Genomic DNA, 57,671 nt, shown 5'->3' on the forward strand with positions numbered 1-57,671 from the left:
TGCCCGCGTGCAGGCCTTGGCGGGAGAACAGTCTGGAGATATTCGCCGCTCCATGATTAATCATGGGGTGCGAGTGCTCGACGGGCGGGGATCTTTCGACGATTACAACCCAAAGCAGACTCTCCATTACATAAAGGCCGAACTAAACGACGGCACTGTAGAGACCATTGAGTGCGATCTGGTCCTCGTAGCCACAGGTGCCACCCCGCGGATCCTTCCCGGTGCACAACCGGACGGGGAGCGCATCCTCACCTGGCGACAGGTCTATGATCTTAAGGATCTGCCCGAGCACCTTATCGTGGTCGGCTCAGGTGTGACGGGCGCAGAATTTGTGTCAGCGTTTGCAGAACTAGGCGTCAAGGTGACGATGGTGGCCTCCCGCGACCGTATTTTGCCTCACGACGATGCCGACGCAGCCGATACGCTTGAGGCTGTACTTGCTGAGCGGGGCGTCTCCCTGGAGAAGCACGCCCGCGTGGATTCTGTCTCCCGCACTGAAGACGGCGGCGTGTGCGTGCGCACTGCCGACGGTCGTGAAATCTTTGGCTCGCATGCATTGATGACTGTGGGTTCGATCCCCAACACCAAGGATCTGGGGTTGGAGAAAATCGGCGTAGAGATGACCAGGTCGGGCCATATCCACGTGGATCGTGTCTCCCGCACCAACGTTCCCGGTGTCTACGCCGGCGGCGACTGCACTGACCTTTTCCCGTTGGCTTCTGTTGCCGCCATGCAGGGGCGCATCGCCATGTACCATGCGCTGGGCGAGGGCGTGAAGCCGCTTCGCTTAAAAACTGTTTCCACGGCAGTGTTTACCCGCCCTGAAATCGCGGCGGTTGGTGTGACTCAGCATCAGATTGAGTCTGGCGACGTTAACGCCCGTACGGTGATTCTTCCTCTCGAAACTAACCCGCGGGCGAAGATGCGTTCCTTGCGCCATGGTTTTGTCAAGATGTTCTGCCGTGGGCACTCGGGCATTATTATCGGCGGCGTTGTTGTAGCGCCTACTGCGTCTGAATTGATTCTTCCGATCGCAGTGGCTGTAACCAACCAGCTCACGGTGTCTGACCTTGCAGAAAGCTTTGCTGTGTATCCTTCGTTGTCCGGCTCCATCACAGAGGCTGCGAGGCAGCTTGTGAGCCACGACGACTTGGAGTAAAACTTTTGGTTGAAGGCCTTTCCACCGCCCTTTCTGCCTTCTCGACCCTGCATAGGTCGAAAGTGCAGGTTGGGCGGCGCGAATGAGCGTGGCTCGTGTGGGGACCTCTTGAGGTGTGCATGAGCCACAGTGGCTGGAAGGGGGCGTCGCGACTCTCCCCGTTGTAGGGGCATCCTCGACGAATCGAACAAAATAGGGGTGGGGGAGAGACGTTTTTATGGGGAAAGCTCTTGTATGGTCGCAAGAAAACTCCATTTAAGCGCTTACATGTGCTGTTTATCTCAGGTGGAAAAATCTCGGCAAATTTTGCATAACAGGTGTAGTAAAAGCGTGAAATATACCGCTAACCGGAAACCTATGCTGATTCTTTTGTTGCGGGTGAGTAGACTCAACAACTGTCGTTGTAACTCTGCTCACAAGCCGGGGTTTTTGCCTGAGGAAACACCATTATGGGGTCGTTCTTGAGGATAAAACTAGGTCTTGCGGGCACGGGTTACGTGTCTCGTTAAAACACAAGGACTCTTTAGCCGTGCATCACTCCACGCAGAAAACCGCGACGCACCACCCGACGTCGTTTTCCAAGATTTTGGTCGCTAATCGCGGCGAGATTGCAGTTCGTGCTTTCCGTGCTGCATTTGAGACTGGGGCTTCAACGGTAGCTGTCTACCCCATGGAAGACCGGAACTCTTTCCACCGGTCATTTGCCTCTGAGGCTGTTCTCATCGGTGAGGGCGGGTCGGCAGTTAAGGCGTATCTCGACATCGATGAGGTCATTCGCGCAGCCAAACAAACGGGTGCCGACGCCGTCTACCCAGGCTATGGATTCCTTTCAGAAAACGCCCAATTGGCCAGGGAATGCGCAGAAAACGGGCTCACGTTCATTGGGCCGCCCCCCTCGGTGCTCGACCTGACAGGCGATAAGTCCGCGGCCGTAGCCGCAGCTCGTGAGGCGGGTCTTCCTACTCTTACTGAGACCGAGCCCACAGATGATCCGAAAGAATTGGCGATTCTTTCCAAAGACCAGGTCTATCCGCTCTTTGTTAAAGCCGTCGCAGGCGGCGGCGGCCGAGGGATGCGTTTCGTTGAGAAGCCGGAGGATCTGGAAAAACTTGCGGCGGAGGCTTCTCGCGAGGCTGCGGCTGCATTCGGCGATGGCCGCGTCTACGCTGAACGCGCTGTGATTAACCCACAGCACATCGAGGTTCAGATTCTGGGCGACGCCGAGGGTAATATCGTTCACCTCTATGAGCGCGATTGCTCGTTGCAACGCCGGCATCAGAAGGTCGTGGAGATCGCGCCGGCACAGCACCTCGATCCTGACTTGCGCGACAAGATCTGTGCGGACGCCGTGGCTTTTGCCCGCCACATCGGCTACATGGGCGCAGGAACCGTGGAATTTTTGGTTGATGAGGACGGAAACCACGTCTTCATCGAGATGAACCCCCGCATCCAGGTGGAGCACACGGTGACTGAAGAAGTCACCCAGGTGGACTTGGTTAAGTCGCAGATCATGATTGCTGCTGGCGCGACGCTAGAGCAATTGGGGCTGCGCCAGGAGGACATCCACACTGAAGGCGCTGCTCTGCAGTGCCGTATCACCACGGAAGACCCCAATAACGGTTTCCGCCCAGACACCGGAACTATCACGGTGTATCGCTCACCAGGGGGCGCCGGTGTGCGTCTCGACGGCGCCGCCATGCTCGGCGGAGAGATCAGCCCGAACTTTGACTCCATGCTGGTAAAGATGACCTGCCGTGGCGCGGATTTTGAAACGGCAGTTGCCCGTGCGCAGCGTGCGTTGGCGGAATTCGTGGTTTCTGGTGTGGCTACCAACATTGGTTTTTTGCGTGCGTTGCTGCGCGAAGAAGATTTCCAGTCCAAGCGCATAGCCACCGGCTTCATCGCTGATCACCCGTGGCTGCTCCAGGCACCTCCCGCAGATGACGAGCAGGGCAGAATCCTGGATTACCTTGCAGATGTGACCGTGAATAAACCACACGGTGTTCGCCCCGCTGTGGTCAATCCGGTGGAGAAGCTGCCTGCGGAATCCAAAGAGGAACTTCCTAGGGGCTCCCGCGATCGACTTCTCCAGTTAGGGCCGGTGGAATTCGCGCGTGCCCTGCGCAAGCAAGACGCACTCGCAGTCACCGACACCACGTTCCGCGACGCTCATCAGTCGCTGCTGGCTACACGCGTCCGCTCTAACACGCTTATCGACGCCGCCCGCCACGTCGCACGCCTCACCCCCGAGCTCCTCTCCATTGAAGCGTGGGGCGGCGCAACCTACGACGTTGCCATGCGATTCCTCCACGAGGACCCATGGGAGCGCCTAGACCACCTGCGCGAGGCCATGCCCAACATCAACATCCAGATGCTGCTGTGGACGCAATACCGTGGGTTACACCCCCTACCCAGATTCCGTGTGTGCCGCTTTTGTCAACGAGGCAGCACGCTCAGGCGTAGACATCTTCCGTATCTTTGACGCACTCAACGACGTCTCCCAGATGCGCCCAGCTATCGACGCAGTCCTCAACACCGGCACAACCATCGCCGAAGTCGCAATGGCCTACTCTGGTGATCTCACTGACCCGAACGAGAAGCTCTACACGCTGGACTACTACCTCAAGCTTGCAGAACAAATCGTTGACTCGGGCGCTCACATCCTGGCGGTCAAAGACATGGCTGGACTGATGAAGCCCGCCGCTGCCACCAAGCTGGTTTCTGAGCTGCGCAAGAACTTTGATCTGCCAGTGCACGTCCACACTCACGACACAGCAGGCGGCCAGCTGGCCACGTACTGGGCTGCAGCAGCTGCCGGCGCAGACGCTGTGGATGGCGCTTCCGCACCGCTGTCGGGTACCACGTCGCAGCCGTCGCTCTCCGCTATCGTGGCGGCCTTTGATAACACCTACCGCTCGACGGGGCTTTCCCTTGACGCCGTCGGATCCCTGGAGCCGTACTGGGAGGCTGTTCGCAAGCTGTATGCGCCGTTTGAATCCGGAACTCCCGGGCCAACCGGACGCGTCTACCTCCACGAAATCCCTGGTGGTCAGCTTTCCAACCTACGGGCACAAGCCATAGCGCTGGGCTTGGCTGATCGCTTTGAGATCATCGAAGACACCTATGCTGCTGTTAACGAGATGCTCGGCCGCCCCACTAAAGTCACCCCGTCATCCAAGGTCGTTGGCGACTTAGCCCTTTACCTCGTGGGCGCGGGAGTCGACCCCAAGGACTTTGCGGCCGACCCACAAAAGTACGACATCCCTGACTCCGTGATCGCTTTCCTCCGGGGAGAATTGGGAACTCCTCCCGGTGGCTGGCCAGAAGAGCTGCGCAACAAGGCCCTCGCCGGACGCAAAGAGTCAAAGGACACCCTCGCTGAGCTTCCTGCTGAGGACGCTGCGGCGCTGGCCGACCAGGCTACCGTTCGCGGGACTTTGGACCGCTTGCTGTTCCCCAAGCCGGCACAGGAGTTTTCGGAGCACCGTCGTCAGTTCGGTGACACCACAAAGCTGGGCGACGCAGAATTCCTGTATGGACTGGTGGAGGGCAAAGAAACCGTCATCCATACCGCGGGCAGCAACGTTCCTATGATCGTAAGGCTCGACGCGGTGGGCGAACCCGACGAGAAGGGCATGCGGAATGTCGTATGCAACGTCAACGGGCAAATTCGTCCGATCCTTGTCCGGGATCGAAACGTCGAATCCATCACGGCATCCGCTGAAAAGGCGGACGCGTCCAACGTTGGACACGTTGCAGCACCGTTCTCTGGTGTGGTTACCGTGACCGTGGAGCCAGGCGCGAAGGTTACAGCAGGCGATCCCGTCGCAGTGATTGAAGCCATGAAGATGGAAGCCACCATCTCGGCCACCACAGACGGAACCGTCGAGCGCATCGTAATGACGCAACCCACCAAGGTCGAAGGCGGAGACCTGCTACTGGTTATTGCCTAAAGCATACGCAAGGTAAAAGGGCGACCACTCGTATTCTGAGTGCTCGCCCTTAGGCGTCGATACGCACAATTATCACTCAGGCTTAGCGGAACGGACCTTGACTGCGGCAACGGGCGTGATAAACAGTGAAGCCACTAAAATCAGCCCAGCGAAAACGGTGCCCGCCACGAATGCGGAGGTCGTGCCCTGCGCCTGCGCTACCGCAGGGGCTGCTGTAGAACGCGTTGCGACGATAGTCATAATCCCGATCATCACCGCCGTGCCCATAGCGCCACCTAGCTGCTGAAGCGTGTTCACAATCGCCGACCCATGCCCATAGAGACGAGTGGGGAGAGAAGACAAAGAGACCGTCATCAAAGGGGTCATCACCAAAGCAAGCCCCACACAGAAAAGGCAATGAACAGCGACCACGATCAGCACCGAAGCCTCAGCAGTGAACATGAGAGCCGCCGTCAGCATTGACCCGAACATCAAGATCGCGCCGGGAATCACCAAGGGGCGGGGGCCTGCGCGATCATAGAAGCGGCCAATAAACGGCGAAACCAGGCCTTGGAATAATCCGCCGGGCAATAGCACTAGGCCGGTGGTGAGGGCAGAAACGCCGATTCCTTCCTGCAAATAAATCGGAATCACGTTCACCATGCCCAAGAGTGCGGTGAGACCCAGCATGAGGACTATCGCTGACAAGACGAAGTTTCTGATAGCAAAGGGGGACATCTCCAAAAGCGCGCGGCCTGATTGTGCCAACCGTAGCTGTCGGCGCACGAAGATCGCTAAAGCCCCTAGACCCGCGAAGAAGACTGCGGCGGGCAGCCAGTGGCCGTCGACAAGCTCGCGCATGGTGGAAAGGCCATAGATGAGACCTCCGAAGGCTAGGGCTGAGAGAAGTAGTGAGATTATGTCGAAAGGCACGCGAGAGACTTCTTGGACATTGGTTACTACGACAAACCCCAGAACGAAGACGGCCACGGCAATCGGGATCACCGCCCAGAACAGCCAGTGCCACGACAAAGAATTCAAAATGAATCCCGAGAGGGTGGGGCCAAAGGCCGGAGCCACCGATATCACGACTGAGTTGATACCCATCATCGTACCGCGCTTGGCTGGTTCCACCAGCGTGATCGTCATGGTCATCAGCAGCGGCAGCACTATGGCAGTACCCATTGCCTGGACAATTCGCCCTGCGACCAGCACCCAGAAGGCGGGCGCTATGGCGCACATCAGCGTCCCTAGGATGTAGACCCACAGCGGCTAAAAAGTTCATTCAGGTAGTAAACCGTTGCAGCAGGAAGCCGGTTGCCGGAATGACGATGGACATGGTGAGCAGAAACCCAGTGGCTAACCACTGAACGACGTCGGCGGTAACTCCAAAATCGGCCATGATTGACGGAAGCTCCACCGACAGAACTGTTTCATTCAGAATCATGATCATCGCCGCGACAACGACAACGCCAAGGATTAATCCCACCCGTGGTTCCGAAGATGCTGCGGTTCCCTGAGCAGGCTCGGGGATACGTTGCGGTGAAGTCGCCACGGGGAGGTCCTATCTTTGTTTGATTACTCTTCTGCGGCACGAGGGGGAAAAGTATAAGCCGCCACAAAGCATGACAGCTTACGCGGCGGCGGGGAGTTTGGGAAAGAAACGTCGATTCTTTCCCACAAACATCACCTAGTCAGGGTGATCCCGTGCGCAGCGCACCACCGCTCAATGGGCCCCCGGATCTCATGAACCCCGTCGCCGACCGTTTTTTGATCGAGGATGGGATCGTTGGGCAGTTCCCGTGCGGGGTCTCCCGCGGGCGCGATATCAAGTATCCCGCTCAGGCCGTGTTCTGTGCTGGTCAGATGGAGAACCGCGAGAGCAATCATATCGATGTTTGTCTGTTCGCATACTGCCCAGGAATACATGGAATTGTCGTGCCAACGGTGGTGGGCTTCCTCGACATCAAAGTGGGCGTCGATCAGCTGGATGACGGGGGTGTCGTCGATTCGGTCGTCGTTATGCAGGGGGCGTGCATAGAAGCGTCCGCCGTTGATATCGGTTGGTTCCATAGCAAACATTCTAGAACGTTGTTCAATGATCGCGCAGGTGCACAAAGGCCGCATGCTTTTCGACGAAACATCGATGAGCATGCGGCCTTCAAGCTGATAGAGCTCGTGTGGCTTGCTACTTAATTTCGAGCAGAACCTGTCCCTTGGTCACGCCTTCGCCTGCTGCGGCGACAAGGCCGGTGACGGTGCCAGACTTGTGAGCCTTGACGGGGTTTTCCATCTTCATAGCTTCGAGCACCACAACGGTGTCGCCTTCGGCAACTTCAGCGCCTTCTTCTACGTTGACCTTGATAACGGTGCCCTGCATCGGTGCTGCCACTGCGTCACCGGAAACGGCTGCTTTGGATCCTCCGGCACGGCGCTTCTTGGCTTTCTTCTTGACGGCGCCGGAGCCTCCAAGTGCGAGGTCGCCAGGTAGTGCGATCTCCACGCGGCGGCCGTCGATTTCCACGACGACCTTTTGGCTTGGGGTTGCTTCCTCGTCTTCGGCGATGTCCGCGGGATCGACGTAAGCAGGGATCGGGTTATCCCATTCTTCCTCGATCCACTTGGTGTACACGTCAAAGCCGGTGCCGTTGCCAACAAAAGCAGGGTTTTCAACGATGTGGCGGTGGAAGGGGAGGACAGTTGGCATGCCCTCTACGACGTACTCGCCGAGGGAACGACGCGCGCGCTGGAGGGCTTCATCGCGGGTCTCTCCGTAGACGATGAGCTTTGCCAGCATAGAGTCAAATTGTCCGCCAATGACAGATCCCTCAACGATGCCGGAGTCCATGCGCACGCCGGGGCCGGAAGGCTCAACGTACTTAGTGACCTTGCCTGGGGCTGGCATGAAGTTGGAGCCTGCGTCCTCGCCATTGATACGGAACTCAAAGGCGTGGCCGCGTGGTGTGGGGTCTTCTTTGATGTGGAGTTCTTGTCCCTCAGCGATGCGGAATTGTTCGCGGACAAGATCGAGTCCGGTGGTTACCTCTGTGACTGGGTGTTCCACCTGGAGTCGGGTGTTGACCTCAAGGAAAGAGATGAGGCCATCGGCGCCCACGAGGTATTCCACGGTGCCAGCGCCATAGTATCCAGCTTCACGACAAATCCGCTTTGCAGACTCGTGAAGGGACGTGCGCTGTTGGTCGGTGAGGAACGGTGCCGGGGCTTCTTCGACAAGCTTCTGGAATCGACGCTGCAAGGAGCAATCGCGGGTGCCGGCAACGACGACGTTTCCATGCTGGTCTGCAATTACCTGGCACTCAACGTGGCGGGCTTTGTCCAGATAACGCTCCACAAAGCACTCACCGCGGCCGAATGCGGAAACGGCTTCACGGGTAGCGGACTCGTAGAGGTCTGCGACCTCGTCCATGGTGTACGCGACCTTCATGCCGCGTCCGCCGCCGCCAAAGGCTGCCTTAATAGCGATGGGGAGACCGTGCTCTTCCGCGAAAGCCACAACCTCAGCTGCATCCTTGACCGGTTCTTTGGTGCCGGGGGCCATTGGCGCATCAGCCTTAAGAGCGATATGGCGAGCCGTAACTTTGTCTCCCAGGTCGCGGATGGATTGCGGGGATGGGCCGATCCAGATCAGTCCTGCGTCGATGACTGCTTCGGCAAAGTCACCGTTTTCGGAGAGGAAGCCGTATCCGGGGTGAATAGCGTTGGCGCCGGATTTGCGGGCTGCGTCGAGAATTTTTTCTACAACGAGGTAGGACTCAGCGGAAGTCTGTCCGCCGAGCGCAAATGCCTCGTCTGCCAGGGACACGAAAGGGGCCTCGGCGTCTGGCTCTGCGTATACAGCAACGCTTGGGATGCCGGCGTCGCGCGCGGCGCGAATGACTCGAATGGCAATCTCGCCGCGGTTAGCAACGAGAACCTTCGTGATCTTCTTCTGTTCCACAGACACTGAAGCTCTCCTAGTTCTTGTGAAAGTATGGTGACCAATGTGACGATGGCCTTCGTAGCCACGTTAATCGCATAAGTCTGAACGGGTATCGATTATGCAGAGTGGCCTACCGAATTTTTCAGCAGGCCGTTGAATATCGATGCGTTGTGCATCACATATTGTTGCACATTCGGCACTTTTTCAAAGCAAAAACTCCTAGAGATTTAGCTGCATGAGCTTTTGCTGCCGAAAGTAATTATAGACTCCTAAGCCTGGCCCGGCTCATCTCCGGTGGCGATAGGCATCTTGACCATGTTGCCCCACTCTGCCCAGGAGCCGTCATAATTCCGAACAAAATCGTATCCAAGCAGGTGCTTTAGTACGAACCATGTATGGGCAGCGCGGTCTCCCACTTGGCAGTAAACGATCGTTTCGGAGTCTTTGGGAACCTCTGAGTAGAGGGCGGCGAGCTCTTCGGCGGAACGGAAACGGCTATTGGGGTGTACAGATTTTTCCCAAGGAATATTCACCGCGGTGGGTATATGCCCCCGCCTTAGAACCCCAGAAGAGGGGGAGCCGGCGTCGACGGTGCCGTTGTATTCTGCGGCGCTGCGGACGTCGATAAGCTTTGGCGCGCCGAGTTTTTCTAGGAGTTCCTGAACGTAAATGCGGTCTGGATGATCGGCGCGCTTGACCACCGGGTAATCGGTGGCGGGGTATTCCGGTACGGCGTAGGAGGTGTCGCGCTCTTCTGCCATCCAGGCGTCGCGGCCGCCGTTGAGGATGCGTACGTCCTCGTGGCCAAAGAGTTCGAAAATCCACAGGGTAAAGGCTGCCCACCAGTTGGACTTATCCCCGTAGATAACCACCGTGTCATCCCGTGCGATGCCCTTAGCGCTCATGAGCGCAGCAAAGTCTTCGCCGGTGATGTAGTCGCGAATTGTCTTATTGTTCAGGTCTTTTGCCCAGTCGATGCGTACGGCGCCGGGGATATGTCCGATGTCGTAGAGCAGGGAGTCCTCATCAGACTCCACTACTCGGAGTCCCTTCGTGCCCAATCGAGCACTGAGCCACGAGGCGGAGACGAGTTTCTCGGGATGTGCGTAGTCCTGAAACAGGGGATGGGGATCGTAGGGTGCGGGCATTGGACGACCTTTGCGCTTACATGAAATACGGATGATTAATGAAACGTGGAGGCATTTCTTGATAGATATCAAAAATCTTAAACCACTCGGTGGAGAGAGGTCAGTGCCTTAATCGCCACGATGCGACCACTGTAACCATTTTTGATCATGTTGTAGTGGTAGGGAACGGACATTGAGGAGCCTTCGACGCTGTCGTCTGGTGCATCCCTTTTTATGTAATTTCCCACCTCCTGCACTGTGACGCCAGGGCCTGAACTTTTACAACCGAGACACTTCTAGCTTATGCAATTTAAGGGTTCTACGTCACCAGAAATAGTAGATGTGTTTTTCATTACTGCGGTCTTTGTTGTGATCCCCCAGGGCTGGAGATCTAATACGATGAAAGTGAGGTGTGTGACACGAGACTACGAATCCGCGCGTCACGCCAGCAATAACATGGCTAGTCCTGTGCAACTGAAGTCTCAGAAATTTTAGTTTGTGGGCTGGTTGCCGTTGGCCTCGTAAAGCTTGCAACGGCAACAGCAGTTAACGGTGGTGTGTCGTGGGGGTGGATTTGAAAAAGTAGTGCCACGTTATGTGCATTGTTGTGTCCTGTTGATCGCTGATCCTCTCTAGGCGACTGGGTAGCAGTTGTCTCGTTCAATAGTTCGAGGTGCTTTTGTCAGGCATCGCGAGCATGCGTAGGTCCGGAAGACCTCCGCAGATCCCCGAAAGGTTATATACATGCACAAGAGCATCGTTGTATTCGAAGTAGAAGGCGGAAGTGACAAGCAGTTCAACGGTCACCGCAAAGATACGCTGCCCATCGTTGACGCGATCAAAGAAAAAGGGTGGCATTCCGAGGTGGTTTTCTACCGCCCCGAGTGGTCTGAACAGCTGTTTGACTACGTATCGCAGAACTTTGACGGCTACATTTCCCGCGTTAACCCAGGCAACATTCCGGGCGGTGAAAAAGGCTACTTTGAGCTGCTTACTAAGCTTTCCGACGCCGGCCTCGTGGGCATGTCCACCCCGCGGAGATGATGGCCTACGGCGCAAAGGACGCCCTGGTTAAGCTCAACGACACAGATCTAGTTCCCTCGGATACCGCCGCGTATTACGACGTTGAGTCCTTCCACAGCACTTTCCCCACGTCTCTGTCTTATGGGGAGCGTGTACTCAAACAAAACCGCGGCTCCACCGGCTCCGGCATTTGGCGCGTGCAGCTGGAAGATAAAGAGCTTGCAGCTTCTGTCGCTCCAGGAACCGCACTGCCACTCGATACCAAGCTGCGCTGCACCGAGGCCGTGGATAACCACACGGAGATTCGCGAGCTCGGTGAGTTCATGGACTTCTGTGACCAATACATCATTGGCGGCAACGGCATGCTGGTAGACATGCGCTTTATGCCACGCATCGTGGAAGGCGAGATCCGCATTCTTCTCGTCGGCCCACATCCAGTCTTTGTTGTTCACAAGAAACCGGCTGCAGGCGGAGACAACTTCTCCGCGACCCTCTTCTCCGGCGCAAAGTACACCTATGACAAACCAGAGGCATGGCAGTCGCTCGTGGATATGTTTGCCGATGCTCGTCCCGTGATCGCGGAGAAGCTCGGCGGAGATAACATCCCGCTGATCTGGACTGCCGATTTCATGCTTGCCGACGGCACCGACGGCGAAGACACCTACGTTCTGGGGGAAATCAACTGCTCCTGCGTTGGTTTTACTTCCGAATTGGACATGGGAATCCAGGAACTCGTGGCCCAAGAAGCAATCCAACGCGTGGAAAAGAAAGCAGAACAAGACAACGGCCTAGCGGTCTCTTTTTCGACGTAAAGGGCGTATTTTAACGCGTGTTCTGGTGCGCTTTTTCGCGCCCGCTCACGGGTTTATATCCACAACTCCCACCTTACCCCCAACCAGGGGAGGGGTGGGAGTTGCTCGTGACAATGGTGTTTAGCGGGTATTTAGCGCAAAGTAGCAAGAAGTTCCTGCGCGTGGGCCATGCAACCGTATGCGGAATAGGTAAAGCGGTGCCGATTTGGTAAGAAATATAAGGACTTTTAGGCACCACAATCGGGATAATTTAAAGCTCAGGTATCAATGGCCGCTGGGACAACTCAACAATCGCAAGCGAAAGCTACCAAATACAGGTTTGATCTTGACGGCCTGCGGGGTATCGCCATCGCTTTTGTCGTCGTATTCCACGTTTTTGTCGGCCGTGTTTCCGGCGGCGTTGACGTCTTCCTTTTATTGTCCGGCTACTTTTTTCTCGGCTCGCAGCTGCGGTATGCAACCAAACCAAACGCAAGCCTGAACCCCTGGTGGCCGATCTGGCGGACGATTCGTCGACTCTTCCCAGCACTACTGGTCACGCTGATGTCCACGATCTTGACCGTGCACCTGTGGATACCAGAGCTACGAACCACCAACCTATCGGACCAGCTACTGGCATGTATTAGCTATGTCCAAAACTGGGAGCTTGCCACCCAGGGCGCTGCCTATGGCGCGGCGTCAAGCACGACTAGCCCGCTACAGCATCTATGGTCGATGGCAGTTCAGGGGCAGTTTTACCTCATGGCCATTGCCTTTGCTTGGTTGCTGGCTATTGGTGCGAAGCTGATGCGTCGTCGCCGGAAGATCGTTACCACGCTGCGCATATCGGCAGGCATCCCGCTGATACTGATAACCATAGGCTCATTCGGTTATGCGGTGTACCTGCATTCGGCAGACCAATCACTCAACTATTACTCCACATGGTCACGCTTGTGGGAGCTCACCCTCGGCGCTGTTCTCGTTTTATATGCGGAGAAACTAAGGGTATCGCAGCGACTGAGCGTTGTCTTTACCTATCTGGGTTTGTTGATGGTGGTCTCTACCGGGCTGCTTTTCGACGGCGCAGCGCTCTTCCCCGGCCCCGCCGCACTCTTCCCACTCGGTGGTGCTGCCCTGGTGATCCTCGGCGGTGGACAAGGTGCATCCTGGCTCAGTAGCTGCTTTATGCTGTGGCTGGGGAAGATCGCTTACCCGCTGTACCTCTGGCACTGGCCCATCCTGATTGTCTCCACCGCCTACCTTGGGGAGAAACGCCCCAGCGTGGCATTGGGACTTGGCGTGGTTGTGGTCTCAATCCTTTTGGCACAACTCACGCACGTAGTAATCGAGGAACCTTTCAGACAACACGCAAAGCGTCCGGTTTCTTTGGAAGGCCGGAGCCGGGCGGCAGTGGCTTCTCTTTCCACTCCCACCGGCGGCATGCGCGCCGTCGCAGCGTTGTGCGTGGCGTTGCTGTGCTGGACAGCAGTGTGGATTCCTTCCGTGTGGCAAGAGGAAGTCGACCGCGTGAGTGGAACGCAGCTCAACCCGATGCTGTACCCGGGGGCCGCTGCACTCAAGGGCGTTCGAGTCCCCAATGTTCCTTTTGAACCGGATCCGTTTGTCCTTGCGAATACCCTTTCACCGGCGTGGACTGACGGCTGCATCTCTTTGCTTGGCGACGATCCCGAGGTCATTGCCAACGATAACCTTGGACCCGATCACTGCCTATACGGTGACACCCAAGCTAAGAAAGTGGCGTACCTGGTAGGCGGCTCCCATGCAGAGCAATGGATGGCCGCATGGGATGAGATTGGCAAGCAACATGGGATAAAAATTGTCCCCTTCGTGCGCCAGGGATGCCCTATGTATAAGGAAGAGAAGGACGACGTCTTCTCGCAGGAGTGCACCACTTTTAACCAAAAAGTTATTGAGCGGATTAAAGAGGACCGTCCTGATTTTGTGATCAGTAATTCCACCCGACCACTTCTAGAAAAAGGCCATAGCCGCGATGAAGTCCCCCAGAGTTATCCCACGTTCTGGGACTTTCTGAAGAAGGAAAAGATTCCGTTTATCGCGCTAAGGGATAATCCGTGGTTCGTCCTAGCCGAGGGCGAAGGCTGGATGGTCTCCCAATGCGTGGAAACTGGCGGAAGCATTGAAGACTGCGGGTTGCCGCGTTCGCACGTGTACGCGGATACCGATCCTTCGCAGAAGTTTTTCACTGCAGATTCGATGCTGTCCGTGGATACCGCAGACTGGTTCTGTCCCGACGATTTCTGTCCAGCAGTCATAGGAAACATTTACGTCTATCGCGACGGAAACCACATTTCCGACGCCTACGCGTTGTCCTTAGTGCCGCTTCTCTGGGCGCAAATCGGCACGTTTGTGAGCAAGATTTAGGAAAGAATCGTCGATTCTTTCCTAAAAAACAGCAGTTTTTACAGCAGCGTGGCCACTGACTCGGGGTCGGCGTCGGAAAGCATTTGCCGGCAGCGGTCGTATTCGGCTTGATCGCCAATGAGTTGGGAAGCTCGTGCCAGAGCGGCGATGGCGCGCAGGACACCTCGGTTAGGTTCGTGAGAATAGGGCACAGGACCCCAGCCCTTCCAACCGTGCGCGCGCAGCCGGTCAAGGCTGCGGTGGTATCCGGTCCGCGCATAGGCATAAGCGGCCGCGAGAGCGTCTGCGTCAGTTGTTGCGACGGCGTCGAGTTGAGCTTCCGCTAGGAGCGCCCATGCTAGGGGACTCGCGGGGTGTCGGAGAGCAACTGCTGCGGTGATTTCTGGCTCCGCGGCAGCCTCGTCTGCGGGGAGCATGACGGGCGGGGGAGCGAGCATGTCGTTGAATTGGGTCATGCCGTTATTCTTCCAGAATCTGCATATTCCAGAAATCCGAAACGTTAAGTCCAAAGGAATAGAGGGCTCGGCGGACCACAGGCAGAGACAAGCCAATGACGCTGGAAGGGTCTCCGTCGATGGCGTCGATAAACCAGCCGCCAAGCGCTTCGAGGGTAAACGCCCCGGCGCAGTGCAATGGCTCACCGGTCCGGGCGTAGGCTTCGATGTCGCGGTCGGTTGCCTGTGCAAAGCGAATCTTGGTAACGGACGTCTCCACATGCTGATAGCTTGTCGACGTTCCGGCGGCACCGTGCACAATGCAGTGCCCGGTAATGAGGTGGGCGGTGCGGCCGCGCTGTTCTCTCCATCGTTGAATCGTGCGCTCGATGGTGTGTGGTTTTCCTTGTAGTTTTCCGTCGAGGAGCAGCATGGAATCCCCGCCGATCACAACGTGGTCGGGATGCTTGCCAGCCACGGCATGTGCCTTTGCCGTGGCGAGCTGTGCGACGATCTCCTCTGGTTGCTGTCCCTTGTACTGCTCGATGAGGCTGTCCTCGTCAATATCAGCGGGGTCGATGATGGGATCCACGCCGGCAGAACGGAGGATTGCGCGTCGGGAGGGCGAAGCAGATGCAAGGACGATTCTCATTCCTTACATCTTATTCGGGCTAGCGGGGGAGTTCAGCGTCTGCGTGTGGGTAGGAGGCTTGGGCGCCTCGGTATTGTACGGCGTAGGCGCCGACACGGACGGCGTGTTGTGCGGCCTCTACAGGTGACGCCCCACTGAGCAGTTGTGCGACAAAGTCACCGGCAAAGGCATCGCCTGCCCCAGTCGTATCCACTGCCGTTACCTTTGGTGACGGCACCATGACGCTGGACGCAGGGTCTGCCACAAGTGCACCCTTGCTTCCTAGCGTGAGGACAACCGAGGCGAAACCCTGGGCCAATAATTCTTGAGCGAGCTCGTGCGGATCGTCGCTGTTGATGCCGCTGCCGAGCTGCTCCAGGATGAGGTTGGCCTCGTGCTCGTTAGCCATGATGGGGTCTGCCTTGAGCAATGCTTCGCGGTCCACAGGGATAACGGGGGCAAGATTGACCACAACGCGACCCGTTGCTGCATTGATGGCTTCGCGGAATCCATCGGCGGGGATCTCTCCCTGAAGCAGCACGATGTCTGCGTGTGCAATAGCCTCTGCATGCGTGGCGACGTAGGCGGCGTCGACAGTAGCATTCGCGCCAGGGATCACGATGATGGAGTTTTCCCCATCTTCAGAAACCGTGATCACTGCGGTGCCCGTGGGGCCTTCGACCTCCGAGATGTGGTCTAGACATACGTTGGAAGTACGCAGCAACTCCAGAGCTGGTTCGGCGTAGGCATCTTTGCCCACAGCACCGACAAAGATCACCTTTGCCCCTTGGAGCGCTGCTGCTACTGCTTGGTTAGCACCCTTGCCACCGGGAGAAACAGAGCTATCCATGCCGAGGACGGTCTCTCCCGGGGTGGGATGCCGCTGGACACGCACGCTCAAATCTGCGTTGATGGAGCCTACGACGGCAACAGTCTGTGGCATGGTGGTTACTCCTAACTGGTGGGCGGACACCGCATCTTTATTTATCACGACTGGCACAAACCAGGTCACATGTAGTTCAGTGATTAACACACCGTCCTGCGGATGTTCCGAGCAATCAAAAATCCGAGAACTTTATGTTTCCCGTGAAAAATGTAAATAAAAACATAGGGATACAGTGTAAAAATGCTCGTTATGTAATTCTATTGTAGGAATGCTTTTTTAGGTTAGCGTGTGGGAATCTCTGACTTTGAGCACCGTGGGGATGACAACAGATTCAGGCGTTGCGTCGGTTTTCATGATGGAGTACAACAGCTCAAAGGCTTTCTGGCCGATGGCTTCCACTTGCTGGTCAATGACGGTAAGTGGTGATTCTTGAAGCGTGAACACGGCGGCGTTATCAAAGCCAATGAGTGCTACATCTTTACCAATTTTCAGCTTGCGGGAATAGATAGCACTGAGGGCACCAACTGCCATCATCATGTCACCTGTGAGGATGCTGTTGACTCCTCGATCTAAGAGCTCAAGAGTTCCTGCGCGTCCGGCATCATAGTGGTATCCACCGAAATAGACATCGGGGGAGGGGATACGTAGGTCTTCCTTGATGGACGTAATCGCCTCAAGCCTTACCCTGCCGGTGGAAGTGTCCTGGGGGCCTGCGAGGTAACCGATCTTTGCTTGGCTGTTCAGACTGAGAAGCCGGATAGCTTCTTTCATGGCCGGAAGCGGATCCGAGGTTACTGAGGGGACGGAACCCCCAAGAACGCTTCGGTCTGCTGCGACGATGGGGACTCCGGCGTCGGCAAGCTCTGTGATTTTCTCTGCGGATTGAATGTGAGGGACAACGATGATGCCGTCGACTTGCTGGCTGTTCATCGTTTCGAGTGCGCTATTGAGGACGATCGGGGATTCATCTGTGTTGGAGAGAATCGTGCTGTAGCCCTTGGCGCGCGCGGCCTGTTGGATCTCAAAGGCAAGAGTATTGAAATATGGGTTGCAGATGTTGGGCAGTAGAACGCCGATGAGGTTTGTTTTTTGGTTACGGAGTGCTTTCGCTTGGGCGTTGGGACGGTAATTGAGCCGCTTGGCGGTTTCCGCAACGATGGTACGTGTGGACTCTGGGATTACCGGGTTATGCGCGAGGGCGCGGGACACTGTGCTGATAGAAAAGCCTGTCTCAGCGGCAATGTCTTTGAGTGTTGTCGATTGGCGGCGACGGCGCGGATAAGACGTGACGGGAGTACGAGGAGCTTCCATAAAACCTGCTTTGGTGCAAACGTTTGCAATCTGAACTTAACTAAAATTAACTTACACCAGCGTAATGGTCAAATGGGGAAATGGAAGAAAATAGCTGTTATTCACACGTAAACCCCCTTCTCTTTCGGTGTGGAATAGCACACAAAGAAGGGGGTTTAACTACTGAGATTTTCTAAGTTTTCTTAATAGAAACTTACATTCCTAAAGGCTGTGGGATTGTACGTAGTGGGGCGTTGTAGCCGCTCTTCAACGCTGCCCCAGAGGTTACGATCACGGTCTTTAGCGGCGGCTTTCTCTGCGTCTTGAGCAAGGGACGCAATCACGGTGGTGATTGCAGCCACTTGGACATTGTCCGGATTGCCTTTTACCACGGTAAGAAAAGGCTTCTTGGCCGAGGTGGCTTCTTCGGTCGTGGTGGACGTGTCAGACATAGAAAATACCTTCTTGTCATTGGATGAACAGGATAAGAACGTGGTGCACTGAGACAGCGGCTAGTAGCACCAAGCCCCTAAATGACATATTCGAATATTACAGCGGGATGTTACCGTGCTTCTTAGCCGGCATATTAACGACCTTGCGATCAAGCAAGCGCAAACCTTCGATGATCTGGCCGCGGGTCTCGCTCGGAGGGATGACGGCATCTACGTAGCCGCGCTCTGCTGCCATATAAGGGTTAACGAGAGTTTCCTCGTATTCCTTTTCATATTCCTTGGCCAGTGCAACAACATCTTGGCCATTGGCTGCGGCGTTCTTCAGCTCCTTGCGGTAGATGAATCCCACTGCGCCCGAGGCGCCCATGACAGCGATCTGTGCAGTAGGCCATGCGAGTACGATGTCCGCGCCCATGTCCTTTGAACCCATCACGCAGTAGGCCCCGCCATAGGACTTACGGGTGATCACAGTGATCTTGCCAACGCTCGCCTCGGAATATGCGTACAGCAGCTTAGCGCCACGACGGATAATGCCATCGTATTCTTGGTTGGTTCCGGGCAGGAAGCCTGGAACATCCACGAACTCGATGATCGGAACGTTAAAGGCATCGCAGGTGCGAATAAAACGAGCTGCCTTCTCTGATGCCTTGATATCCAAACAGCCGGCGAACTCGGTGGGCTGGTTGGCAACGATTCCTACGCTTCTGCCCTCTACCCGGCCAAAACCGATAATGATATTGCCGGCGTAGTGTTCCTGAACCTCAAAGAAGTCTCCGTCATCAACGATGCGGGAGATGACGTCCTTCATGTCATATGGCTGGTTCGGGGAATCGGGGATCAGCGTGTCTAGTTCAAGGTCAGACTCGGTGATGTTCTCCTGAATCGATCCGACCATAAGCTCGGTAGCTTCCCGAGGAGCTTCTGCGCGGTTGTTGGACGGTAGGAATCCCACGAGATCGCGAACCCAATCCAATGCATCTGCATCATCAGACGCGGTGTAGTGGGAGGTACCGGAGGTGGACATGTGGGTGTGTGCGCCACCCAATTCCTCTTGGGTGACTTCCTCGCCAGTGACGGTCTTGATTACGTCAGGGCCGGTGATGAACATCTTGGAGGTCTTATCCACCATGATGATGAAGTCGGTGAGCGCAGGGGAGTAAACGTGACCGCCGGCGCAAGCACCCATGATGAGGGAGATCTGCGGGATAACGCCAGACGCCAAGGTGTTGCGGTAGAAAATCTTGGAATAAAGACCAAGGGAGACAACGCCCTCTTGGATACGAGCGCCAGCGCCTTCATTAATGCCGATGAGTGGGACGCCGGTCTTAATGGCCAGATCCATGATCTTGACGATCTTCTCGCCATAGACCTCACCCAAAGCGCCGCCAAAGACCGCACCGTCTTGGGAGAAGACACAGACCTTGCGTCCCTCAATGGTGCCGTAGCCGGTAACCACGCCGTCGGTGACGGGGCGCTTGGCGTCAAGTCCAAAATTCTTGGAACGATGGCGCGCTAGTGCGTCGACCTCGACAAAGGAATTGTCGTCGAGGAGATATTCAATACGCTCGCGAGCGGTCTTTTTCCCCGCTGCATGTACCTTTTCAATCGAGGCCGGGCCCATGGGGGCCACGGTCTCAGCGAGGCGGGCGCGAAGATCCGCGAGCTTTCCGGCAGTGGTGGTGAGATCGGGAGCTGGAGTTCCCTGATCGTTGATCGTTGCGGCAGTCATGACTCAATAGTGTAAAGGTAGTACCCAAAAATTGTGAGACGTTTCAAAAAAACTTCGGTATGTTCCTGAAGGATTTTTCTGCTATATGGAGTCACAATGGAAATTAAGACTCTTGACCTGCAAAAATTTCCCTCTTTGGGGGTGTGTGCTTTGAAGTTTTCTACAGATATATGGGGGTAGTAGGGGAAAGTGCTGCTGCGAAAAACTCTTCGGAAGCGAGGTTGATGCCGCCTATAGCGGGATGTTTCCGTGCTTGCGTGCCGGGCGCTGAACATGCTTGTTCTTGAGGAGCCGGAGGTTGCGCGAAATGTGTCCGCGGGTCTCGCTGGGCAAAATGACTGCGTCGATAAGCCCACGCTCGGCAGCTAGATAGGGGTTGAGCATGTGATCCTCATACTCCCGCTCTAGGGCTTCGCTGAGAGCTACAACGTCGTCGCCATTCTCGGCCGCTGCGATGAGTTCGCGTCGGTGCAAGAATCCGACGGCCCCTGCCGCGCCCATCACGGCGATTTGAGCGGTTGGCCAGGCGAGGTTGACGTCAGCTCCTAGTCCCTTAGATCCCATGACGCAATACGCTCCGCCATAGGCTTTCCGCATGATGACGGTGATCTTTGGAACCGTGGCCTCGCCGTAGGCATACAGTAATTTAGCGCCACGGCGCAGGATGCCGTTATGTTCTTGCCCTGCGCCGGGTAGAAAGCCGGGGACGTCGACAAGCATCACGATAGGAATATTGAATGCGTCGCATGTGCGGATAAATCGTGCTGCCTTCTCCGAAGCGTCAATGTCGAGGCAGCCGGCAAGCTGGGTGGGCTGATTGGCAACAAAACCTACCGATTCGCCTTCGATGCGGCCGAACGCTATGACAACATTTTCTGCGCGATCTGCCTGGATCTCCAGGTAGCCGCCGTCGTCGGTGATTGATTCGATGACGCTGCGGACATCATAAGGAATTGACGGAGAATCTGGGATGATGTGGTCCAGTCGCAGGTCATCTGGGGTGAGGTTGTCCTCTATGCTTCCCTCTTCTTGGTCGTAGTCCTCGCGCGGGGCGACGCTGCGATTGTTCGAGGGGAGGAACCTGACAAGGTCTTGGACAAAATCGAGGGCTTCCTCATCGTCTGCTGCGGTGAAGTGGCTGTTGCCAGCTGCAGTCATATGAGCATTGGCCCCGCCGAGTTCCTCTTGGGAGATGATTTCTCCGGTTACTGTTTTAATAACATCCGGTCCGGTGACAAACATCTTGGAGGTTCGGTCCACCATCACCACGAAATCGGTGAGGGCGGGGGAGTAGGCGTTTCCGCCCGCGCAACTTCCCATGATGACGGAGATCTGGGGAACTACTCCGGAAGAATTGATGTTGTGATAAAAAGTCTGCGCGATGAGATCTAGGGAGACCGCGCCGTCTTGAATGCGGGCGCCTGCGCCCTCGTAGAGGCCGATGAGAGGGCGTCCGGTGGCAACGGCAAGTTCCATAATCTTGATCATTTTTTCGCCGTATACCTCGCCGAGCGCGCCGCCGAAAACGGTTCCGTCTTGGGAGAAGATGCATACTTCGCGGCCGTCGATAGTGCCCCAGCCGGTTACGATTCCGTCGGTGACGGGGCGTTTTTTGTGCATGCCAAAGTCAAAGGTGCGGTGGCGCGCGAGCTGATCGGTTTCAATGAAAGAACCCTCGTCTAGAAGGTAGTCGAGTCGTTCGCGAGCCGTGAGCCTGCCGGCTTGTTTAACTTTATCCAGAGCTTTTGCGCCCATAGGCTGACCTGCTTCAGCGCGTCGCGCTTTGAAGTCCGCGATCTTGCCAGCTGTGGTGGTCATGTCTTTGAGCGCGGCAACATCAACAAAAGGTGAGGAAAGTGTCATGTTTGGCAGCATAGACTGGTATCGCGACAGTTTCCAGGGCAAAACGTTAAATTTTTTCCCGGAAAAGTGCGTTTTCCCACCGCACGCTGGTTATTTTGCGCACAAAAAAATTTTTTCCGCATGTCTCCTAGTGGGCCCTATAAGGGCTCATCCCTCCCACATTCCGGCATCCATTCCGGCATTCAAGCCCAAGATTGCACCAGTAATGAGGACTCAACGAGTTGGGAGGCAAACGGCTAAAATGATGCGAATGAGCATAGGGTCAGGAGAAACGGTGGATAAGGACGCAACACAAAGCGCTCGCGTAGAAGGTGACGGCGGTAGCCGTGACTCGCGGACCCCTCTCAACGTCGGGTGGTTGCGCGAGCAGTTAATAGATGACGGCCCTTTCGCGCGCATTCTGCATTCATCAACGACGGGATCCACTAACACGGATCTGGTCGCCGCCGCGCATGAGGGAGCACCTGCGTGGACTGTCATTCTCACAGAACATCAAAGCCTGGGTCGCGGGCGCATGGGGAGGCGCTATGAGGCGCCAGCGGGTGCGCAGCTCACCCTTTCCGTACTTATCCGGCCGCCGCGGGAATCGGTTTTCCGGCTCGGCACGATGCCATTAGCTACTGGATTAGCGCTTATCGACGCCCTCAAAGGTGCAGAAGGAGTCGGCCTCAAGTGGCCCAATGACCTGCTCTGCGAGGGGCGTAAGTTGTGCGGCATCCTTGCTGAGGCCGTGAGCCTAGGAGAAGAACCCGCTGTGGTTATAGGCCTTGGGCTTAACACCTCGCTCACGCGTGAGGAACTTCCGGTGCCGCATGCCACAAGCCTGGAATTAGAAGTAATACCTTACGAGCGCAACGAACTAGCAGTTCGAGTACTGACAGCGCTGCATCGACGACTGCGCCAATGGGAGGACAACGACCCCGCCCTGATGGCAGAATACCGCCAGGTGTGCACCTCTATAGGCGCTGACGTTCGAGTAGTCCTATCGGAAAACGAGGAACTCCTCGGCGTAGCGGAATCGGTCTCCGACGCCGGGCTTATCTGCGTTCGCGACTCACAAGGGGAGCTCCACGAGCTCATGGCCGGAGACGTGACCCATTTGCGACTCCAGGATAAATAAGTGGCACGAGTCCGAGTTCTACCCGACGAAATTGTGCGTGTCGACGTCACCCGCTCACTTGTCTCCCTAATCTATCCCGTCTGCGAGCTCCTACTCATCACAGGCGTGTGCTGGATGCTCATCGGATACCTGGATCGTGACCCCCAGGACTCCATCCAACTACGCAACGCCGTGGTAGGGCTATGGGCAGCGCTGGCACTCTGGCGATTTGCCCTGCCCGTGCTGCGTGCCCGCAAAGAACGTGTGATTGTTACCGATCAACGAGTGATTCTGCGTGCTCAAGGCATCATGGGGGCTAGTGAATCAATCCCGCTGCGTGCGGTGCGCCATGTGGGACGTAAGCGCAAGAATATTTCTTTGGCCGTCTCTGGGTACCAACGTCCCATCATGCTGGCTAACGTAGCAAAAGCCAAGCACGTGGTTGCGTCCATTGAGGAAGGCATGAATCAAGGGCGCGGGCATTGGGGATAGAGTTCTAGAAGGAGACGCATATTAGATAATGTCTCTTCTTTTTTGCCCGCTAACGGGGAGAGGGCACTGAAGCGGACAGGCGGTGTTTTCTTGCAACCAATGCAGAACACCCTTTCTCTTCTGCTCACAAGCTATAGTTGTTACCCGTGACTCACAGCAGCGGTAATCCAGCAGCACACGCACCAGACATGCCAATTCTGTGTGTGATTGGCGACGGACAAATGGCACGAATGATGCACACAGAGGCCATTGAACTGGGGCAATCAATTCGGGTTCTGGCAAGCTCTCATGATTCTTCCGCCGCTCAAGTAGCCGCTGACGTGATCATCGGCGATTACGCAAACCTCGACGATCTGCGTCGCGTTGTGGCCGGGTCGAATGCCGTGACTTTTGATCATGAGCATGTGCCATCTGAACACCTGCGCACACTTATCGCTGAGGGCTACAACGTGCAGCCCCAGCCCGATGCTTTGCTCAACGCCCAAGACAAACTCGTAATGCGTACGCGCCTTAAAGAAATGGGCGCGCCAGTCCCGCCATTTGCCCCGATCAGCAGTGTGGAAGACGCGCGCGCTTTCTGGGAATCGGTGGATGGTCAGGTGTGCGTGAAGGCGTGCCGGGGTGGCTATGACGGGCATGGGGTGTGGTTCCCGGATTCGGTGACGGAGTTAGAAGAGCTCGTCGACAAGCTTCTTAGCAACGGAACTTCGCTGATGGGCGAGAAAAAAGTCCAGCTTGTTCGCGAACTCTCCGCCATGGTAGCGCGTATCCCCAGCGGTGAGGCGCAAAGCTGGCCCGTGGTGGAATCGGTACAAACTGACGGGATTTGTACGGAAGCGCTTGCACCCGCGCCGGGTTTGGGCGAGGCATTAGAAAACCAGTGCCGCGAGCTTTCCATCCGCATTGCCACTGAGCTCGGCGTCACGGGAGCGCTTGCCGTGGAGCTCTTTGAGACTCGCGGTGAGGACGGACAGCCAGAGATTTTTGTCAACGAGCTAGCCATGCGTCCGCACAACACTGGGCACTGGACACAAGACGGATGCGTGACCAGCCAATTTGAGCAGCACATTCGTGCAGTATTGGATTATCCGCTCGGCGCTACCGATCTCACCGCGCCGGTTACTGTGATGGCGAATATTCTTGGGGCGGCAACCGATCCTGCTCAGCCGATGGGGGAGCGCGTTGCAGAAGTTATGCGTCGTTTTCCTAACGCAAAGGTTCACCTGTACGGGAAAGCCTATCGAGCTGGCCGTAAGATAGGACACGTCAATCTCACTGGTACTGACGTTGAGACAACGCGTGCCGACGCCCGCCTCGCCGCACAGTATCTAGTCCACGCAACGTGGGACTAATCTCGGTTCTTTGCCGGCTTTTTACCAAAACTAGGAGAAAACATGTCCCCTCTCGTCGGCCTTATTATGGGCTCCGATTCCGACTGGCCCACAGTGCAACCAGCAGCAGAAACTCTGGCTGAGTTTGGCATCCCCTTTGAAGTCGGTGTGGTTTCCGCACACCGCACTCCCGAAAAGATGCTGGCCTATGCCAAGTCGGCTCACACGAGAGGGCTGAAAGCGATTATCGCTTGTGCCGGGGGCGCAGCTCATCTGCCAGGTATGGTTGCCGCGGCTACGCCACTGCCCGTGATCGGTATTCCGCGTGCGCTCAAAGACCTCGATGGTATGGACTCTTTGCTTTCTATCGTGCAGATGCCGGGAGGCGTTCCCGTTGCCACGGTTTCCATCGGCGGGGCAAAGAATGCGGGACTCCTTGCTGTACGCATCCTTTCTGCGGGTGACCCGGCCCTGACAGAAAAAATGGTTGCGTATCAAGACACAATGCGTAAGGAAGTCGAGCAGAAAGACGCTAACCTCAAGCGCACATTGATGGGCGAGTAAGACTTTTGTCGGCTGATTTCTGGAAAGAATCGACGATTCTTACCCTCGGCTCTAAAGTTCGCGGTGCCGAACCCGGACATGTGTTGTTGTGGCGTCTCCAGCATGCCTTGGAGTTGTCGCAACAAACGTCAGGCCCTGTTGTAGTCTCTGGAAAAGGCGAAGCTGCTGTGATGGGGGACTGGTTGGTGCGCCACGGATTGGATTCACAACGCTTGATAATTGAACCCGAAGCGACCAGCACCAACGAGAACTTGGAAAATGCGCACGCCCTCCTACCCGAAACCCGCACATGGATCGTGGTAACGAGCGATTTTCATAAACTTCGCACCCTCGCGTGGGCGCGGCACCTAGGAATCCCCATAACGGTAAGTTCCGCAGTGACCAAGCCGCCCTTTAGAGTGCGGAATTTTGTTCGCGAGATCTTTGCGTTGCCGCATTCGCTGCTGCGGATAGCGTGGCGTCGAGTAGCTTAGCTTTGCGACACCACGACAAACCCGCGAAGTGTGTTGGCCGGAGCATGTCAGGCCCCTTTACTGCCACCCCTTGATTTAGCCCCACCGATTTAGTTCATAGCGCGGATGTATCGCTGTAATTAACTTTTGTTGATTATTTTGATTGCAGATGCGTCTAGAAGCCTTCCAGCAGCAAACCTGCTGATAGTGGCCACTTTGATGTAGCGATGATGCTATAAAGAATGCTCTTTGAGATGGGCCGGGGAGTGGGGAGCAGGTTTCTTGAGCGGAGCATCTCAGCAGGTAGTAAGCGTTGTTCGGTCTTTGTGTTTATCGCAACAAAAATAGGGCCCTCAACATTCCATTGTTACGTTGAATGTGAGATTTTGGAATCGAGAGGGACTATGAAGAAAATATTTGCGCTCTGGACCGCGATGTTCGCGGTAGTGGCGTTGGCTTTATCGGGATGCAGCACAGCTCCAGAAAAGCTTCACAAGAAAAAACCCAAGCGGCTGGTATCACTGTGACTGACTTTCATGGCCGTCAGGTAAAACTTCCCAAGGCCTCTGAGCGCTCTGTGTTCCTAGTAGAAAACGCGATGAACACCATGATGGCTGTGGGTGGTAGCAAGAAGATCGTGGGAACGGGCGAAGTCTGGGAGCCTACGTTTAAGAAGGACTTCCTTGAGGCAGTTCACCCGGGCTTTTCCAAGTTGCCGGTTATCGCTTCTCAAGACGGTAGCTATGACTTGGAGGCGCTTGCCGCTTTGAAACCCGATTTTGTGGTTCTGTGGGCAGAGTCTGCCGATGATAAAGCGATTGCTGCCATCGAGGAGACCTTGAAGGTGCCGGTGTATGCGGTATTCCTGACTTCCTTTGCAGACCTGGACAAGTTGGCCGTCGATATGGCTAATGTCAATGGAACCCCTGAGCGTGGTGCTACAGTCAACGCACTTTTGAAGAAACAGATGGACAAGATCGCTGAGAAGACGAGCACGATCGAAAAGAAACCCTCTGTGTTCTGGATGTGGGGCGACGCTTACGGTACCGCTGGCACAAAGTCCAGTGCTAATGACCTGATTGAGGCTGCCGGTGGAACCAACGTGATTGCCAAGTGGGATAACTCTGCCAAGGCTTCCGAGCATCCGGTTGTTTCCCTGGAAACCCTGGCCAAGCTCAATCCTGATGCGATCTACATGTGGTACAACTCGGAGATCGACCCTTCAGATGTTATTGAGGGCAAGAACGTAGGCGGAGTTGATTTCTCTGCGTGGAAGAACCTCGATGCAGTGAAGAACAAGCAGGTCTTTGAGCTTGATGATCCGTTCCTTTATGACATGATGACTGGGCGTCTAGCAATGGCAACTGCCAAGGTCGCGCAAGACATCAACCCTGAGGCATTCAAGGGCTGGGATAATTCTGCAGAAACTGATCAGTATTTTGTAGATATGTACGGCGTGCATTACCCAGGATTCAAGCCAGCTCAGTGAATTCACAACGCTTAATGAGAAGCCGCAAACTCCTTATTGTCGGGCTGCTTCTTTCTCCACTCGTGGCATTCTTTGTGTCTATGATGCTCGGTAGTTATGGAGCCAACCCAAGTGAGGCGCTTGCGGCTCTCGTCGCGCGGTTATGCGGTAGCCAAGAAACTGTCTCCGTTGTGATAGCCGATATTCGACTCCCCCGGGTAGTGACCTCTTTACTGGTAGGCATGGCTCTAGCCATGTCCGGAGCGACGCTGCAGGGAGTGCTGCGTAACCCGCTGGTGGATCCGTATATTTTGGGCTTGTCTTCGGGGGCAGCTTTTGGTGCGGCTTTAGCTATCGCAGTATGGCGCTGGATACCCGTTCCCATCAGTGCTTTTGTGTTTGCGCTTGTGGCTTTAGCCATGACCTATTTCATGGCGCGAACAAAGAACTCGGTTCCAATAGTGAACTTGGTTCTGTCGGGTGTCATCACCTCAGCGGTATTTACTGCTTTGCTCTCGATCGTTCAAATAACATCGCATGAGAAGTCGTTGCAAGCCATCGTGTTATGGACCATGGGAAGCTTCAACGGGGTGACGTGGTCAACTCTTAAGCCCACATGGTTACTGATTCTTCTTGGTTGCTTTTTCATGATTGGTTTGCGCTGGCGGCTCAATGTTTTAACCATGGGAGAGACCGAAGCAAAAGTGTCGGGGATGCACGTGGAGAGATACCGTGTTCTCTTTATCGTCTTATCCGCGTTGGTGTCAGCTTTGTCTGTTTCTATGGTGGGAGTGGTGGCGCTTTTGGGGCTTATTGTCCCGCATATCGTGAGGATGCTTCTAGGACCTGACCACCGAGTACTTATCCCGGTTTCTGCTGCGTTGGGGGCGGCGCTGATGGAGGTCATCGATACTGTAGCTCGGACAGCTACGGGTTTTGAGATCCCCGTCAGTATCATTACCACGCTCGTAGGTGCACCGGTTTTTTTGGTTGTTGCTGCGCTCAACAAAGGCAGGTCAATGGCAGTAGGAATGAGTATGGAATCAGTGAGTATCGGCTATGGCCAACGCTTAGTGATTCGTGATGTGACGGATACCTTCCCTGCCGGGAAAATTACAGCGCTTTTAGGTGCTAATGGTTGCGGCAAATCGACGTTACTCTCGGCGATCGCTGGCCTTACTCCGGTGCACAGCGGCGCTATTACCGTTGATACCCCAAACGCAGTCTTGGGATTTGTGACCCAAGCACACGCAATGTCTTTTCCTTTTGACGTAGTAGATGTTGTTTTGACAGGGCGCGTGCGGTTTATCAGGGCGTTTTCTTCCCCAGCTCCCAAGGACGTCGATGCCGCGCACAGTGCCTTGGACATGTTGGGCGTGGGGCATCTGGCGCGTCGGCAATACACAACGTTAAGCGGCGGCGAACGCCAGATGGTGATGATCGCACGAGCGTTGGCACAAGAACCAGATATTTTATTGCTGGATGAGCCGACGACCTATTTGGATCTTTATAATCAGCAACGCGTGTTGGAGGTCATGGACATGCTGCGCGGACAAGGCATCACTTTGCTAGCGACACTGCATGACCCGAATCATGCTCTAGCACTTGCGGATCATGCTGTGACGCTACGGCGTCTGAGTGAGGATGATTCGCGTACGAGTCTGATCAGTTCGGGAGCGCCCTCGGACATTGTTCACGCAGAGACGATTCGTGCCATGTATTCATTGCAAGCGGAGTTCATTACTACCCAGCGTGGGCCAGCCATGTTGCCGTGGATGAACACTGTAGATAGTTAGATTTTTCGATGCAGGGGAGTGTTCTTCCAGATAAGACGGATCGTTACACGTCTGCCAGATTGCTAGCTGCTTTACGGTTGAGTCGACCGAAATTATAGTAAGCGGCACAGGCCCCCTCAGGCGATACCATGCATGTTCCTATGGGGGTTTGTGGTGTGCACGCAGTGCCGAAGACACGGCATTGCCAAGGTTTTATTTTTCCTGTGAGCATGGAACCACATTCGCATGTGACAGGGTCGGGGATGCGTTTACCTGGGATAGAGAAAATTTTCTCGGCGTCCCAGGCCGAGAACTCTGCGGAAATACCAAGACAAGATTGTGGAATCCAGCCGAGACCGCGCCATTCAAAGGCGAAGGTGTGCGTGTTCTGTCTTTCTAAATCAACACCGCTTTGCCCATTGACTTGTAGCGGGATAAGAGATACAAGAGGATGAACAATCCAATTATTATCCAGGCTGTCACAGGAATCGGAATCCCGTAAAACTGATAGTGTGAGGCGGTTGAAGCGGTGATTGCTAAGCCTCCTAGGCTATTGGCGATTTGGATTGATGATGATGAAAGTATGTCGGTAAGCGTATAAAACGCTAGACGATGCTCTTTACGCATGATGTCTACAGTGATATGCGAGACCATAACCGAATAAATTGCCTTGGCCCCAAACATGAGCGGCACTAATAAGATGGGAACAGTATTTCTAACCGCTTGGTTAAGATTGCCGGAAGTGCATAATGTTAGAAGCAGCCACCCAACTAATGTGACAGCGACAACAGAACCGGAAATGAGAATCGACCTTATCGGTTCTATTCGATCTCCTCGCCGCGCAATGAAAAACATAACAAATATGGATGTGACTGGCTTTAAAAGTAAAGCTAGAGCAACAAATTTAGGGTCAGTTCCGATGAGCTGAGAGATGAACACCGCAATCAGGGGAACGCCAACAAAAAGCTGTAGAGATGCATCCAGAGTTAACGTGCGGTACTGAGGATGTGCATACAGTATTTTTGTATCTCGAAATATGCTGGAAAAGATGGACGATAAGCTGATGGACTCCTTACGCATCTCTTCTACCGTTGGCAGTCCCCTGATCGCGATGAGTGCACTTATTGTGTATGCGATAGTGGCTATGGCTAATGCAGAGTAAAAAGTTTTCGATACCTGCCCGTGAAAAATAACTGTCTGTATGGCAAATGCGGTGATCGATCATTGAGCACTGAGAGATGATGCTGGTTATTGCCATAACTCCCGGGCGTTTTTCACGAGAAACAATCTCACTTATCCAGGCGCTCCATACTGTGCCGAACGACAGGGAATAGGCTATTTCCACGACAACTGCACACATTCCAAGTAGGAACAATTGGTGGAACTTTGAGGCGGGATACCAAACGGCAAAGAGCATTATCACAAGGCAAATGAGCATAACTGTCACGCCGGTGCTCATCATTTTTCTGTATCCAGCCTGGCGAGCGAGACTTGGACCAAGCATTTGGATGGGAACGCTAAGCAGCATTAAGAAATAGATTATCGAGAGTTTGCTGCTTTCCCATCCGAGCTCTCTTGTTATCAGGAGATTAAATAAATCACCTGATAGTCCGCCAGTAAGGCTTGCCAGAAGCAAGGAGCCGCTAGCGGGTAGTACGACACGCCAGTATCGAGAGAAGATTTCAAACATCTCAGTTACCCGCTGCTTTCCTATAGATCCTTCCCAAATGTTTTGTATATCGTGACAACATCTTTTCAAATGCGACGTTGAGGCGTGCATGTTTTCGGAAAAATTTCCGCCAAAGTGAGGATTATGATGTAAGTAGTAATCGAAGATGTGGTCGTATGCTTCATGATATGTATGTGTATCCAGCACATGTGCATGCCACACTATGCAAATAGCAAGGGGGGGGGGAAGCGTCCTTTATATTTGTGCCTTAGCTACAACCACCGTGTGTAATGGAATTTGCATAGTTTTGTGTGCGCAGAATCCGTAGGGGGAGTGCCGGTTGTGACCTGCTCGGCGTCGTTTCTTTTTACACGGCAAATGAAGGAACGTTTATTGCAGCCGTATACCCGAGCTTCTCGACGAACCCTCTGCGTTAGAAGCGCTCGCTACTATTCAGGAATACGACCTGATTACTCAGGTGGCGTTAACGCCACGCTCGCCACAGGGCGATAGTCGCGATGACCAAAATGAGAGCAAGGAACGCCGGCCAGAGTGAGGGCTGTGGCTGAAACAGATTCACTACGGCCTGAACCAGGGCAAGAAACGCGAAAAACCCCACAAAGCCTAGGATGGAGTCGCGTACGAGTTTCTTCCTAGTCTCTTGGGGCTGAGGATCGCGCGGTTTCATGCGGATGATTGTACTGCGCCTAGTACCCGAAAGCGGTAATTATGCTTTCACTCCACCTGCAGTTAGGCCGGAGACGATACGGCGTTGGAAAGCAAGCACCATGATAATAAGGGGGATGGTCACCAGGGATCCCGCCGCCATAATGGCTGCGTAGGGGAACTCAAAGGCGCTTGGCCCAGAGAAACGGGCGATGGCTACGGTGACAGGTTCGGTTGCTGTTGTGGAGAGCTGACGCGCAAGCATGAACTCGTTCCACGTAGCAATAAAAGCCAAGATGGCGGTGGTAAACAACGCAGGTGCCGCAAGGGGCAGCAGTACGTGGCGGAAGGCCTGGCTGCGGGTGGCGCCGTCGACAAGCGCTGCCTCCTCTAATTCCCACGGAAGCTGCCGGAAGAAGGACACGAGCGTGTAAATAGTCAGCGGCAACGCAAAGGAAATGTTGGGGATGATGAGTGCGCGGTAGGTGCCTATCCAGCCGAGGTCGCCAAAGAGCTGGAAAAGTGGGGTCACAAGGGCGATGCCGGGGAACATCGAGGCGGCAAGCACAACGCCCGTGACTATTCCTTTCCCTCGAAACTCGATGCGAGCCAGCGCATATGCGGTGAAGACTCCGACGAGGACTGCGAGGAGGGTGGTGGCAAGGCCTACCAGCAAAGAGTTGACGATTGCGCCGAGGAAATCGTTTCCTTTGTCGGTGGACAACGCGTCGCGGAAATTCTCTAGGGTTACATGCGTTGGCCACGGCGTGGTTTCAAAGGTGTAATCCTTGTTTCGCAGTGCGGTGATCAGCATCCAATAGAACGGCGCCAGACCCCAGATCAGGATAAAGACCACACCGATATAGTTGGCTAGTGCTGCACGAATTTTGTGATTCATGGTGCGGTAGCTGTCCTTTCTTTGGAAGTCGTGGAGTTATCTAGCTTCTGATGCTTTCCACGACGCTGACGACGCTGCCGGTGCGGCTTGGGGGCGTCACCACGGCCCGTGATGTCTGCGCCAAGGACACGGATCATCAGGAAAGCGACGGCGAAAATAAGGAGGAAAATCAGCGTGGAGAGCGCAGAAGCCGAGTTGAAGTGATTCTGACGTACGTCTTCGACCACGAGCTGGGAGATCGTAGCCGTGGGGGAGTTTGACGACGATGAGATCAAGATGACCGGAAGGTCGTACATACGCAGGGCATCGAGCGTTCTGAAAAGAACAGCGACCATGAGAGCGGGTTTGACTAGTGGGAGCGTGATCTGTGTGAATTGCTGCCAGGTGCTGGCGCCGTCGACACGAGCTGCCTCGTATACGTCTTTGGGGATCATCTGTAAGCCCGCGAGAATCAGAAGAGCCATAAAGGGAGTGGTCTTCCATACGTCGGCAATGATGACGGCAAAGCGTGCAGCCCATGGGTCGGTAGTCCATTGGATTGGGGTATGCAGGAGCGAGTTGACGATGCCCTTATCCGCAAAGATAAACTGCCACAATTTTGCAGTCACTGCCGTAGGGATTGCCCACGGAATGAGCACTGCGGCTCGAACTAGCGCCCTACCGCGAAACTCCCTGTTCATGACCAGCGCCATGCCAACACCTAGAACGATTTCTAGGGCTACCGTGACCACGGTGAAAAAGAGCGTATTTCCTACCGCTGGCCAAAAATCAGTGGATATGACTCCGGGTGGGCACGCGATGGCACTTCCGGACGAAGTCCCGCAGCGCTGCGTTAGCCAGTAGGCATAATGCTCTAACCCAGCGAAACCACCTTGGGTGAAAAGCCCAGTGACTGGGTCAAGGCCTTTGTCTTCCTGAAAAGAGAGATAGATGGCCCTGACGATGGGATAGCCAATAACGATCGCTAGGACGATGAGCGTGGGGGCGATCAACAACGCAGCGTTGCGGTGTTGTTTCCGGCGCGCTTCGACGATTCCTTCCCGAGAAGGAACTTTTCGCGCTGGGCGCGTTGTGTCCACGGTACCTCCTTTGTCTGATGCTGGTCCGCTTCAACCTTAAAGCACTAAAGGAAGCCCGCGGTAAGAACATGTTCGTGGAGCATGAGCTTACCGGTGCAGGCTTCCTTGATAAAGATATTGGAGCTTAGTGCGAACCGTATATGCGGTTATGAGCGTATGAACTCAGTGGAGCTGAGACTACTTCTTGGATGCGTTCTGGATTGCAGCACGCATGTCCTTGGTAGCGTCTTCTACGCTCTTGTCTCCCTTGAGAGCAGCGTAGGCGTTGTCTTGAATAGCCTTGGAGATAGCTGGGTAGAAGGGGCTGACTGGGCGAGGTGCCGCATTTTCCAGGGACTTCTTCAGCGCCGGGAGATAGGGGTACTTGGCCACGAGGGACTCATCGTCGTAGATGGATGCGAGTACTGGTGGGAAAGAGTTATCGGCAAAGGACTTTTGGTTGTCCTCGTTCACGATGAACTTCATAAAGTCCAGAGCCGTAGCTTTGTTCTTGGAGTTCACGTTGATGCCATTGTTGTAGCCACCCAGGGTGGAGACGCCCACGCCGTCTTTGCCAACGAGTGGGGAGACCTCAAACTTGCCCTTGACCGCAGAGGTGCTCTCGGCGGCATTGGTGTACATGTACGGCCAGTTGATGGCGTAAGCGGTTTCTCCTGCTACAAAGGATAGGTTGGTTTCTTCTTCTGTAGCGGAGATGGAGTTCTTGGAGATGGACCCGTCCTTGTAACCGTCCACGAGCGCCTGAACGCCGGCCTTGGAGTCTTCGGAATCTACGGCGGGTGCGCCGGAGTCATCTAGGATGTGTCCGCCCCAGCCTTCGATGAAGCCTGCGGTGTTGACCGTGAGGCCCTCGTACTGCTTGAGCTGAGTGGTGAGGCAATCCACGTGCTTGGCTTTTGCGGCTTCACAGCTAGCGGTGAGATCTTTCCACGTGGCTGGTGCTTCTGGCACGATTTCGGTGTTGCGGAACAGCAGCTGACCGTTGGTGTTTTGCGGCAGAGCGTAGAGAGTTCCGTTATAGGTAGCAGACTCAACAGTTGCTTTGAGCAGCCCGGAGGTGTCTACCTTGAGATCGTCTTTGAGGGGGGCCAGCCACTGGTTAGCAGCAAAGTCGGCGGTCCAGACCACATCGAGTGCCATCACGTCATAGTCAGAGTTGCCAGCCTGAAGCGACTGCACCAGGGTCTCACGTTGATCGTCGGCCTCGCCGGCGAGTTCTTTGAGCGTGACCTTTTCATCGGGGTGCGCGCTATTCCATTTTTCAATAATTGGAATAACTTTATCCGTGTCGTTTTTGCCCATGGCAAAGGTGATGGGGCCGCGACCGTCAGTGTTCTGCGGTGCTGGCGCTGAGGAATCGGAGGAGCAGCCTGCGAGGGCTACCGAAGCAAAAAGCGCTGTGGCTGCAAGCGACGCGCCGGTCTTTGAGACGTTCATCGAGGGATCACCTTTCCGTTGAGTTCCCTCACTAAGGTAGTGATCCTCCGACGGAAGTAAAGGACTTATGGCCCTTATCACCCCGTAAAGAGGGTACTAAATATGAATGAACATCGTTGTCGATCTCTGACTATTGACCCCATATGCGCGAGAGGGGGTCAGGACAATCGAACCGTGATCTTTTCTGCACGTCCGATGGCATCAAGTCGCTGATCACTGGCCACTCCCGTAACAACGACAGCCGATCCGCCTGCCGCAAGCGGCGCTAGTACGGTGCGTTCCATTTCTGTCAACGTGGTCCAATCGGTGCTCAGGGCGCGCGCACCAGGGTCGACCTCGGCAAGGGCTTGCGTATCGACGCTCTCCTCAATCTTCGTACCTGGCTCAAAGAACTGGTCACCGTAGAAGCGCACCGTCGGGCCAAAATCGATCATTCCATCGGGAACTGTGCCCCCGCATTCCACAACGCCGCGTCCAAAAGGATCTTGTGTGACAAGTACAACGTCTCCGGTGAAGGCCGGGGAAGCGTCGATACGCTCGGAATCCATAAAAGCCACTGCCCCATGAGCGTGCTCGATGGGGCAGAACTCAACGTCGATTCCTGCTGCCATTGCGCCTAAAACTATGGCTACGCATTGCCAGCTTGCTGGAAGATCCAGACTGATGAGTGAGTCTTGCTCAAGATCTAGTTCCTCGCGCAGCATGTTTGCCACCTTCGCTGCCCAGTTATCCAGCGTTTGGGCCGAGAAATCGAGCCGGGCCCCAGTCGACTCGTTGTATACCGTCAACCGTGGGGTAGCAGAATCTGAGGAGAGTATGGTGCGCAGAAGTTCCATGAGAATCTATCGTAGGGGAAATAAGAATCTACTGTGTACAGCAATGGCTGAGGGGCATCGACAGATAGAGAAAGTCGATGCCCCAGTCAATAGAAACTACAGAGTGAGTACTAGTTGACGCACCGTGGCCCGTTTCCACCGGCATCAATTTCTGGGGAGACGATTGCTTGTCCTTCGTCTGCTCCAGGCTGACCCACCACAGACGTTGCGCTTGACGTGCTCGTCGTCGACTCGGCGCTCTTCGGTCCTGAGTAATCGCCGGCGGCAACTACTACATAGGAATGTGGATCGAGACCGCTATGCTGCACGACTGGGATGCCACCGAGCTCCTGGGAAAGGTGCTTGGCATCATCGGTTTCAGGGTCTGCAGCCAAGATCTGGCTATGAGAGTACAATCCCTCGGGAGCATTGCCGGTTTCTGCGATGGTATACCCCTTGGTCTTCAGATGCCCGGCGACCTCGGCGGCGAGCCCCGACGTGGTGGTGGCATTAAGAACATCCACAGTAGTGTTGGGATGCGCGGTGTGATCGGCGGGTTCAGGAGACGTCTGGCTTGAAGGTCCTTCCTTTGGCCCGCCATTAAGCAGCTGGTCAAAGAACTTATGCACCTGCTGCACATCCACGGTAACAACGGATTCGCCGTAATCTCCGGTGCCGTCGATCGAAGTAACCGGGATGGTATTGAATCGAACATTGCCGCCAGCAAGATTCTGCAGCTGGTTGGCAAAGCTCATCACATCCCAGTTCTGGTCGATAACAACGGAACGCTCCACGGCCTTACCCATGTCTGATAGCTTCTGCGGATTAGTTAGGGTTCCAGAGGACAGCACCTTATTGACCAGTGAGGCCATAAACGCTTGCTGACGAACAATACGATCCAGGTCGCCACGGGGAAGTCCATGCCGCTGGCGGACAAAGGCAAGCGCCTGCCCACCCTTAAGCGTTTGACGTCCGGCTCCGAAATCAGCGCCGGAGTACTCGTCTTTGACGCTGTTGTTCAAACAGACTTCGACGCCGCCCACGGCTTCTGTCAAAAGAACAAAGCCGAGGAGGCCAACCTCTGCGTAGTGATCGACAGTAATTCCGGTGAGATCGGACACCGCACCGATGAGAGCCTGGCGTCCGGCTTGCTTGGAACGCTCGTCGAGAGTCTTCTGATCGCTGATTCCCTCCGATAGGAGTTTGGTGGCTTCCTTATCTTTATAGTTTTTGTACACGCCGTTGATTTTGAGATTCCCCAAGTTGTTGTCGTGCACATACGTATCGCGAGGAATAGAGATAGCGGTTGCCGAGGAACCGTCGTTGGGGATACGAATCACCATGATGGTGTCAGTATTATCGTTTTCCTCATCGCCGGCGTGCAGCAGTTCGATCTCCTGCGGGCTAAGTGGATTGCCCTGGGCGTCGGTACGCGAATCGGAGCCGACGAGCAGGACGTCAGTTGCGCCGTCGGCAGCTTCCTTCATCCCTTTGTCGCCGCCTAGGGAAAGGTTGCCGGCAGAAGCAACTGTGCTACCTAATTTTCCAATGGTGAAGTAACCGGCGCCAGATATGACCAGCACTATCGACGAGATCAACGCGAGGAAGATCTTAACGGGTCGAGGACCCATTTGTTTGGTATCGGGCATCGCTGAAGGCGGCGCCTGAATGTCGCGGTTACGACGGTATTTGTCGGTCATATGTGTTGGATCTCCATGAAGAAAGGAGTAGAAACAGGTAAAAGTCTAGGTGAAGTAGGGCTAAAAGCCGTAGTTTTTCTGCGAAATTGTTTTTATTGTGTGTTCGGATTCCCAACGATGAATAAAAGCGTGGCAGATCTCGATTCCCAGATACGCCCGACTAAGCTCAAGCGGGTGACTACAACAGATGCCAAGCCGATAGCCGTGATTACGGTTACTTTCTCTCCCGGTGATCACCTTGCAGCATTCCTGGATTCTGTACGCGAAGCGACCGTGCGGGGTGCGTATACCGTCCTCGCAGACAACGGATCCACAGATGGAACTCCTCAGGCTGCCGCGAAAGAACGGGACGGCGTGGAGTTTTTTGCTACCGGCGGCAACATTGGCTACGGCTCTGCAATTAATGCAGCGGCTCGCCACCTCAAGGACAAACGGGCAAATGGTGGCATAGAACCGGAGTTCTTCGTCTTAGCCAATCCCGATGTGGTCTTTGATAAAGGCTCGATCGACGTCATGCTCGAATGCGCGCAACGTTGGCCGCATGCTGGCGCAATCGGTCCCTATATTCGGCAAAGCGATGGGTCTGCGTATCCGTCGGCGCGTGCTATTCCTACGCTAAGCAACGGCATCGGACACGCGTTATTTGGTGCGATATGGCCGCATAATCCATGGACAAAGGCGTATAAGGACGATGCTGACATGGGTACTGAGCGCACCGCCGGGTGGGTATCTGGCTCGTGCTTGTTGGTTCGATGGGATGCGTTTGATGCCATAGGTGGTTTTGACGAGCGGTACTTTATGTATATGGAAGACATGGATCTGGGCGACCGGTTTGGCCGCGCAGGCTTTGATAACGTCTTTTGTCCTTCCTCTTTTATTACTCATGCTGTGGGACACGCGGCAGGAAAGCATCCGGAAAAGATGCTGCCCGCGCATCACGAGTCGGCGTATCGCTTCCAGGCGGATCGTCATCCCCATGCGTGGCAGCTGCCCATCCGTATTGTTTTAAAACTGGGACTCCAAGCTCGCGCTTTTGTGGCGGTAGCGTCGGCGAAACTGAAAAAATAACCTCTGGGTCGGGAGGCATGGGCCGAGTTCCTGTGCTTGGAATAGCGGTCCGTGTCGCTGGGTATTCTGCGTGGAAGCATAAACTTCGGGTTCTGTCAGGGTAGTCTGATTGAGTCAATCCGGAGGTGCACGTCTAGGCGTGCGTGACAAGCAAGAAAAGTAAGGACATCAAAAATGACCACAACGACGCTGCGCGGTAACACAGATGCCGTGATCCTGGTTGGTGGCAAAGGCACGCGCCTTCGTCCGCTGACGGTGTCGACTCCGAAGCCGATGCTGCCGACTGCGGGTGTGCCGTTCTTATCGCATCTCCTTGCACGAATCAAAGCTGCCGGTATTAAGCACGTTGTGCTAGGTACATCTTTCAAGGCAGAGGTCTTTGAAGAGTACTTTGGCAATGGTGAAGACCTTGGCTTGGAGATCGAATACGTTGTTGAGGATAAGCCGCTAGGCACTGGCGGCGGTATCCGGAACGTTTATGAGAAACTTCGCGCAGATACCGTCATGGTTTTCAACGGAGACGTGCTTGGTGGTACGGATCTGGGTGGAATTCTTGATGCGCATCACGAGAAGCAGGCCGATTTGACCATGCACCTCGTTCGAGTCCCCGAGCCACGGGCTTTTGGATGCGTTCCTACTGACGCTGATGGGCGCGTTTCGGCGTTCCTGGAGAAGACGGAGGATCCTCCTACCGACCAAATCAACGCTGGCTGTTATGTTTTCCGCCGCGAACTGATTGAGTCGATTCCCGCTGACCGTGTGGTGTCCGTTGAGCGCGAGACTTTCCCCAAGTTGCTGGAAGAGGGGCGTCGTGTCTTCGGATATGTGGATAATGCATACTGGCGCGATATGGGGACACCGGCGGACTTTGTTCGCGGTTCTTCCGATTTGGTTCGTGGCATTGCGCCGTCGCCGCTGCTTGAGGGGCGCACAGGCGAATCGCTTATCGACGAGTCCGCCGGCGTGAAAGATGGCGCGCTCTTACTGGGCGGCACCGTTATCGGCCGGGGTACGGAAGTCGGCGCGGGTTGCCGTCTCGACGACACCGTGGTCTTTGATGGCGTGACCATCGAACCGGGCGCAGTCATCGAAGATTCCATCATTGCTCATGGTGTTCGTATCGGCGCGAATGCTCGAATCAAGGGCTGCGTTATTGGCGAGGGTGCACAGATTGGTGCACGCTGTGAGCTTTTAAACGGGCTACGGGTATGGCCAGGGGTTGAGATCCCCACTGCTGGAATCCGGTTCAGTTCTGACGCCTAAATAAACTGTGTCGACCATCTCAATTTTAGTGGCGTGTGTGTGCGTTCTGGAAGGCATTTTGCTGCTAAAAAATAGAGTGGTTGAATAAAAGTCGGAGGGCTCTCGGGGTATACGTAAAACTTCTTTTGTGTGCGATAGCACGAGGGAATGTGATGGCTGCAGTGACACGCTGGCCATCGAGGCCCCAGTGGCGGCGCTAGATTGGAACTACTAGATGTAGTACCCCTGGCGTCTGCCCCCGTGGCATACGTTGTGTTAAAGATGTGACTCGTGAAGTTTGCGAGCTGGGGAAATTCATTTTTTTCAAGGGGAAATACACTCTCAGGTTGACGGCATCTTGTGTTGGAGTGTTGAATTTCAAGTATGTAATTCGCTGCATAGTCTTCTTATATGGCTTTACATATCCCGCTAATTCTGCGTGAGTGTGCTGTGTATCTATGTGGTGTGTTGTGAGTTGGCGCGGGTTTTCCTCGCGTAAGAACTCGCATATGTGAACATCAACGAGGAGAGGAGAGTGGCGTGGAAGATATGGCCAGTAACGCCGCGCCTCGGACTCGCACGCCCCTAGAGCTGACGCTAGATGACCTGTTTGGTGCAGTTGAGCAGGAGTGGCAAGAGCAGGCCCTATGTGCCCAGACAGATCCAGAAGCCTTCTTCCCGGAGAAGGGCGGATCTACCCGTGAAGCAAAGCGCATCTGTCAGGCGTGTGCTGTGCGCGATGAGTGTCTGGAATACGCGCTAGAACACGATGAACGCTTTGGTATCTGGGGCGGTCTTTCTGAACGTGAGCGCCGGAGACTCAAACGGGATATCGGTTAAGGCTTTGTAGTACGAGGGACCTGCTAGGCGTGACACCTGGGAGGTCCTTTATCTGTGCACACCTGTGTGTTCCTAGCCATGGAATCATGGGCTGGGACTCTAGTGCGAGCTCTGTTCCGTCGCTAGTGATGCCTTATGCCGGTTTTACCACTGAAAATCTGGGTCAATATCCGTGGGGGACACGTTGAGATAATTGGCCACAAGAGAAGTAAGAACCATGGTGAGCAACTCTTGGCGCTCTTGCGCTGAGTTGGTCCGTTGCTCAATCGGCATGCGGAAAAGGACGATTCTGGCGCGGGTGGGATGTCCTAGATGATCTATTCCTGCGGGGATCACACGGCCTAATGGGACGGGCCCATCGGCAGCAACTTCGTCCGGCAACAACGCGGCATTGACGTTGAGTCGCATACGCGGAACCGTATCTACCGCAATGTCTAGATGTGCAAGCTGCTGGGCAAAACTTTGTTGGATGGGCGCATATGCCTCAAGCACTGCGGCGTCGAAAAGCGAACGCCGTGAACGGTAGCGCGGAACGGCGGTGGGGAACGCGGGGCCTCGTAGCCCTCTGCCGTGGCGGTCTCGATTCAGGCGGTAATCCATGCTGATAACACTAAAACTAAGAGCGCTCTAGGTCGGTAGAACGCGCCGAAGTCCCCCTGGGCTACCTAAACCTCAACTAGGAGTCTAGACTTTATGGACGTGAATCAGTTTCGTCGTTGTTCTCGCCCCGGTTGCGGTAAGCCTGCCGTAGCTACGTTGACTTACGCGTACGCACATTCAACCGCTGTGGTTGGCCCTTTGGCACCTAACAGTGATCCGCATAGCTGGGATCTGTGTGAATTCCACGCGTCCAAAATTACAGCTCCGCTGGGATGGGAGTTGCTGCGCGTCGATGCAGTTGACGACGACGACGAGGACCTCACAGCTCTTGCAGAGGCAGTGCGGGAAGCCGGCAGAACCACAAGCGGGTTGATCGATTCCAATCAAGATTTTGGAGTTAATCACCCAGTTCACCGCGCGCAACGTAAACAGGTGTCAAAGAACACTAAACGCGGCCACCTCTCGGTTGTTCCTGACCCGGAGGACGACTACTAAACCGACTCATTGCGGCTCCGCGGCGGCTTACATAACGCATTATCCAACGCCCACACTGCTGGGGATGGGACGAATCAGAGTACAATCTCTTCGGAGTACTTTTGTTCATCCCTGAAAGGTGGGATTTGGTAGATGCGTACCCGTGAATCGGTGACCAAGGTCATCAAGGCTTATGACGTGCGAGGTGTAGTCGGCGTTGACATCGATGCTGACTTCATCCGCGAGGTAGGCTCGGCTTTTGGCCATCTGATGCGTAACGAGGGCGCTACTAAAGTCGCCGTAGGCCACGACATGCGGCCATCGTCACCCGAACTCACTCAAGCTTTCGCAGACGGGGTTACTGCGCAAGGCGTTGACGTGATTGCGTTGGGACTCACCTCAACGGACCAGCTGTACTACGCTTCTGGCGTTATGGACTGCCCTGGTGCGATGTTCACCGCGTCCCACAACCCGGCCGAATATAACGGCATCAAGATGTGCCGCTCTGGTGCGCGTCCCGTGGGGCAAGAAACAGGCTTGGGCACGATCATTGACATGCTGGTGGAAGGCGTTCCTGCTTATGACGGCGAACCCGGCACCATCACGCAGAAAGATACCCTCGCGGATTACGGTTCCTTCCTTCGTGACCTTGTAGACCTCTCCGGCATTCGACCGCTCGTTGTTGCTGTGGACGCGGCAAACGGAATGGGTGGACACACGGTTCCTGAAGTTTTTGCAGGACTCCCACTCGACGTGAAGCCTCTTTACTTTGAACTAGACGGAACGTTCCCTAACCATGAGGCCAACCCGCTCGATCCCAAGAACCTTGTAGATCTGCAAAAGTTCACCCCAGAGGTAAAAGCAGACATCGGTCTAGCCTTTGACGGCGACGCAGACCGCTGTTTTGTGGTTGATGAAAACGGTGATCCTGTGAGCTCCTCTGCTATTTGCGCTATTGTCGCGGAACGATACCTCGCGCAGCGCCCAGGAAGCACGATTATTCATAACCTGATCACCTCCAAGACCGTGCCTGAGGTCATCGCAGAAAATGGCGGTGTCGCAGTGCGTACGCGGGTGGGACACTCCTTTATCAAAGCGCAGATGGCGGAGCACGGTGCGGCATTCGGCGGCGAACACTCCGCTCACTACTATTTCTCTGAATTCTTCAACGCCGATTCTGGCATCCTTGCGGCAATGCACGTGCTGGCGGCGCTGGGTGGACAAGACAAACCGCTGTCAGAGCTGATGGCAGAATATTCGCGATATGAGGCATCAGGCGAGATTAACTCGCGTTTGGCTAGTGCTGAAGCACAGGCCGAGCGCACACAAGCAGTGCTTGATGCTTTTGCGGATCGCACCGAGAGCGTTGATCGTCTCGACGGCGTCACCGTGGAGCTCAAAGACACCAAGGCCTGGTTTAACGTTCGTGCTTCCAACACGGAACCGCTTCTGCGCCTAAACGTTGAAGCTCCTACCTCAGAAGAAGTAGATGCCCTAGTTACAGAAATCCTTGGGGTTATTCGCGCACAATAGAACGCGCAATAGGCTCCAACAAGAGGATTCTAAGCAGCAACGTTTACGTTAGTTTTGTACTGTGAGTGTCTGGCTCCCAGGGAACATGTAGCCATGTATGGCGGTGTCCCTGGGAGCCTTTGCATATTGTGCTAAAGACTAAGCAGAATGGGCCTTCCGGTTTGCGCCTACAATTGGAAGGAAATGAATACACAGGAGATTTTCCGCGAGAGCGGTGCTGCCGCTATGCCTAGTCATTCCTATGCCCCAGAAGTCGTGGCTTTTTACGATATAGCGCATGAAGGCGCGCAGCTACGAGTGGTTGCGGAGTTTGTTCGCTCCGGCGGGCTTGATGTTGTGCAAGGAACACAACCGCGAAGCCTCGTTGTAGTCACCACAGAGGCAATTGCCACGCACTCGGCGCAGGCGGCTATAGCGTTGCATGCTCCGTTGAAGGTTCCCGTTATCGTTACCGCAGAATTGCCGCGCTACGTGGGGCCCTTGGATATCGTGATCATTGCTACTGAGCGTTCTTCCTCGGAACACTTATCTCAAGCTCTCACTACTGCGATACGTCGAGGCTGCACAGTAATCCTTGCTAGTGCTGCAGAGGGGATGCTTCACGACGACGCCGGTCACGACGCAGCAGTTGTGCCAGTTCTTCCTCTGGCACAGGGGCCAAGCCCTCTTCGCGTTATCACCGTAGTGATGGCGGTGCTGGGGCTGCTTGACCAGGATGCAGAAGGAACTGCTCGTGCTTTGGAGGACTACGCCTCTTACGTGGACGTGGAAATTCTGCAGTGCTCGCCGGAGTGCGATGAGGACATCAACAGGGCGCGTCAGCTAGCTCAGATAACCGAGCATGTCATTCATACTGGCGCTACCACCCCTGCTGTGGCAGTGGCCAATCTCATAGCTGTGTTATGGACTAGTTATGGGAAAGAATCGACGAGTCTTCCCTCCGAGGAACTTGGGGCTGCCTTGGGACGTTTCTCGTATGCACCTAAAGACATATTTTTTGATCCTGACTTGGATAAAGCTCCCGCGGGACAAAGCGTAACAACGATTGCGTGGTGTGAACCTGATCAGGGTGTGTGGGAGCGGACAGAGTTTGTCGACGCTGGGTTCATGGGCACTCCACTGCGAATGATTGCTCGTGGCTTCGCGGCGACTGCCTTTCTATCGAGTTAACAAGTATTCTCTTACATCGGTGCCAAGACTGGTACGGAATATCGGGAGGAATGACATGCAGTTGCTGTCCCCAAGTGCGCAGGCCTATGCCTGGGGCTCTAGGACACTCATCCAAAAACTCAGAGGCGAGGAGCAGGGAACCAGCCCAATCGCTGAACTTTGGTATGGTGCCCATCCGGGCGGACCATCGCAGATTGGTGATGAGTCCCTCGCTGAGCATATCGCCGCAGCTCCTGAGCAACAGCTTGGGCATCGTGTGCACAGTGAATTTGGAGAGAGGCTTCCATTCCTCCTGAAAATTCTGGCAGCTGATCAGCCGTTGTCTTTGCAAGCTCATCCTTCGTTGGAACAAGCTCAAGAAGGTTTTGCTCGGGATAGCGAGCAGGGAATTCAGCTTGGAGCTCATAACCGGAACTACAAGGACGATAACCACAAGCCTGAGCTGCTGGTCGCCTTGACCGAGTTCCATGCGATGGCAGGATTCCGTCCATTGGCTAAGACCTTGGAGATGCTGCGGTTCCTCGACTGCGAAGAATTAGAGCGCTACATCGCAATGGTGGTGGATAATCCGCTCAAGGAATCCGATAACCTGCGCGCGCTGTTTACTACGTGGATCACGATTCCTACTGCACATCGACGCGATCTCATTGCCGCGGTAGTGGCTTCTGCGAAAGAAAAAGCAGACACTGCCCCGGAGTGGATGAGCGCTGCGCTGAAGAACATCGTGTTGCTCAATGAGCAGTATCCCGGAGACGTGGGAGTATTGGGCGCAATCCTGCTCAATTACGTTGTTCTCCAGCCGGGGGAGGCTATCTACCTCGACGCAGGTAACCTGCACGCTTATGTTCGGGGCCTTGGTGTTGAGATCATGGCAAACTCCGACAATGTTCTTCGTGGCGGGTTGACGTCCAAACACGTTGATGTTCCGGAGCTCGTGCGCGTGCTGAAGTTTTCCTCTTTAGAAGACCCCATTGTGGAGGCAGAATCTGGAGTTTATCCAGTGCCTATTAACGAGTTTGCTATTAAGCGATTCGACCTTGATAACACCACAGAGAAGATCGCTCACGACGGCCCTGCCATCCTTTTGTGCACGGCCGGAACAGTGGAAGTCGATGGAGTTCCCCTTAGCCCAACTCAGGCATTGTGGCTCTCTGCCGCTGATGCTGAGGTAGAGGCGCGCGGACAGGGCCAGCTCTTTGTAGCTACCGTGTGACCTGATTTTTAGCACGATACAAATAAGAGGGGGCAGCGAGTCGGAGCTGCCCCCTCTTAAACTTATCTGTTTTAAGGCTGCGGAACCGGTGATTTTTCTGTGGGCTGTGCTGGTGCGGCAGGCTTAGGCTCAGTTTCTTGTGGTGCAGTAGCGCGAGGCTGCGCATGCGGGTTAAGAAGAGTTCCAGCGGAACTCAAGGCTTTGCGCACGCTGGAAGGGTCCACCAAAGGAGCGGTGGGCTCTGTGATGATTTCCGTGGGGGCTGGGCTTGGCTCCATAGAGGTGCTGCTCATGCTTTGGTCTGGCTTCTCCGAAGACTGGGCTGGGTTGGCAGAAGCCCCCTCTGTCACCGGAATCGTAGAGGTACTAGGCTGAGAGCTTTGGTTTTGGGGCGTTTCTTCTGCAGGATCATGGATAACAGGCGAGTCCGTCTCCGGAACCACAAGTGTTGTTTTCACTTGTGGTGCTGGGGGAGCAGAGACAGTGGTGACTGGGGGATTCGTTTTTCCGGTTCCCAGATGCGCATTGGGCGGCATGAGGGGGTCGTGACGTACCTGAGGAGTAGCGCGCTGAGGGGCCACTGGATACGGCGTATGAACAGCGTAGGAATCGCCTTGAGGCGATGAAGCTGCTGGGGCCGGGGTGCTGCTCGGCGGCTGAGGCGTGGCGCTAGAGGACGAAGTCACGGCGGCTTCTTCCAATTTTTGTGGCCCAGCGTCGGAGATTGTGCTTGATGCAGTGGTCTGGGGGCTCCCGAGCTTCCAGACCAAGATGCCGATGGCAATAGCTAGCGTGGTGCCGGCAGCAATGAACAATAGAAACCGGCGGGTGTAAGTGTTGTCCACGTCGGCTCCTCTCAACGTCGTAATGGATGTCGTACGTCGGCATCGTGATGCGTGGGTCCTCTTTATCGTTCGGTGCGGAGCGGCTCTTCGCCAGTCGGCTCGAGAACGATGGGAGAAATCCAGTCACGATTTGATAACAAAAACGACCGTAGCATACCTTTTAGTGCTCTGTAACCTGAGCGTGATCTCGACGGCGCTGTTTCTTAATAAAAAGAACACGCTGTTGGGAGCTGCGACAAAAGAAGGTTATGGGAAACGATGAGGACTCTTCTCGCAGATGAAAATAAGTTTTTTGATCGTTGTCTGATGAGCGCAGTAATGATTAGGAGTGTCAGTTATTTCTATAGGGAAAATCATAAAATAAGTTTTTGTAAGGCAGTAGCGGCTGTCTTCGCGGAGGTGTAATAAAAGAGGTACGTACGCGATCGGCGCTGCGGTCGAATCCTTGATTGAGGGGCGCCTTAATGATTGTGGTGTCCCTTGCGAATAGGCGTTAGGCGCCTCCGGCGTATTTTCCTGCGGAGCTGTGCCAAATCTGACAGGAGGGGCGGTTTAAAACCTCGAATGTCCATTGAATAGAGTTAGCTCAGCGATGGCCCGTCGATGCGCCGAATATTTTGGTTAAAATAAAAGTAGTGAAAGGAATAACCCATGATCACCTGGGAGAGTGAGATTTTCTCTGAGGAAGTTAACGTTGATTTCCTCGACGAGCTGAACGATCTAGACGGCGATGACATCGTAGAAGCTGTGCGCGATGCCTGCGTTTTAGCAACGGGAACGGGTCGGGTTTCTGAAGACGAGCAGCTTAACGGCCTGGCCGCAGCGACAATCGCGGCTATTTGGGCGGGAGCGCCTTTTAGCGACGGCGACTTGGTAAGCGCCTATCCCTTTATCCGGGAATATATTGGGGAAGGCGATGAGGCTTTGCACGAGTCTGCGAGCAAGCTGTTAGAAGAAGCCGATACGGAAGAAGACCTTGAGGCTTTCCTAGAGGCTTTGAGCTAATCCAGGGGGCGGCACTTTTTGGCCAGCGTGCGGTTATAGGAAGTGTTGTTGGGGGAGGGGCGTCGTAACGCCCCATCTGCACACGCGTTATGAAAGACTTCTAGGAAGACACCACTGGGATTGTCGTCGGGATACGTTGATAGAGCTTCGATGTATTAGGTGCGCGGCACTTGTGAGAAGGAATACTTAAATGACCTCTTTTGATTTCAAGGTGAAAGATTTAAGCCTCGCGGAAGCAGGCCGCCACCAAATCCGTCTCGCAGAGCACGAGATGCCTGGTTTGATGCAGCTGCGGGAACAATACCGCGAAGAGCAGCCACTCGCCGGGGCTCGGATTACCGGCTCGATCCACATGACGGTTCAGACTGCCGTGTTGATCGAGACGCTCGTGGCACTGGGGGCGGAAGTGCGCTGGGCATCGTGCAACATCTTCTCCACCCAAGATGAGGCGGCAGCTGCGGTTGTCGTTGGACCCGAGGGGACCGTAGATAACCCGCAGGGTGTTCCGGTTTTTGCATGGAAGGGCGAGACTCTCCACGAGTATTGGGATTGCGTTCATAAAATTTTTGCATGGCCGGGTGAACAGCTTCCCAATATGATCCTGGATGATGGTGGGGACGCGACCATGGCAGTTATCCGTGGTCGCCAGTATGAGCAAGCCGGCGTTGTGCCACCGAGCGAGGAAGGGGACTCCGACGAATATCAGGCGTTCTTGGAGATGCTGCGGGCAACGTTGGAATCAGATCCTGGCATGTGGACGGCTATCGCATCATCCGTGAAAGGCGTCACTGAGGAAACCACGACAGGTGTGCATAGGCTGTACCACTTTGCGGAAGAAGGCGTGCTGCCCTTCCCTGCAATGAACGTTAACGACGCCGTGACCAAGTCCAAGTTTGATAACAAGTACGGCACGCGCCATTCGCTTATCGACGGCATCAATCGCGCCACCGACATGCTGATGGGCGGCAAGAACGTCTTGATTTGTGGCTATGGTGATGTGGGCAAAGGCTGCGCAGAAGCAATGGCTGGGCAGGGCGCTCGCGTAAAAGTCACAGAAGCCGACCCAATTAATGCTCTTCAGGCACTAATGGACGGATTCTCTGTGGTCACAGTGGATCAGGCAATCTCTGAAGCGGATATCGTGATCACTGCGACAGGGAATATGGGCATCATTTCCTTCGATCACATGCTGAAGATGAAAGACCATGCGGTCCTTGGCAACATCGGTCACTTTGATAATGAGATAGATATGGCTTCGCTGTTGCACCGCAACGACGTCTCGCGCGTGACAATTAAGCCGCAGGTCGATGAATTCACGCTGCCCAACGGCAACGCAATCATCGTGCTGTCAGAAGGACGCCTCTTGAATCTTGGCAACGCCACCGGACACCCCAGCTTTGTGATGTCCACGTCCTTTGCAGACCAGACCATCGCTCAGATAGAGCTTTTCCGCAACGATGGCCGTTACCGCAATGAGGTCTACCGCCTGCCCAAGATCTTGGACGAAAAGGTAGCCCGGATCCACGTTGAGGCTTTGGGCGGGGAAATCACTGAGCTGACCAAAGAACAAGCGGAATACATAGGCGTGGATGTCGCGGGACCTTATAAGCCGGAGCACTACCGTTACTAATGATTATTGCTATTGAAGGAATCGACGGCGCGGGCAAGAATACGCTGGTCCGCGCCCTTGTCGAAAAGCTTGATGCGCGAGTTTTAGGGTTTCCGCGTTATCACGACTCCATTCACGCCCATCTCGCACAGAAGGCCCTGTACCAGGAAATGGGCGATGTCAGCGATTCTATCTATGCCATGGCGCTGCTCTTTGCGCTGGATCGTAGGGAGATAGCGGAGGAGCTTCAGTCATATAAGGGAAGCAAAGACATTATCTTGCTCGATAGGTATGTCGCCTCCAATGCTGCCTATTCGGCTGCCCGCGCACAAGATTGGAATCTGGTGACGTGGGTTTCTGACCTTGAGTTTGGGGAGTTTGGGCTTCCTACCCCCGATATACAAGTGCTCCTGAACACCTCGCCGGAAGTAGCGGCCCAGCGTGCTGCACAGCGGGAGGAACAGGACGAGGAGCGTTCTCGCGACTGCTATGAAACCAACGACAGCCTGCAGGTTCGTACCTCAGATGCGTACGCCAGATTAGCAGAGGAAGAGCGTTTTTCTCTTTGGATTGTGGCGCAGTTGGGAGACTCTGTCGATGATGTCGCACTCAGGATTATCCAAACCCTGGGTACGATGAAATGAGTTAGTTTTAAAATCATTATGGAAACCCGCTAGGCAAGATGTGACCTTCTTCTGGCGCTCCTGTGTGAGCAAAGCTCGCACATAGGGGCGACGGCGGTGGGTATTCCGCGCTTGTTTGAGGAAGGACTTCAGGCAGATGCCCCAGAAGATTCTCGTCGTTGATGACGATCCAGCGATCTCTGAGATGCTTACGATCGTGCTGGAAGCTGAAGATTTTAATACCGTGGCTGTCACCGATGGTGCCCTAGCAGTAGACACCTTTAACAGGGAAGAACCCGATCTCGTTCTTCTGGATCTCATGCTTCCAGGGATGAACGGCATCGATATTTGCCGCTTGATCCGCCAGAACTCGACGGTGCCCATAGTGATGCTCACGGCCAAAACGGACACAGTTGATGTGGTGTTGGGGCTGGAAACCGGCGCTGATGATTACATCACCAAGCCTTTTAAACCCAAGGAACTTATTGCTCGTCTGCGGGCACGGTTACGCCGTACGGATGACGCACCCGCGGATGTTATCGAGATCAGCGACCTTGCTATCGACGTCCCCGGCCACGTGGTAAGCCGCGGGCGGGAAATTATCCAGCTCACTCCTCTGGAGTTTGATTTGCTTCTTGAGCTGGCAAGTAAGCCTGGCCAAGTGTTTACCCGTGAAGAACTACTGCAAAAAGTGTGGGGATACCGGAACGCGTCGGATACGCGCTTGGTCAACGTCCACGTGCAGCGATTGCGCGCAAAAATTGAGAAGGATCCGGAAAATCCCCAGATTGTGCTCACCGTCCGAGGCGTCGGATATAAGACTGGGCAGGAGTAAGTTCTATTTCTGCGTATGGCCTGAAACGGTTGCGACATCGCTTTGTTGAGCTGTGGCGCACCTCGCTCCAATTCAAGGTTCTCGGATCTATCTTCGCGGCATCGCTGGTAGTCATGATGATCTTGGCCTTTGTATTGGTCAGCTTTGTCACCCAGCGGTTAATCAACACCAAGTTAGACATCGCAAACTCGGAGATCGATCGTGCATGCGTGTCCGTGGAGCAACAAATCAAGGCCACTGGTGCCTCCAGTAGCGTGCAGGTTCGTCTCAATTCTGCCCGGGCTGCGCTGGCCAACAAGGTGGCATCCGCAGAGGACCAGGCGGTCTATGAGCCAGTCATCCTGGTCAACAACCCCGATGGTTCTGTCATCGCCTCTCCGGAGGGATACCGCATCCCAGAGCGGCTTCGGAGCTTTGTGGATCAACGGCAGGTTTCCTATCAATTTGCCACCATCGATCGCGCCAACGGCACAACCTACAAGGCCCTCATCATCGGAACCCCCACCAATTCCGATATTCCTAACACACAAGTCTATCTAGTGATGTCCATGGAATCCGACGAGGCAACCCTGGCGCTCTTGCGCGGTTTGTTCTCGGGTGCGGCCATTGTCTTGGTAGTGCTGCTTGTGGGGATCACCTGGCTGCTCACACAGCAGGTGATCACGCCGGTGCGTTCTGCCAGCCGTATCGCGGAGCGCTTTAGCTCAGGCCATTTACGCGAGCGCATGGTAGTTGATGGGGAAGACGAGATGGCGCGTCTGGCAATGAGTTTTAACTCCATGGCTGAGTCCCTGTCCAAACAAATCGCGCAGCTGGAAGAGTACGGCAATCTACAACGCCAGTTCACCTCGGATGTGTCCCACGAGCTAAGGACCCCGCTTACCACGGTCCGCATGGCCGCAGACATGATCGCAGACGGTTCCGACGACCTCTCGCCCGGTGCGAAGCGCGCCTCCGAACTCATGGTGCGAGAGCTCGATCGCTTTGAAGCACTGTTGGCAGACCTGCTGGAGATTTCTCGCCACGATGCAGGCGTTGCAGACCTCGCAGAGAGCAACCTTGATATTCGCGCGTGCATTAACGCAGCGTGGCAGCAGGTCGAGCACCTTGCACAAGAGTTGGGCATCGACGTGCGTTTTGACGTCCCCGCCGAGTCTGTAAACCTGGTGGGCGATTCACGCAGGATAGAAAGAGTGCTGCGTAATCTTCTGGCCAATGCCGTTGACCATGCGGATGGAAAGCCTGTCGACGTTCACTGCGCCGTCACCGAAGACGCTGTAGCAGTGGCCGTTGTAGACCATGGCGTGGGGCTGAAATCTGGTCAGGAAGAGCTGGTGTTTAACCGGTTCTGGCGCGCCGATCCATCCCGGGTCCGTCATTCCGGCGGTACGGGGCTAGGGCTGGCGATTTCCCGTGAAGATGCGGTCTTGCATGGCGGAACTTTGGCAGCAGCGGGTGTGCCAGGGCAGGGCACCATGTTTTTGCTTACGCTGCCGCTCACCCCACGCTCCGATATCACGACTGCCCCCATCGAACTTGCAGCCCCGGGCTCTTTGACGTCCGAAGAACCGGAAACGTCCGGTGACGTTGAAGCACCCGCAGTAGAAGAGATAGCGGAAGAACCTCTGAGCCAGAATGTGCAGCAAGGCGAAGACACCGAGGAAAGGCTAGGGAAATAGTATGGCTAGAGTGGCTCGCTTAGGGCTATCGGTCGGGCTCGTCGGTGTTCTGGTGAGCGCTTGTACAACTCTGCCCAGCGGTTCGGATCCCCAGGCTATCCGAGGTTTTGACGTGAGTACCTCCACTGAGCAGCAAGCGCCAGTTGCGGGACAAGAGCCGGACTTGTTGTTGCGCGATTTCTACGAGGCAAGCACGAACCCTTCCCAACGCTATAAACGCGCAAGAGGCTATCTCACAGGTGCTGCTTCTGAGCGGTGGTCTCCCAGTACAAGCGTATTGGTGCTGGACGGGATCGATATTAATTCCTCTGCGAGTAGCTCAGCGTCGCGCCGGGTATTTGATGTGCGTGGCAACATTGTGGGTTCGCTTGAAGAAGGCGGATCGTACGTTTCTAAAAATGAGAGTTATAGCACCACCATCACTTTGGAAAGGGTTAATTCTGAGTGGCGGATAGCTGAGCTTCCTGACCAGATTGTGGTGCAGCGCAATGAGCTGTGGAATCACTATGACCCAAAGCAGCTGTATTTCTTTGATACCAGCGGATCAACGCTGGTATCGGATCGGCGCTGGGTATTCAAGGATTCGAGTGCATCGCGCAACAGCGTAGAGAGCGCGCTACTTACCTTGATGATCGGCGGGCCTTCACGCAATCTCACCCCTGGCGTGGTTAATGAGGTGCCTTCTGGGGCAGCTTTTGCGGGTTTGAGTAATGGCTTTTATCAATTCACCGGCATGTCCGGCTTGGGTCAAGACGAGATACGGAGGCTTTCTGCACAATTCGTGTGGACGCTTGCGCTTTCGGGTTCGGCAGGGCCGTTCAAATTTGCCTTTGATGGGGTTCCGATCAAATCTGAGCGTCGTGATAGTGAAGAGCTCACTGTGGATGACTTTGCAGAGTACAACCCGCAAGCAGGTGCGTCGGTGTCCACAGAAACCTATGCTTTGACTAACGGCAGCTTGCGCAGCGTCGTGGGCGGTCAAGCAGCGCCCGTGGCCGGTCCTTATGGGGCGGTGCACGATATTGAGTCAGTGGCGATCTCAAGCAAAGACAAGGTGACTGCTGCGGTGCGAGCCGTGGGGAGTGGAGACACGAAAAAATCTAGTTTGTTGCTGGGCACTGTGGGTGGAAATTATTCCGAAGTTTTGTCGGCTAAGACAATGACCAAACCGACATTTGAGCCAGGTGCATCGTCGCTGTGGACGGTACAAGATGGTCGCAAGATTATTCGTCTTGCGCGTTCTTCCTCAGGTGGAGACATCGTGGAAACCGAGGTGTCTATGGACGGGCTTGCGGAGGCGTCGAGTGGCATATCAATGTTGCAGCTCTCGCGCAGTGGCGTACGCGCTGCGATGATTATCGGCGGGCGCGTGTATATCGGCATTGTGTCGCGTCCCAACGCTGGAGAACGCAAGATCACCAATATCCATGAAGTCATGCCGGCGATCCAAGATACGGCAGTGTCTCTTGACTGGGAGAGCAATGGCTCTTTGATCGTGGGGACGTCTAGTTCTGAAGCCCCGGTGTGGGTAATTGCACAAGATGGTTCTATCGCAACCAAACTTTCTGCTGGAAATATTGTTGCGCCTGTGGTCTCGGTCGCCTCAAATTCCTCTACTCGATACATCACTGATGCCCGCGTGGCCCTAGAACTCCCTAACTCTGATTCAGCTACGGTGTATTGGCGCGAGGTTCAGGGCCTTGAGGGAGGGCGTTCTGTTATCGTGGTGCCGCGTTAAAAACTAAAGCAGGGGGATATGGTGTGGGAATTTCTTTTTCCGCAGGCTTGTGTGGGGTGCGGGAAACCTGGGATACGGATGTGTGGGGAGTGTAAAACTGAGTGGTCACGGGCTCCCCAGCGGGTCACCACTCTGGCTGATCCGCACGTTCCTGTGTGGTCTCTGGGCGAGTTTGGCGGAGTACGGCGTAGAACGATCATTAACCTCAAGGAGCGCGGTCGTACAGACGCGGTGCGTTACCTTGGGTCGGTGGTGGCTGTAGCGGTTGAGTATCTTGCGGCTTTAGGGGAAGTGGAGGAAGACTTTGTGCTGCTTCCTGCCCCGACTCGTATGCGCTCCGCACAACAGCGCGGCGGCGACCCAGTTGAATTAATATGCCGCGCCAGTGGCTTGCGCACTGAGCGTGTCTTATGGCATCGGCCAGCTGTGTCAGATTCGGTCGGATTAGATGTTTCTCAGCGTAGGAGCAACCTTTCTGGAAACGTTTTTCTGACCGGGGTCCCCTCGTCTGCGGTACTCATCGTTGACGATGTGATCACAACGGGTGCTACCCTTGCGGAGTCGGTAGCGGTTTTGACCAGTGCGAACGTAAAAATTAGGGGAGCCTTGGGGCTATCAAATGTGTAGTAGGACAAAACCGGTGGCAAAATGGTTATGACCAGATGTACTCTGGTTCTTGGAAGTTGAAACCCGCCGATATAAGGGAAAGCTGAGTAATCCCACTCATCAAAAACCGGGCGGCTGATACAGGAAGGTACGTGATTATGACCACGCCTGCTGGAAACAACGAGACTCTGAGCCCTGACGTCCAGGTTTCGATCACTGGCCGCAACGTTGAAGTTCCGGAGCACTTTGCGGAACGTGTTAATGCCAAACTCGCTAAGATAGCTCGTCTTGATCCAACACTCACCTTCTTCCACGTCGAGCTGCAGCACGAGCCCAACCCACGTCGCTCTGAGCAGTCTGACCGTATTCAGATCACGGCTACCGGCAAGGGGCACATTGCTCGGGCTGAGGCTAAGGAAGATAGCTTCTACGCCGCGCTGGAGACAGCGCTGGCTCGGATGGAGCGTTCCCTGCGTAAGGTGAAGGCTCGCCGTTCCATCTCCCTGTCGGGGCACCGTGCGCCTAAGGGAGCCGGAGAGGTCGCTGCTGAATTGGTGCAGGAAGCAGAGACAGCTCGCGCTGATTCCCAATATGACCACGATCCTTATGCGGATTCAGTAGAGGAAGTACTGCCAGGACGAGTTGTTCGTCACAAGGAGCACCCATCCACCCCGATGAGCGTCGACGATGCTCTTTCCGAGATGGAACTTGTGGGCCACGACTTCTACATGTTTGTTAATGAGGAGACGGGTCGCCCATCGGTTGTCTATCGTCGTCACGCTTTTGACTACGGCCTTATCTCCTTGGCAAAAGAGAGCTAAACCTTAGCTTTTCCTGTGGAAACGAGATAATGCAGAACCCGGATTCCCTCTAATAAAGGTGATCCGGGTTCTTTAATTTGTTTCGCCTGTGATTACAATGGCGAAGTTACAGCTATAAACCACATATTTAAAACATTTCTAAGGACTTAGTGCACGTGTTTGGACTTTCCAAGATGCTCCGCGTTGGCGAGGGGCGCGCTGTTAAGCGGCTGAAGAAAATCGCTGAAGATGTTATCGATCTCGAGCCTCAGTTTTCTGAGCTTTCCGACGACGAGCTCAAGGCAAAGACTAAAGAGTTCCAGGACCGAATCGCGGCGGGCGAAACTGTCGACGACCTCCTGCTCGAGGCGTTCGCTGTTGCGCGCGAGGCATCGTGGCGTGTCCTGGGACAGAAGCACTATTTAGTTCAGGTTATGGGTGGAGCGGCACTGCACTTTGGCAATGTCGCCGAGATGCGCACTGGTGAGGGCAAGACGCTTACCTGTGTGCTCCCCGCGTACCTTAATGCCCTGGAAGGCAAGGGCGTTCACGTTGTTACCGTGAACGATTACTTGGCCAAGCGCGATGCTGAGTGGATGGGTCGTGTGCACCGGTGGCTAGGCCTTGAGGTCGGCGTCATCCTGGCGAATATGCAGCCTACTGAGCGTCGTGCGGCTTATAACGCAGACATTACGTATGGCACGAACAACGAGCTGGGTTTTGATTACCTTCGCGACAACATGGTGCGCTCGCTTGACGAGTTGGTGCAGCGTGGACATCATTACGCGATCGTGGATGAGGTTGACTCCATTCTTATCGATGAGGCTCGTACCCCCCTCATTATTTCCGGCCCGGTCGATGGTTCTTCGCAGTGGTACAGCGTCTTTGCTCAGATCACCCCGCGTTTGACTCGTGACATTCACTTTGAGGTGGATGCGCGTAAGCGCACCGTGGGTATTAAAGAAGAAGGCGTAGCGTATGTCGAGGATCAGCTGGGAATCGAAAACCTTTACGCGCCTGAGCACTCGCAGCTGGTGAGCTACCTCAACAACGCTATCAAGGCGCAGGAGTTGTTTACCCGCGACAAGGACTACATCGTTCGCAATGGCGAGGTTCTTATCGTGGACGACTTCACCGGCCGCGTCTTGGATGGTCGCCGCTATAACGAGGGCATGCACCAGGCCATTGAGGCCAAAGAAAACGTGGAGATCAAAAACGAGAACCAGACCCTTGCTACGATCACCCTGCAGAATTACTTCCGTCTGTATGAAAAGCTCGCTGGAATGACGGGTACTGCGGAGACAGAAGCCTCTGAGCTGCACCAGATTTATAAGCTGGACGTCATCCCGATCCCGACTAACCGCGACAATCAGCGCGAAGACATGACAGACCTGGTCTATAAGACCCAGGAAGCTAAGTTTGCTGCCGTTGTGGATGACATCGCAGAGCGCGTTGCCAAGGGACAGCCGGTGCTCGTAGGTACCACGTCTGTTGAGCGCTCGGAATACCTCTCCAAGCTGCTGCAGCGCCGTGGCGTGCGACACAGCGTGCTCAACGCCAAGTTCCATGAGCAGGAAGCTCAGATTGTGGCGCAAGCCGGCTTGCCGGGCGCTGTCACGGTTGCTACCAACATGGCCGGACGTGGAACGGACATCGTGCTGGGTGGTAACCCAGACATCATCGCGGATATTAACCTGCGTGAGCGTGGGCTCGACCCCGTGGAGACCCCGGAAGAGTACGAGGCTGCGTGGGATGAAGAACTGGCCAAGGTGAAAAACCGCGGCGAGAAATTGGCTGAAGAGGTGCGCGACGCTGGTGGCCTGTATGTCCTAGGCACTGAGCGCCATGAATCTCGTCGTATCGACAACCAGTTGCGCGGACGCGCGGGCCGTCAGGGCGACCCCGGCACCACCCGTTTCTACCTGTCGATGCGTGATGAACTGATGGTTCGCTTTGTCGGGCAGTCCATGGAAAACATGATGAATCGTCTCAGCGTTCCAGACGATGTGCCCATTGAGGCAAAAATGGTCACCAACTCCATCAAGGGTGCCCAGGCTTCCGTGGAGAACCAGAACTTTGAGATGCGTAAGAACGTCTTGAAGTACGACGAGGTCATGAACGAGCAGCGCAAGGTTATCTACAGCGAGCGTCGTGAGATCCTTGAGTCCGCAGACATCGCTGACAACATCCAAAAGATGATCGATGACACCATTGGTGCTTACGTCGATGGCGCAACCGCGCAGGGCTACGTTGAAGACTGGGATCTTGACGCACTCTGGAACGCACTTGAGTCGCTGTATGGGCCTTCCATGCAGGCACAGGAGCTTATCGACGGCACCGAGTACGGTGCAGCGGGCGAGCTGTCTGAGGCGGACTTGCGCGCTGCTGTCCTTGAGGACGCACACAAGCAGTATGCCGAGCTGGAAGAAAACGTTTCTGCCATCGGTGGAGAGGCCCAGATGCGCAATATCGAGCGCATGGTGATTCTCCCGGTCATTGACCAGAAGTGGCGCGAGCACCTTTATGAGATGGACTACCTCAAAGAAGGTATCGGCTTGCGCGCCATGGCGCAGCGCGATCCTCTGGTGGAATACCAAAAAGAAGGTGGCGATATGTTCAACGCCATGAAGGACGGAATCAAAGAGGAGACTGTGCGCCAGCTCTTCTTGCTGCGCAAGCAGTTCCA

Annotated in this window: 45 protein-coding genes and 4 pseudogenes (2 of these 49 cut by a window edge); 27 read left to right on the forward strand and 22 right to left on the reverse strand. The window is 55.0% G+C overall.

The window, feature by feature from the left end; genetic code table 11:
- Together ET810_RS07465 and ET810_RS07470 are read left to right on the forward strand one after the other, a co-directional pair.
- On the forward strand, positions 1 to 1,159 hold the 3' portion of the coding sequence (locus ET810_RS07465; protein WP_166741034.1) for an NAD(P)H-quinone dehydrogenase. Its footprint begins 263 nt before the window's first position; only the last 1,159 of its 1,422 coding nucleotides appear in the window; the start codon falls outside the window, past its left edge; the stop codon is at positions 1,157 to 1,159.
- A gap of 529 nt (positions 1,160 to 1,688) precedes the next feature.
- A pseudogene (locus tag ET810_RS07470) lies at positions 1,689 to 5,112 on the forward strand (pyruvate carboxylase).
- Positions 5,113 to 5,184: 72 nt separating this feature from the next.
- On the opposite strand, the pseudogene ET810_RS07475 reads toward ET810_RS07470, so the two are convergent.
- From ET810_RS07475 to ET810_RS07490, 4 genes and pseudogenes are all read right to left on the reverse strand, one after another.
- Positions 5,185 to 6,646: pseudogene (locus ET810_RS07475) on the reverse strand (MDR family MFS transporter).
- Between the two features lie 131 nt (positions 6,647 to 6,777).
- Positions 6,778 to 7,164, reverse strand: a complete 387-nt coding sequence (locus ET810_RS07480) for a hypothetical protein (protein ID WP_087454839.1) — start codon at positions 7,162 to 7,164, stop codon at positions 6,778 to 6,780.
- Positions 7,165 to 7,279: 115 nt separating this feature from the next.
- On the reverse strand, positions 7,280 to 9,055 hold the full coding sequence (locus ET810_RS07485) for an acetyl/propionyl/methylcrotonyl-CoA carboxylase subunit alpha (protein ID WP_087453470.1): 1,776 nt from the start codon (positions 9,053 to 9,055) through the stop codon (positions 7,280 to 7,282).
- A 245-nt stretch (positions 9,056 to 9,300) separates the two neighbouring features.
- Positions 9,301 to 10,179 (reverse strand): sulfurtransferase, encoded by an 879-nt coding sequence (locus ET810_RS07490; protein WP_087453471.1) that lies wholly within the window; start codon positions 10,177 to 10,179, stop codon positions 9,301 to 9,303.
- A gap of 723 nt (positions 10,180 to 10,902) precedes the next feature.
- Between ET810_RS07490 and ET810_RS07495 the strand changes: the two are divergent.
- Positions 10,903 to 11,993: pseudogene (locus ET810_RS07495) on the forward strand (Cj0069 family protein).
- Between the two features lie 267 nt (positions 11,994 to 12,260).
- Positions 12,261 to 14,375, forward strand: a complete 2,115-nt coding sequence (locus tag ET810_RS07500) for an acyltransferase family protein (RefSeq protein WP_087453473.1) — start codon at positions 12,261 to 12,263, stop codon at positions 14,373 to 14,375.
- A gap of 38 nt (positions 14,376 to 14,413) precedes the next feature.
- Here the strand turns inward: ET810_RS07500 and ET810_RS07505 are convergent, their stop codons facing one another.
- The 7 genes from ET810_RS07505 to ET810_RS07535 form a co-directional block, all read right to left on the reverse strand.
- A complete protein-coding gene (locus ET810_RS07505) occupies positions 14,414 to 14,830 on the reverse strand; it encodes a DUF3151 domain-containing protein (RefSeq protein WP_087453474.1) in 417 nt (138 codons plus the stop codon).
- Positions 14,831 to 14,834: 4 nt separating this feature from the next.
- Entirely contained in the window at positions 14,835 to 15,461 is a 627-nt protein-coding gene (locus ET810_RS07510) for a Maf family protein (protein ID WP_087453475.1), read from the reverse strand.
- A gap of 19 nt (positions 15,462 to 15,480) precedes the next feature.
- The gene (locus ET810_RS07515) at positions 15,481 to 16,383 is read right to left on the reverse strand and encodes a ribokinase (protein ID WP_134316229.1); all 903 of its coding nucleotides are present in this window, start codon (positions 16,381 to 16,383) and stop codon (positions 15,481 to 15,483) included.
- A 219-nt stretch (positions 16,384 to 16,602) separates the two neighbouring features.
- Positions 16,603 to 17,637 carry a LacI family DNA-binding transcriptional regulator gene (locus ET810_RS07520; RefSeq protein ID WP_134316230.1) on the reverse strand — a complete coding sequence of 345 codons (1,035 nt, stop codon included), beginning with the start codon at positions 17,635 to 17,637 and terminating at the stop codon, positions 16,603 to 16,605.
- Positions 17,638 to 17,819: 182 nt separating this feature from the next.
- Positions 17,820 to 18,068: an acyl-CoA carboxylase subunit epsilon gene (locus ET810_RS07525; protein ID WP_087453478.1), complete on the reverse strand. Its 249-nt coding sequence runs from the start codon at positions 18,066 to 18,068 to the stop codon at positions 17,820 to 17,822.
- 97 nt (positions 18,069 to 18,165) lie between these two features.
- Positions 18,166 to 19,797 (reverse strand): acyl-CoA carboxylase subunit beta, encoded by a 1,632-nt coding sequence (locus ET810_RS07530; protein ID WP_087453479.1) that lies wholly within the window; start codon positions 19,795 to 19,797, stop codon positions 18,166 to 18,168.
- A gap of 231 nt (positions 19,798 to 20,028) precedes the next feature.
- Complete coding sequence (locus tag ET810_RS07535) at positions 20,029 to 21,660, reverse strand: acyl-CoA carboxylase subunit beta (RefSeq protein WP_087453480.1); 1,632 nt, start codon at positions 21,658 to 21,660, stop codon at positions 20,029 to 20,031.
- Positions 21,661 to 21,901: 241 nt separating this feature from the next.
- On the opposite strand from ET810_RS07535, the gene ET810_RS07540 reads away from it, so the two are divergent.
- From ET810_RS07540 to ET810_RS12675, 7 genes are all read left to right on the forward strand, one after another.
- On the forward strand, positions 21,902 to 22,780 hold the full coding sequence (locus ET810_RS07540; protein WP_134316231.1) for a biotin--[acetyl-CoA-carboxylase] ligase: 879 nt from the start codon (positions 21,902 to 21,904) through the stop codon (positions 22,778 to 22,780).
- Positions 22,781 to 23,251, forward strand: coding sequence for a hypothetical protein (locus ET810_RS07545; RefSeq protein WP_087453481.1), 471 nt, complete (start codon positions 22,781 to 22,783; stop codon positions 23,249 to 23,251).
- A gap of 146 nt (positions 23,252 to 23,397) precedes the next feature.
- Complete coding sequence (locus tag ET810_RS07550) at positions 23,398 to 24,603, forward strand: 5-(carboxyamino)imidazole ribonucleotide synthase (RefSeq protein ID WP_134316232.1); 1,206 nt, start codon at positions 23,398 to 23,400, stop codon at positions 24,601 to 24,603.
- Positions 24,604 to 24,645: 42 nt separating this feature from the next.
- Entirely contained in the window at positions 24,646 to 25,146 is a 501-nt protein-coding gene (gene purE, locus ET810_RS07555; RefSeq protein ID WP_087453483.1) for a 5-(carboxyamino)imidazole ribonucleotide mutase, read from the forward strand.
- Between the two features lie 5 nt (positions 25,147 to 25,151).
- Positions 25,152 to 25,619 carry a YdcF family protein gene (locus ET810_RS07560; protein WP_087453484.1) on the forward strand — a complete coding sequence of 156 codons (468 nt, stop codon included), beginning with the start codon at positions 25,152 to 25,154 and terminating at the stop codon, positions 25,617 to 25,619.
- A 502-nt stretch (positions 25,620 to 26,121) separates the two neighbouring features.
- Positions 26,122 to 27,087 (forward strand): ABC transporter substrate-binding protein, encoded by a 966-nt coding sequence (locus ET810_RS07565; protein ID WP_225870256.1) that lies wholly within the window; start codon positions 26,122 to 26,124, stop codon positions 27,085 to 27,087.
- Positions 27,088 to 27,101: 14 nt separating this feature from the next.
- Positions 27,102 to 28,862 carry an iron chelate uptake ABC transporter family permease subunit gene (locus ET810_RS12675; protein ID WP_225870491.1) on the forward strand — a complete coding sequence of 587 codons (1,761 nt, stop codon included), beginning with the start codon at positions 27,102 to 27,104 and terminating at the stop codon, positions 28,860 to 28,862.
- A 43-nt stretch (positions 28,863 to 28,905) separates the two neighbouring features.
- Here the strand turns inward: ET810_RS12675 and ET810_RS07580 are convergent.
- From ET810_RS07580 to ET810_RS07620, 9 genes and pseudogenes are all read right to left on the reverse strand, one after another.
- Positions 28,906 to 29,211, reverse strand: a pseudogene (locus ET810_RS07580) (hydrogenase formation protein HypD); the annotation flags it as partial.
- 26 nt (positions 29,212 to 29,237) lie between these two features.
- Entirely contained in the window at positions 29,238 to 29,921 is a 684-nt protein-coding gene (locus ET810_RS07585; RefSeq protein ID WP_087453486.1) for a hypothetical protein, read from the reverse strand.
- On the reverse strand, positions 29,914 to 30,717 hold the full coding sequence (locus tag ET810_RS07590; RefSeq protein WP_134316234.1) for an MFS transporter: 804 nt from the start codon (positions 30,715 to 30,717) through the stop codon (positions 29,914 to 29,916). Before ET810_RS07590 ends, ET810_RS07585 begins: the two co-directional genes overlap by 8 nt.
- A 277-nt stretch (positions 30,718 to 30,994) precedes the next feature.
- Entirely contained in the window at positions 30,995 to 31,198 is a 204-nt protein-coding gene (locus ET810_RS07595) for a hypothetical protein (protein WP_014525420.1), read from the reverse strand.
- Between the two features lie 39 nt (positions 31,199 to 31,237).
- Complete coding sequence (locus ET810_RS07600) at positions 31,238 to 32,074, reverse strand: carbohydrate ABC transporter permease (protein ID WP_013910937.1); 837 nt, start codon at positions 32,072 to 32,074, stop codon at positions 31,238 to 31,240.
- Positions 32,071 to 33,153 (reverse strand): carbohydrate ABC transporter permease, encoded by a 1,083-nt coding sequence (locus tag ET810_RS07605; RefSeq protein WP_166741035.1) that lies wholly within the window; start codon positions 33,151 to 33,153, stop codon positions 32,071 to 32,073. Before ET810_RS07605 ends, ET810_RS07600 begins: the two co-directional genes overlap by 4 nt.
- A 177-nt stretch (positions 33,154 to 33,330) precedes the next feature.
- A complete protein-coding gene (locus ET810_RS07610) occupies positions 33,331 to 34,590 on the reverse strand; it encodes an ABC transporter substrate-binding protein (RefSeq protein WP_087453488.1) in 1,260 nt (419 codons plus the stop codon).
- A 158-nt stretch (positions 34,591 to 34,748) separates the two neighbouring features.
- Positions 34,749 to 35,426: a TIGR03089 family protein gene (locus ET810_RS07615; RefSeq protein WP_087453489.1), complete on the reverse strand. Its 678-nt coding sequence runs from the start codon at positions 35,424 to 35,426 to the stop codon at positions 34,749 to 34,751.
- Between the two features lie 110 nt (positions 35,427 to 35,536).
- The gene (locus tag ET810_RS07620) at positions 35,537 to 37,105 is read right to left on the reverse strand and encodes an LCP family protein (RefSeq protein WP_087453490.1); all 1,569 of its coding nucleotides are present in this window, start codon (positions 37,103 to 37,105) and stop codon (positions 35,537 to 35,539) included.
- Between the two features lie 117 nt (positions 37,106 to 37,222).
- Between ET810_RS07620 and ET810_RS07625 the strand changes: the two genes are divergently transcribed.
- The 3 genes from ET810_RS07625 to ET810_RS07640 all read left to right on the forward strand — a co-directional run bounded on the left by ET810_RS07625 (position 37,223) and on the right by ET810_RS07640 (position 40,255).
- Positions 37,223 to 38,173 (forward strand): glycosyltransferase family 2 protein, encoded by a 951-nt coding sequence (locus tag ET810_RS07625; protein ID WP_134316235.1) that lies wholly within the window; start codon positions 37,223 to 37,225, stop codon positions 38,171 to 38,173.
- A 174-nt stretch (positions 38,174 to 38,347) separates the two neighbouring features.
- Positions 38,348 to 39,436 (forward strand): mannose-1-phosphate guanylyltransferase, encoded by a 1,089-nt coding sequence (manB, locus tag ET810_RS07630; RefSeq protein ID WP_087453492.1) that lies wholly within the window; start codon positions 38,348 to 38,350, stop codon positions 39,434 to 39,436.
- Between the two features lie 519 nt (positions 39,437 to 39,955).
- Positions 39,956 to 40,255 carry a WhiB family transcriptional regulator gene (locus tag ET810_RS07640; RefSeq protein ID WP_014300514.1) on the forward strand — a complete coding sequence of 100 codons (300 nt, stop codon included), beginning with the start codon at positions 39,956 to 39,958 and terminating at the stop codon, positions 40,253 to 40,255.
- A gap of 144 nt (positions 40,256 to 40,399) precedes the next feature.
- Here the strand turns inward: ET810_RS07640 and ET810_RS07645 are convergent, their stop codons facing one another.
- The gene (locus ET810_RS07645; RefSeq protein WP_087453493.1) at positions 40,400 to 40,855 is read right to left on the reverse strand and encodes a metallopeptidase family protein; all 456 of its coding nucleotides are present in this window, start codon (positions 40,853 to 40,855) and stop codon (positions 40,400 to 40,402) included.
- 93 nt (positions 40,856 to 40,948) lie between these two features.
- On the opposite strand from ET810_RS07645, the gene ET810_RS07650 reads away from it, so the two are divergent.
- From ET810_RS07650 to manA, 4 genes are all read left to right on the forward strand, one after another.
- Complete coding sequence (locus ET810_RS07650; RefSeq protein WP_087453494.1) at positions 40,949 to 41,350, forward strand: DUF3499 domain-containing protein; 402 nt, start codon at positions 40,949 to 40,951, stop codon at positions 41,348 to 41,350.
- Between the two features lie 132 nt (positions 41,351 to 41,482).
- Complete coding sequence (locus tag ET810_RS07655; RefSeq protein ID WP_134316236.1) at positions 41,483 to 42,862, forward strand: phosphomannomutase/phosphoglucomutase; 1,380 nt, start codon at positions 41,483 to 41,485, stop codon at positions 42,860 to 42,862.
- A 183-nt stretch (positions 42,863 to 43,045) separates the two neighbouring features.
- On the forward strand, positions 43,046 to 44,032 hold the full coding sequence (locus ET810_RS07660; protein ID WP_087453496.1) for a hypothetical protein: 987 nt from the start codon (positions 43,046 to 43,048) through the stop codon (positions 44,030 to 44,032).
- A gap of 55 nt (positions 44,033 to 44,087) precedes the next feature.
- The gene (gene manA / locus ET810_RS07665) at positions 44,088 to 45,245 is read left to right on the forward strand and encodes a mannose-6-phosphate isomerase, class I (RefSeq protein WP_087453497.1); all 1,158 of its coding nucleotides are present in this window, start codon (positions 44,088 to 44,090) and stop codon (positions 45,243 to 45,245) included.
- Between the two features lie 71 nt (positions 45,246 to 45,316).
- Here manA and ET810_RS07670 read toward each other — a convergent pair whose 3' ends face one another.
- Positions 45,317 to 46,090 carry a hypothetical protein gene (locus ET810_RS07670; protein WP_134316237.1) on the reverse strand — a complete coding sequence of 258 codons (774 nt, stop codon included), beginning with the start codon at positions 46,088 to 46,090 and terminating at the stop codon, positions 45,317 to 45,319.
- A 651-nt stretch (positions 46,091 to 46,741) separates the two neighbouring features.
- Between ET810_RS07670 and ET810_RS07675 the strand changes: the two genes are divergently transcribed.
- The 9 genes from ET810_RS07675 to secA form a co-directional block, all read left to right on the forward strand.
- Entirely contained in the window at positions 46,742 to 47,095 is a 354-nt protein-coding gene (locus ET810_RS07675) for a DUF4259 domain-containing protein (protein ID WP_087453498.1), read from the forward strand.
- 190 nt (positions 47,096 to 47,285) lie between these two features.
- Entirely contained in the window at positions 47,286 to 48,725 is a 1,440-nt protein-coding gene (gene ahcY / locus ET810_RS07680) for an adenosylhomocysteinase (RefSeq protein WP_087453499.1), read from the forward strand.
- Complete coding sequence (locus ET810_RS07685) at positions 48,725 to 49,348, forward strand: dTMP kinase (protein WP_087453500.1); 624 nt, start codon at positions 48,725 to 48,727, stop codon at positions 49,346 to 49,348. The genes ahcY and ET810_RS07685 overlap by 1 nt, the downstream gene beginning before the upstream one ends.
- A 136-nt stretch (positions 49,349 to 49,484) precedes the next feature.
- Positions 49,485 to 50,162, forward strand: coding sequence for an MtrAB system response regulator MtrA (gene mtrA, locus ET810_RS07690; protein WP_087453501.1), 678 nt, complete (start codon positions 49,485 to 49,487; stop codon positions 50,160 to 50,162).
- A 29-nt stretch (positions 50,163 to 50,191) separates the two neighbouring features.
- Positions 50,192 to 51,841 (forward strand): MtrAB system histidine kinase MtrB, encoded by a 1,650-nt coding sequence (gene mtrB / locus ET810_RS07695; RefSeq protein WP_180316380.1) that lies wholly within the window; start codon positions 50,192 to 50,194, stop codon positions 51,839 to 51,841.
- 1 nt (position 51,842) lies between these two features.
- Positions 51,843 to 53,579, forward strand: coding sequence for an MtrAB system accessory lipoprotein LpqB (lpqB, locus tag ET810_RS07700; RefSeq protein ID WP_134316238.1), 1,737 nt, complete (start codon positions 51,843 to 51,845; stop codon positions 53,577 to 53,579).
- A gap of 18 nt (positions 53,580 to 53,597) precedes the next feature.
- A complete protein-coding gene (locus ET810_RS07705) occupies positions 53,598 to 54,206 on the forward strand; it encodes a ComF family protein (protein ID WP_134316239.1) in 609 nt (202 codons plus the stop codon).
- Between the two features lie 137 nt (positions 54,207 to 54,343).
- Positions 54,344 to 55,006 (forward strand): ribosome hibernation-promoting factor, HPF/YfiA family, encoded by a 663-nt coding sequence (hpf, locus tag ET810_RS07710; RefSeq protein WP_087453504.1) that lies wholly within the window; start codon positions 54,344 to 54,346, stop codon positions 55,004 to 55,006.
- A 155-nt stretch (positions 55,007 to 55,161) separates the two neighbouring features.
- A protein-coding gene (gene secA / locus ET810_RS07715; protein WP_134316240.1) for a preprotein translocase subunit SecA crosses the window boundary here: on the forward strand, positions 55,162 to 57,671 show its 5' portion. The gene runs 34 nt beyond the window's last position; 2,510 of the gene's 2,544 nt are visible here — the first part of the coding sequence; its start codon is at positions 55,162 to 55,164; its stop codon lies beyond the right edge, outside the window.

Source organism: Corynebacterium silvaticum (genome assembly GCF_004382825.2).
GTDB classification, from domain to species: domain Bacteria; phylum Actinomycetota; class Actinomycetes; order Mycobacteriales; family Mycobacteriaceae; genus Corynebacterium; species Corynebacterium silvaticum.

Bases quoted from the DNA above. Each gene is read 5' to 3' on its own strand.
- ET810_RS07480 (WP_087454839.1), bottom strand. From the start codon at position 7,164: ATGGAACCAACCGATATCAACGGCGGACGCTTCTATGCACGCCCCCTG.
- ET810_RS07490 (WP_087453471.1), bottom strand. From the start codon at position 10,179: ATGCCCGCACCCTACGATCCCCATCCCCTGTTTCAGGACTACGCACAT.
- ET810_RS07500 (WP_087453473.1), top strand. From the start codon at position 12,261: ATGGCCGCTGGGACAACTCAACAATCGCAAGCGAAAGCTACCAAATAC.
- ET810_RS07505 (WP_087453474.1), bottom strand. From the start codon at position 14,830: ATGACCCAATTCAACGACATGCTCGCTCCCCCGCCCGTCATGCTCCCC.
- ET810_RS07510 (WP_087453475.1), bottom strand. From the start codon at position 15,461: ATGAGAATCGTCCTTGCATCTGCTTCGCCCTCCCGACGCGCAATCCTC.
- ET810_RS07515 (WP_134316229.1), bottom strand. From the start codon at position 16,383: ATGCCACAGACTGTTGCCGTCGTAGGCTCCATCAACGCAGATTTGAGC.
- ET810_RS07520 (WP_134316230.1), bottom strand. From the start codon at position 17,637: ATGGAAGCTCCTCGTACTCCCGTCACGTCTTATCCGCGCCGTCGCCGC.
- ET810_RS07525 (WP_087453478.1), bottom strand. From the start codon at position 18,068: ATGTCTGACACGTCCACCACGACCGAAGAAGCCACCTCGGCCAAGAAG.
- ET810_RS07530 (WP_087453479.1), bottom strand. From the start codon at position 19,797: ATGACTGCCGCAACGATCAACGATCAGGGAACTCCAGCTCCCGATCTC.
- ET810_RS07535 (WP_087453480.1), bottom strand. From the start codon at position 21,660: ATGACACTTTCCTCACCTTTTGTTGATGTTGCCGCGCTCAAAGACATG.
- ET810_RS07540 (WP_134316231.1), top strand. From the start codon at position 21,902: ATGATGCGAATGAGCATAGGGTCAGGAGAAACGGTGGATAAGGACGCA.
- purE (WP_087453483.1), top strand. From the start codon at position 24,646: ATGTCCCCTCTCGTCGGCCTTATTATGGGCTCCGATTCCGACTGGCCC.
- ET810_RS12675 (WP_225870491.1), top strand. From the start codon at position 27,102: ATGAGAAGCCGCAAACTCCTTATTGTCGGGCTGCTTCTTTCTCCACTC.
- ET810_RS07585 (WP_087453486.1), bottom strand. From the start codon at position 29,921: ATGCGTAAGGAGTCCATCAGCTTATCGTCCATCTTTTCCAGCATATTT.
- ET810_RS07595 (WP_014525420.1), bottom strand. From the start codon at position 31,198: ATGAAACCGCGCGATCCTCAGCCCCAAGAGACTAGGAAGAAACTCGTA.
- ET810_RS07600 (WP_013910937.1), bottom strand. From the start codon at position 32,074: ATGAATCACAAAATTCGTGCAGCACTAGCCAACTATATCGGTGTGGTC.
- ET810_RS07610 (WP_087453488.1), bottom strand. From the start codon at position 34,590: ATGAACGTCTCAAAGACCGGCGCGTCGCTTGCAGCCACAGCGCTTTTT.
- ET810_RS07615 (WP_087453489.1), bottom strand. From the start codon at position 35,426: ATGGAACTTCTGCGCACCATACTCTCCTCAGATTCTGCTACCCCACGG.
- ET810_RS07620 (WP_087453490.1), bottom strand. From the start codon at position 37,105: ATGACCGACAAATACCGTCGTAACCGCGACATTCAGGCGCCGCCTTCA.
- ET810_RS07625 (WP_134316235.1), top strand. From the start codon at position 37,223: ATGAATAAAAGCGTGGCAGATCTCGATTCCCAGATACGCCCGACTAAG.
- manB (WP_087453492.1), top strand. From the start codon at position 38,348: ATGACCACAACGACGCTGCGCGGTAACACAGATGCCGTGATCCTGGTT.
- ET810_RS07645 (WP_087453493.1), bottom strand. From the start codon at position 40,855: ATGGATTACCGCCTGAATCGAGACCGCCACGGCAGAGGGCTACGAGGC.
- ET810_RS07650 (WP_087453494.1), top strand. From the start codon at position 40,949: ATGGACGTGAATCAGTTTCGTCGTTGTTCTCGCCCCGGTTGCGGTAAG.
- ET810_RS07655 (WP_134316236.1), top strand. From the start codon at position 41,483: ATGCGTACCCGTGAATCGGTGACCAAGGTCATCAAGGCTTATGACGTG.
- ET810_RS07660 (WP_087453496.1), top strand. From the start codon at position 43,046: ATGAATACACAGGAGATTTTCCGCGAGAGCGGTGCTGCCGCTATGCCT.
- manA (WP_087453497.1), top strand. From the start codon at position 44,088: ATGCAGTTGCTGTCCCCAAGTGCGCAGGCCTATGCCTGGGGCTCTAGG.
- ET810_RS07675 (WP_087453498.1), top strand. From the start codon at position 46,742: ATGATCACCTGGGAGAGTGAGATTTTCTCTGAGGAAGTTAACGTTGAT.
- ahcY (WP_087453499.1), top strand. From the start codon at position 47,286: ATGACCTCTTTTGATTTCAAGGTGAAAGATTTAAGCCTCGCGGAAGCA.
- ET810_RS07685 (WP_087453500.1), top strand. From the start codon at position 48,725: ATGATTATTGCTATTGAAGGAATCGACGGCGCGGGCAAGAATACGCTG.
- mtrA (WP_087453501.1), top strand. From the start codon at position 49,485: ATGCCCCAGAAGATTCTCGTCGTTGATGACGATCCAGCGATCTCTGAG.
- lpqB (WP_134316238.1), top strand. From the start codon at position 51,843: ATGGCTAGAGTGGCTCGCTTAGGGCTATCGGTCGGGCTCGTCGGTGTT.
- ET810_RS07705 (WP_134316239.1), top strand. From the start codon at position 53,598: ATGGTGTGGGAATTTCTTTTTCCGCAGGCTTGTGTGGGGTGCGGGAAA.
- hpf (WP_087453504.1), top strand. From the start codon at position 54,344: ATGACCACGCCTGCTGGAAACAACGAGACTCTGAGCCCTGACGTCCAG.